The 57,671-nt window shown below is 39.4% G+C and carries 46 protein-coding genes, 1 tRNA gene and 1 pseudogene (2 of these 48 cut by a window edge); 22 read left to right on the top strand and 26 right to left on the bottom strand.

What is annotated here, in order from left to right:
• The 6 genes from ACYIB7_RS06105 to ACYIB7_RS06080 all read right to left on the bottom strand — a co-directional run.
• Window positions 1-388, bottom strand: partial view of a peroxiredoxin family protein gene (locus ACYIB7_RS06105; RefSeq protein WP_103983729.1) — the start only. The gene continues 806 nt to the left of window position 1, outside the view; only the first 388 of its 1,194 coding nucleotides appear in the window; the start codon lies at window positions 386-388; its stop codon lies off the left edge, out of view.
• 189 nt (window positions 389-577) lie between these two features.
• Window positions 578-1,123, bottom strand: coding sequence for a DJ-1 family glyoxalase III (locus ACYIB7_RS06100; RefSeq protein WP_480338340.1), 546 nt, complete (start codon window positions 1,121-1,123; stop codon window positions 578-580).
• Window positions 1,124-1,140: 17 nt separating this feature from the next.
• On the bottom strand, window positions 1,141-1,989 hold the full coding sequence (locus ACYIB7_RS06095) for an energy transducer TonB family protein (RefSeq protein WP_480338339.1): 849 nt from the start codon (window positions 1,987-1,989) through the stop codon (window positions 1,141-1,143).
• A gap of 5 nt (window positions 1,990-1,994) precedes the next feature.
• The gene (locus ACYIB7_RS06090; protein ID WP_099463034.1) at window positions 1,995-2,405 is read right to left on the bottom strand and encodes an ExbD/TolR family protein; all 411 of its coding nucleotides are present in this window, start codon (window positions 2,403-2,405) and stop codon (window positions 1,995-1,997) included.
• A 5-nt stretch (window positions 2,406-2,410) separates the two neighbouring features.
• A complete protein-coding gene (locus ACYIB7_RS06085; RefSeq protein WP_099463035.1) occupies window positions 2,411-3,124 on the bottom strand; it encodes a MotA/TolQ/ExbB proton channel family protein in 714 nt (237 codons plus the stop codon).
• Between the two features lie 33 nt (window positions 3,125-3,157).
• Window positions 3,158-3,871 (bottom strand): pyridoxine 5'-phosphate synthase, encoded by a 714-nt coding sequence (locus ACYIB7_RS06080; RefSeq protein ID WP_103983732.1) that lies wholly within the window; start codon window positions 3,869-3,871, stop codon window positions 3,158-3,160.
• A gap of 85 nt (window positions 3,872-3,956) precedes the next feature.
• Between ACYIB7_RS06080 and ACYIB7_RS06075 the strand changes: the two genes are divergently transcribed.
• Both ACYIB7_RS06075 and ACYIB7_RS06070 read left to right on the top strand, forming a co-directional pair.
• Window positions 3,957-4,616 carry a CBS domain-containing protein gene (locus ACYIB7_RS06075; protein WP_099463037.1) on the top strand — a complete coding sequence of 220 codons (660 nt, stop codon included), beginning with the start codon at window positions 3,957-3,959 and terminating at the stop codon, window positions 4,614-4,616.
• 17 nt (window positions 4,617-4,633) lie between these two features.
• Complete coding sequence (locus ACYIB7_RS06070) at window positions 4,634-5,509, top strand: NAD kinase (RefSeq protein ID WP_103983733.1); 876 nt, start codon at window positions 4,634-4,636, stop codon at window positions 5,507-5,509.
• 201 nt (window positions 5,510-5,710) lie between these two features.
• Here ACYIB7_RS06070 and ACYIB7_RS06065 read toward each other — a convergent pair whose 3' ends face one another.
• A complete protein-coding gene (locus ACYIB7_RS06065; protein WP_103983734.1) occupies window positions 5,711-6,595 on the bottom strand; it encodes a 1,4-dihydroxy-2-naphthoate polyprenyltransferase in 885 nt (294 codons plus the stop codon).
• 89 nt (window positions 6,596-6,684) lie between these two features.
• Here ACYIB7_RS06065 and ACYIB7_RS06060 point away from each other — a divergent pair, with 89 nt between their 5' ends.
• The 3 genes from ACYIB7_RS06060 (at window position 6,685) to ACYIB7_RS06050 (ending at window position 9,977) form a co-directional block, all read left to right on the top strand.
• Window positions 6,685-7,086 carry a hypothetical protein gene (locus ACYIB7_RS06060; protein WP_103983735.1) on the top strand — a complete coding sequence of 134 codons (402 nt, stop codon included), beginning with the start codon at window positions 6,685-6,687 and terminating at the stop codon, window positions 7,084-7,086.
• A 366-nt stretch (window positions 7,087-7,452) separates the two neighbouring features.
• Window positions 7,453-7,662 carry a hypothetical protein gene (locus ACYIB7_RS06055; RefSeq protein ID WP_103983736.1) on the top strand — a complete coding sequence of 70 codons (210 nt, stop codon included), beginning with the start codon at window positions 7,453-7,455 and terminating at the stop codon, window positions 7,660-7,662.
• Between the two features lie 302 nt (window positions 7,663-7,964).
• Window positions 7,965-9,977: a glucosidase family protein gene (locus tag ACYIB7_RS06050; protein ID WP_103983737.1), complete on the top strand. Its 2,013-nt coding sequence runs from the start codon at window positions 7,965-7,967 to the stop codon at window positions 9,975-9,977.
• Between the two features lie 63 nt (window positions 9,978-10,040).
• Here the strand turns inward: ACYIB7_RS06050 and ACYIB7_RS06045 are convergent, their stop codons facing one another.
• A complete protein-coding gene (locus ACYIB7_RS06045) occupies window positions 10,041-12,083 on the bottom strand; it encodes a M13 family metallopeptidase (RefSeq protein WP_103983738.1) in 2,043 nt (680 codons plus the stop codon).
• A gap of 178 nt (window positions 12,084-12,261) precedes the next feature.
• Here ACYIB7_RS06045 and ACYIB7_RS06040 point away from each other — a divergent pair, with 178 nt between their 5' ends.
• The 5 genes from ACYIB7_RS06040 (at window position 12,262) to ACYIB7_RS06020 (ending at window position 18,133) form a co-directional block, all read left to right on the top strand.
• The gene (locus ACYIB7_RS06040; protein ID WP_103983739.1) at window positions 12,262-13,164 is read left to right on the top strand and encodes a glycosyltransferase family protein; all 903 of its coding nucleotides are present in this window, start codon (window positions 12,262-12,264) and stop codon (window positions 13,162-13,164) included.
• Between the two features lie 117 nt (window positions 13,165-13,281).
• Window positions 13,282-13,953: a peptidylprolyl isomerase gene (locus ACYIB7_RS06035; RefSeq protein ID WP_103983740.1), complete on the top strand. Its 672-nt coding sequence runs from the start codon at window positions 13,282-13,284 to the stop codon at window positions 13,951-13,953.
• A 10-nt stretch (window positions 13,954-13,963) separates the two neighbouring features.
• Entirely contained in the window at window positions 13,964-14,728 is a 765-nt protein-coding gene (locus tag ACYIB7_RS06030; RefSeq protein WP_103983741.1) for a peptidylprolyl isomerase, read from the top strand.
• 77 nt (window positions 14,729-14,805) lie between these two features.
• A complete protein-coding gene (locus tag ACYIB7_RS06025) occupies window positions 14,806-16,158 on the top strand; it encodes an MATE family efflux transporter (protein ID WP_480338338.1) in 1,353 nt (450 codons plus the stop codon).
• Between the two features lie 49 nt (window positions 16,159-16,207).
• On the top strand, window positions 16,208-18,133 hold the full coding sequence (locus ACYIB7_RS06020) for an NAD(+) synthase (RefSeq protein WP_480338337.1): 1,926 nt from the start codon (window positions 16,208-16,210) through the stop codon (window positions 18,131-18,133).
• Between the two features lie 60 nt (window positions 18,134-18,193).
• On the opposite strand, the gene ACYIB7_RS06015 is transcribed toward ACYIB7_RS06020, so the two are convergent.
• The gene (locus tag ACYIB7_RS06015; RefSeq protein WP_099463050.1) at window positions 18,194-19,516 is read right to left on the bottom strand and encodes an MATE family efflux transporter; all 1,323 of its coding nucleotides are present in this window, start codon (window positions 19,514-19,516) and stop codon (window positions 18,194-18,196) included.
• A gap of 104 nt (window positions 19,517-19,620) precedes the next feature.
• Here ACYIB7_RS06015 and gldB point away from each other — a divergent pair, with 104 nt between their 5' ends.
• From gldB to ACYIB7_RS06000, 3 genes are all read left to right on the top strand, one after another.
• Window positions 19,621-20,613, top strand: coding sequence for a gliding motility lipoprotein GldB (gldB, locus tag ACYIB7_RS06010; protein ID WP_103983743.1), 993 nt, complete (start codon window positions 19,621-19,623; stop codon window positions 20,611-20,613).
• 211 nt (window positions 20,614-20,824) lie between these two features.
• Window positions 20,825-22,444 carry a BNR-repeat neuraminidase N-terminal domain-containing protein gene (locus tag ACYIB7_RS06005; RefSeq protein WP_480338336.1) on the top strand — a complete coding sequence of 540 codons (1,620 nt, stop codon included), beginning with the start codon at window positions 20,825-20,827 and terminating at the stop codon, window positions 22,442-22,444.
• Window positions 22,445-22,551: 107 nt separating this feature from the next.
• On the top strand, window positions 22,552-24,123 hold the full coding sequence (locus ACYIB7_RS06000; protein ID WP_480338335.1) for a ClC family H(+)/Cl(-) exchange transporter: 1,572 nt from the start codon (window positions 22,552-22,554) through the stop codon (window positions 24,121-24,123).
• Between the two features lie 182 nt (window positions 24,124-24,305).
• On the opposite strand, the gene ACYIB7_RS05995 is transcribed toward ACYIB7_RS06000, so the two are convergent.
• From ACYIB7_RS05995 to nikR, 3 genes are all read right to left on the bottom strand, one after another.
• A complete protein-coding gene (locus ACYIB7_RS05995) occupies window positions 24,306-25,601 on the bottom strand; it encodes a DcaP family trimeric outer membrane transporter (RefSeq protein WP_103983747.1) in 1,296 nt (431 codons plus the stop codon).
• 56 nt (window positions 25,602-25,657) lie between these two features.
• Window positions 25,658-27,544, bottom strand: coding sequence for a TonB-dependent receptor plug domain-containing protein (locus tag ACYIB7_RS05990; protein WP_480338334.1), 1,887 nt, complete (start codon window positions 27,542-27,544; stop codon window positions 25,658-25,660).
• Window positions 27,545-27,628: 84 nt separating this feature from the next.
• Window positions 27,629-28,030, bottom strand: coding sequence for a nickel-responsive transcriptional regulator NikR (gene nikR, locus ACYIB7_RS05985; protein ID WP_099463056.1), 402 nt, complete (start codon window positions 28,028-28,030; stop codon window positions 27,629-27,631).
• A 107-nt stretch (window positions 28,031-28,137) separates the two neighbouring features.
• On the opposite strand from nikR, the gene gpmA reads away from it, so the two are divergent.
• Window positions 28,138-28,884 carry a 2,3-diphosphoglycerate-dependent phosphoglycerate mutase gene (gene gpmA / locus ACYIB7_RS05980; protein WP_480338333.1) on the top strand — a complete coding sequence of 249 codons (747 nt, stop codon included), beginning with the start codon at window positions 28,138-28,140 and terminating at the stop codon, window positions 28,882-28,884.
• Between the two features lie 785 nt (window positions 28,885-29,669).
• On the opposite strand, the gene ACYIB7_RS05975 is transcribed toward gpmA, so the two are convergent.
• The 9 genes and pseudogenes from ACYIB7_RS05975 to ACYIB7_RS05935 form a co-directional block, all read right to left on the bottom strand.
• Window positions 29,670-31,046, bottom strand: a complete 1,377-nt coding sequence (locus tag ACYIB7_RS05975) for an MFS transporter (RefSeq protein ID WP_103983750.1) — start codon at window positions 31,044-31,046, stop codon at window positions 29,670-29,672.
• A 150-nt stretch (window positions 31,047-31,196) separates the two neighbouring features.
• On the bottom strand, window positions 31,197-31,739 hold the full coding sequence (locus tag ACYIB7_RS05970) for a ferredoxin domain-containing protein (RefSeq protein ID WP_480338332.1): 543 nt from the start codon (window positions 31,737-31,739) through the stop codon (window positions 31,197-31,199).
• A gap of 41 nt (window positions 31,740-31,780) precedes the next feature.
• Window positions 31,781-33,901 (bottom strand): KamA family radical SAM protein, encoded by a 2,121-nt coding sequence (locus ACYIB7_RS05965; protein ID WP_103983752.1) that lies wholly within the window; start codon window positions 33,899-33,901, stop codon window positions 31,781-31,783.
• A gap of 217 nt (window positions 33,902-34,118) precedes the next feature.
• Entirely contained in the window at window positions 34,119-34,523 is a 405-nt protein-coding gene (locus ACYIB7_RS05960) for a response regulator (protein ID WP_099463061.1), read from the bottom strand.
• A 23-nt stretch (window positions 34,524-34,546) separates the two neighbouring features.
• Window positions 34,547-37,189 (bottom strand): ATP-binding protein, encoded by a 2,643-nt coding sequence (locus ACYIB7_RS05955; protein ID WP_480338331.1) that lies wholly within the window; start codon window positions 37,187-37,189, stop codon window positions 34,547-34,549.
• Between the two features lies 1 nt (window position 37,190).
• Window positions 37,191-39,878 (bottom strand): sensor histidine kinase, encoded by a 2,688-nt coding sequence (locus ACYIB7_RS05950; RefSeq protein ID WP_480338330.1) that lies wholly within the window; start codon window positions 39,876-39,878, stop codon window positions 37,191-37,193.
• Window positions 39,879-39,989: 111 nt separating this feature from the next.
• Complete coding sequence (locus ACYIB7_RS05945) at window positions 39,990-40,394, bottom strand: hypothetical protein (RefSeq protein ID WP_480338329.1); 405 nt, start codon at window positions 40,392-40,394, stop codon at window positions 39,990-39,992.
• Between the two features lie 11 nt (window positions 40,395-40,405).
• Window positions 40,406-40,612 (bottom strand): annotated as a pseudogene (locus ACYIB7_RS05940) (GNAT family N-acetyltransferase); the annotation flags it as partial.
• A 12-nt stretch (window positions 40,613-40,624) separates the two neighbouring features.
• On the bottom strand, window positions 40,625-41,065 hold the full coding sequence (locus tag ACYIB7_RS05935; RefSeq protein ID WP_200817964.1) for a GNAT family N-acetyltransferase: 441 nt from the start codon (window positions 41,063-41,065) through the stop codon (window positions 40,625-40,627).
• A gap of 459 nt (window positions 41,066-41,524) precedes the next feature.
• Between ACYIB7_RS05935 and ACYIB7_RS05930 the strand changes: the two genes are divergently transcribed.
• Window positions 41,525-43,018, top strand: coding sequence for a Fic family protein (locus tag ACYIB7_RS05930; RefSeq protein WP_103983765.1), 1,494 nt, complete (start codon window positions 41,525-41,527; stop codon window positions 43,016-43,018).
• A 192-nt stretch (window positions 43,019-43,210) separates the two neighbouring features.
• On the opposite strand, the gene ACYIB7_RS05925 is transcribed toward ACYIB7_RS05930, so the two are convergent.
• Window positions 43,211-43,295 (bottom strand) — tRNA-Ser (locus ACYIB7_RS05925).
• A 177-nt stretch (window positions 43,296-43,472) separates the two neighbouring features.
• Here ACYIB7_RS05925 and ACYIB7_RS05920 point away from each other — a divergent pair.
• Entirely contained in the window at window positions 43,473-43,934 is a 462-nt protein-coding gene (locus ACYIB7_RS05920; protein ID WP_103983755.1) for a methylated-DNA--[protein]-cysteine S-methyltransferase, read from the top strand.
• 269 nt (window positions 43,935-44,203) lie between these two features.
• Window positions 44,204-44,449: a hypothetical protein gene (locus ACYIB7_RS05915; RefSeq protein WP_480338328.1), complete on the top strand. Its 246-nt coding sequence runs from the start codon at window positions 44,204-44,206 to the stop codon at window positions 44,447-44,449.
• Between the two features lie 238 nt (window positions 44,450-44,687).
• Here the strand turns inward: ACYIB7_RS05915 and ACYIB7_RS05910 are convergent, their stop codons facing one another.
• Complete coding sequence (locus tag ACYIB7_RS05910; protein ID WP_099463115.1) at window positions 44,688-45,242, bottom strand: NADH peroxidase; 555 nt, start codon at window positions 45,240-45,242, stop codon at window positions 44,688-44,690.
• 183 nt (window positions 45,243-45,425) lie between these two features.
• Between ACYIB7_RS05910 and ACYIB7_RS05905 the strand changes: the two genes are divergently transcribed.
• The 3 genes from ACYIB7_RS05905 to ACYIB7_RS05895 all read left to right on the top strand — a co-directional run bounded on the left by ACYIB7_RS05905 (window position 45,426) and on the right by ACYIB7_RS05895 (window position 49,424).
• Window positions 45,426-46,484: a class I fructose-bisphosphate aldolase gene (locus ACYIB7_RS05905; RefSeq protein ID WP_455628190.1), complete on the top strand. Its 1,059-nt coding sequence runs from the start codon at window positions 45,426-45,428 to the stop codon at window positions 46,482-46,484.
• Between the two features lie 179 nt (window positions 46,485-46,663).
• On the top strand, window positions 46,664-47,596 hold the full coding sequence (gene metA / locus ACYIB7_RS05900) for a homoserine O-acetyltransferase MetA (RefSeq protein ID WP_099463117.1): 933 nt from the start codon (window positions 46,664-46,666) through the stop codon (window positions 47,594-47,596).
• 7 nt (window positions 47,597-47,603) lie between these two features.
• Entirely contained in the window at window positions 47,604-49,424 is a 1,821-nt protein-coding gene (locus ACYIB7_RS05895) for a peptidase U32 family protein (RefSeq protein ID WP_480338327.1), read from the top strand.
• A 13-nt stretch (window positions 49,425-49,437) separates the two neighbouring features.
• Here ACYIB7_RS05895 and ACYIB7_RS05890 read toward each other — a convergent pair whose 3' ends face one another.
• Both ACYIB7_RS05890 and ACYIB7_RS05885 read right to left on the bottom strand, forming a co-directional pair.
• Entirely contained in the window at window positions 49,438-49,905 is a 468-nt protein-coding gene (locus tag ACYIB7_RS05890; protein ID WP_103983759.1) for a WbuC family cupin fold metalloprotein, read from the bottom strand.
• Between the two features lie 84 nt (window positions 49,906-49,989).
• The gene (locus ACYIB7_RS05885; protein ID WP_099463120.1) at window positions 49,990-50,478 is read right to left on the bottom strand and encodes an SPOR domain-containing protein; all 489 of its coding nucleotides are present in this window, start codon (window positions 50,476-50,478) and stop codon (window positions 49,990-49,992) included.
• Between the two features lie 84 nt (window positions 50,479-50,562).
• Between ACYIB7_RS05885 and dpp5 the strand changes: the two genes are divergently transcribed.
• Window positions 50,563-52,656: a dipeptidyl-peptidase Dpp5 gene (gene dpp5, locus ACYIB7_RS05880; RefSeq protein ID WP_480338326.1), complete on the top strand. Its 2,094-nt coding sequence runs from the start codon at window positions 50,563-50,565 to the stop codon at window positions 52,654-52,656.
• A gap of 7 nt (window positions 52,657-52,663) precedes the next feature.
• On the top strand, window positions 52,664-53,284 hold the full coding sequence (gene udk, locus ACYIB7_RS05875; protein ID WP_099463121.1) for a uridine kinase: 621 nt from the start codon (window positions 52,664-52,666) through the stop codon (window positions 53,282-53,284).
• Window positions 53,285-53,443: 159 nt separating this feature from the next.
• Here udk and ACYIB7_RS05870 read toward each other — a convergent pair whose 3' ends face one another.
• Window positions 53,444-57,671 carry the 3' portion of a multidrug efflux RND transporter permease subunit gene (locus ACYIB7_RS05870; protein WP_103983760.1) on the bottom strand. The gene runs 245 nt beyond the window's last position, so the window shows 4,228 of its 4,473 coding nt (coding positions 246-4,473); the start codon falls outside the window, past its right edge; its stop codon occupies window positions 53,444-53,446.

Below are 57,671 nucleotides of genomic sequence, written 5' to 3'. Positions count from 1 at the left end.
AGCTAAAAAAAGGTGGAGTAACAAGCCTGAACGGCAATTTCCTTACTGTAAAATCATCCAGAACGATATTCTTATCTTCATCATATACTATAGCTCTCTTTTTACCATCATATCCGCCATAAAATTCAATACTTGGCGTAAAGCATACATAAGAAGCACCAATAATAGTGTCAATAGGATTGTTATATTCATTCACTATGAATGGAGTCCGATAGGAGGCAATAGTATCTCCCGGTTCCCAGGCTTCCATAATCTCCGTATAGGTAGCAGACTCAATCTTCTCCAAATTATCTAACACTTTTCCCAGATAATCCTTCTTCATATCCTGAGCAGCATTTGTCATAGCAGACAATAAGAATGCAGAAATAATCAACAGTCGTGTTTTCATAGCAATATCTTTATTAGTTCAATCTATTATAATTTCGTAAAAAGCTATATAAAAGCATATTCCGAAACAATCGTTCATACAAATATAAAGAAAAGTCAGACCCGACAACTGTCAGACCTGACTTTTACCACCTTTTAACAGACTGTATAAAGGTTATCTTTTATCCCTTCTTATTTTAGAATGATTAAATTACAAAAGTAATCCCGCCGCTACTTCTTCGGCAACTGCTTCGCCTTTTAATGCAGCAACTAATGCCAATCCAAAATTAAATACTAATCCGGGACCTTTACCCGTAATGACATTGCCATCCACTTCTACCGCCTCACCCATGACATTTGCACCAACCAACTTTGGTTCGAAACCCGGATAACAAGTAGCATTACGGCCTTTCAACAAACCTAATCCTCCTAACACAAGCGGAGCGGCACAAATAGCAGCAACTACCTTTTGATTACGATATTGCTCTAAAAGCCTTTCTTTTAATGGCTCATAATTGTTTAAATTAATTGCCCCAGGCATACCTCCGGGTAAAACCAAAGCATCTGCATCCGTTAGATCTGTTTCTGCAAACAAACTATCTGTCACAAATTCCATACCATGAGCACCCGTTACTTTGCGTTCGCCCGTAATAGAAACGGTTTTCGCATCAATACCTCCGCGACGTAAAATATCTACGGTTCCAACAGCTTCCAGTTCTTCGAAGCCGGTAGCAAAGAATACATACGCTTTCTTCATGACTTTATCCGATTATATTATTTAAACTTATAAACATACGTAATTGTTCCGCTTTGGTTATTTGTTCCGTTAATGCTATTAAACTTAGCACGACGGGCAGCGTCCAAAGCACTTTTACGCATAGATGCATTATCAATATTAGTTCCCCGGCCTATCTCCGTAAATATCACATTCCCTTTCGGATCTACTGTAATATTAATCACTATACGCCCTTCCTCTTGTATGGTATAAGCAGGACGCGGTAGTCCTCCGGCTCCGATAGAACGACCATTCAGATTAAAAGAGCCGTAACCTCCCACTCCTTCATTTGCTCCATGATCGGAATTTCCAAACGGACTTCCCTGGTTGCCTGTTCCAGAAGCGGCATCGCCCTGACTATTACCATCGGTACTACCCATACCGAAAGCACCGGCTACTTTATTACTAATAGCCTGTTCTTTTTTACGTCGTTCGTCTGCTATACGCTTCTTTTCAGCTTCTTCTTTACGAATACGCTCCTTTTCTATCTCTTCCTTGCGTCTCTTCTCCGCTTCCTCTTTTTTCCGTTTCTCTTCTTTCTTTTTAGCCTCATTAATAGCGACACTCTCTTCGATATCCTGAGTTATCAATTCTTCTTTCGGAGCTTCAACCTTAGGTGCAGGTTCCGGAGGAGGAGGCGTTGTCGTCTCCTGAGGTAGTTCCTGTCCGGTATACTTAGGTTCAAACATTCCTGCAGCAGCATCTACGTTTCCGAAATTGACCAATACGCCTCCATCTTCATCGGGTATAATCGTTTTCAAAACCGAAAACCACAGGATAAGAAAAAGTACTGCATGGAAAGCAACCGTACCAACTATACCATATATGTCATCTTTATTAAACTTCATAGACGTTATTTCTGCGGACGTGTGGCAAGCACCATCTTAAACTTATTTTCGTTCGCTATATTCAAAATCTTTACAATTTCTTTATAAGGTACGGTTTCATCCGCATAAAGAGCTACAAACATTTCCGGTTCTTTGGCATAGCTATCTTGCAGAAACGGAGTAATCTCTTCAAATGAAACCTGTTTTTCCCGTTGGTTGCCAAAAGCTACATAATAATTCAAATTGGCATCTATCGTCACACGGGTAAGCGGTTTAGCTGCAGTTTGCTTCTGAGCTTGCGGCAAGGTGACTTTGATAGCATTCGGAATTACAACAGTAGAAGTAACCATAAAGAAAATCAACAATAGAAATATGACGTCCGTCATAGATGCCATGCTGAAAGATTCATTTACTTTTGTTCTTCTTTTTAAAGCCATCTCAATTAATTTGCTGGTTCGTTCAATAAATCCATAAATTCCATTGTACGGGCTTCCATCTTATTCACAACATTATCTACCTGGGAAACCAGATAGTTATATGCAAACAAAGCGATAATACCTACCACAAGACCTCCAACTGTTGTGACCAAAGCTTCATAAATACCATTAGACAGTAACGAAACGTCTACATTCGTTCCGGCATTAGCCATATCAAAAAACGCACGTACCATACCAGTCACAGTACCTAAGAACCCTAACATAGGGGCACCTGCCGCTGTCGTAGCAATCAAAGGAAAACCTTTTTCCAACTTTGCAATTTCCAGGTTGCCTACATTCTCTATTGCCACAAGGACATCATTCATAGGACGTCCCAAACGGGTGATTCCTTTTTCTATCATACGTGCAGAAGGCGTATTTGTACTACGACAAAGATTCAACGCCGAATCCAACTTACCTTCATGAATATAATCTTTAATACGGTTCATAAAAGACTCGTCCTCTTTACCGGCACGGCGGATAACCATTAACCGCTGCACAAAGATGTATATTGCCATCAGAGACAATAACAACAATACAATCATAATCCACCCGCCTTTAAATGCAAGGTCTATAACATTAATCTCAGCCTCTGTAGGAAGTGGTGCCACTGATGTCAGATCAGGCATCTGATCTGCTGCCTGTGCTCCTGTGGCCTGGAGTGAAAGTAAAATACTCATACTTAATTTAATTATGAATTTTCAATTTTTAATTTACGAAAGGCAATCCTTATATAGTTTAATAGTCTCTTTCAATCCATAATATAAAGCATCACAGATTAAAGCATGTCCTATAGAAACCTCATCCAACCAAGGAATGTTCTGATTAAAATACGCCAGATTATCCAAATTCAAGTCATGACCGGCATTTACTCCTAAGCCCAAACTTTTAGCTTGTTGTGCTGCAGCTATAAAGGGTGCGATAGCTTCTTCACGATTCTCCGGATATTTAGTTGCATACGGCTCCGTATAAAGTTCAATACGGTCGGTGCCGGTTTTTGCAGCCAGTACAATATTATCCAGATCTGTACCTACAAAAATAGATGTACGAATACCATGCGTAGTAAAAATATCAACTAACTCACTCAAACGGTCAAAATGAATTTTCACATCCCATCCTGCATTAGACGTTATTGCATCCGGAGCATCCGGAACAAGCGTAACTTGTGTAGGTTTCACCTTCAAAACCAAATCCACAAATGCATCACAGGGATAACCTTCTATGTTAAACTCTGTTTTAATCAACGGTTTCAAAGCAAACACATCACTGTAACGGATATGTCTTTCATCAGGACGAGGATGAACTGTAATCCCCTGAGCACCGAAAGATTCACAATTCTGAGCGACTTCCAGCACGTCCGGCATATTACCGCCACGCGCATTACGAATAGTTGCAACCTTGTTAATGTTTACACTTAAATTTGTCATCGAATATCGTTATATCTTTTTTTCTTGATTACATTTGCACAAAAGTATCGACAAATTTAGTAGGATTTGGGGAATTTACAGAAAAATGTTAGTAAAAGATTTCATAATGAAAGATATTCCGGTGTTAAAAAGTTTTGACACAGTAGAATACGCTTTAGGGCTAATGGATGATTTTAAACTTAAACATCTTCCATTACTAAATGAAAACACATATCAGTGTTTACTTTCGGAAAAAGATTTGTTAGCCATACCTAGCTCATCAATTACTATTGGCGAACCGGTAATGTTTGCACCCAGTGTACGTGAGGACAGTCATTTGCACGAAGCGCTTGCAATCATAACACGCTATGGCTTAAGCCTACTACCAGTCGTTTCCACCGAAGGCATTTACTCAGGAGCCATCACCCGGGATAAATTAATCGAGGCTTTATCCGAATTATGTAATGCAGAAGCAGAAGGAAGCATAATTGTCCTCGAAATGATGCCTCAGGATTATGTTCTTTCAGATATTGCCCGGCTGGTTGAATCCAACAATGCCCATGTTATAAATCTATTATCACATACGGATAAAGATACAGGAAAGTTGCTAATCTCCATTAAGATCGATCTGGAGGATGCATCGCCCGTTATACGCAGCTTTGAACGGTTTAATTATACCGTTCTCTACCATTTCATGGAAAAAGGAATGGTAGACGATGTTTTACAGCAGCGGATGGACGAATTGCTACATTATATGAATATGTAAAAGAAAGGACTAAAATTATGAAAGTAGGAGTTTTTGGCAGTAAACATCAGGTTGAAAAACAAAACCTAATCAAACGTCTATTTGAAAAACTACATACCCTGGAAGCCGAAGTATATGTAGACAGTCTATTTTACACATTCCTTACCGACGCTTTAGGATACGAGCCACCCATGTCGGGACTTATAAGTGGAGACGAATTTAACCTGGATGCTGCTTTAAGTATTGGCGGCGACGGGACATTCTTACGAACAGCAGCACGGGTAAACAAACAAAATATCCCGATACTCGGCATCAACACAGGACGTTTAGGATTCTTAGCAGATGTAAGCAGTAACGAAGTAGAAGATACTCTCGAAGAACTTTTCAAAAACTACTACCGCATAGAAGAACGCACTTTACTACGTCTTCATACGGAAGATCACATCTATCATGGCTATAATTACGCATTGAACGAGATCGCAATTCTAAAACGTGACACATCATCCATGATAACCATTCACACCTCGTTAAATGAAGATTATTTAACATCCTATCAGGCAGATGGCCTTGTCGTTGCCACACCTACAGGGTCTACAGCTTACTCTATGAGTGTAAACGGTCCTATCATACTGCCGCAAAGTAACAATATTGTATTAAGTCCCGTAGCTCCCCATTCATTAAATGTCCGTCCATTAGTCATACCTGATTCATATACAATTACATTAGGAGTAGAGAGCAGGAGCAGCAATTTTCTTATTGCGCTGGACGGCCGTTCGGAAGTATTCCCTACCGGTATAAAATTGGAAATAAGTAAAGCAAATTATACAACAAAGGTCATCAAGCGTTACAACCATACTTTTTACCAAACTTTGCGGGAAAAATTAATGTGGGGAGCAGACGCAAGAATGAAATAATGTTAAATATCAAAAGATTTACACCGAAAAGTTATGCTATAAAACATAAATACCATATATTTGCACTGTGTTTTTCATGGTATTAGATTTAAGGTTAACAATGAAGATTGGCTGTCCGTGATGGATAGCCTTTTTTGTTTTATACTGTTCCGCATACATAATCCAATACCCAATATAAATGAATAAAACGATATTACTTATTCAATAAAGCAAAACTACCATCAATAACAAGGAAAACAAAAAAACATTGCGCGCCGTATGAGCTAACGTTTTATTAAGTTCACGTCCCCGGTAAAGCTTCAACTCCATCCAGGTAGATATAAAAAGGACTGCAAAAGCACCAAATACAAAATGTATCCACCAAGCACTACTTAATAATAAAGGCATCACAATAAGTAATGCGGCTACCCCATTTATAAAATAAGCAACGCGACCAAAATTACGGCCAAATAAAACAATTGTAGTCCGCTTATTGGCTGCTTTATCTTGTTCGTAATCCCGGTAATTATTTACAATCAGAATATTGACAGACAACAAACCCAATGCCAATGATAATAAAAAAGACAATAGAGAAAAAGAAAGTGCTTGCACATAATAAGTAAAACAAACCGGAATCATTCCATAAAACAGTAACACGCAAACATCACCCAAACCATTATATGCCAACGGAAAAGGTCCTGCAGAATAAGCTAACACACATATCGCAATGGCTAAACCTACCGGAATAAGTTCCCAACCGGCATAAAACAAAAGCATACATCCGCAAAGACATGCCAATGCCAAAGTGACAAAAGTTCCTTTCAACATAGCTTTTGGAGTAATCCAACCCGAAGCCACCGCACGATCCGGTCCTAAACGGTCTTCTTTATCCGCTCCTTTCTTAAAATCAAAATAATCATTCGCAAAATTACTGGCAATTTGTGCCAATAAAGCTACTAATAAACAAAGTATAGCAGGCACCAGGCGAAACATACCATCACGATATGCCAAAGCACATCCTACTAACACCGGACTAAACGAAGCAGGCAATGTTTTTGGCCTGGCAGCTTCCAGCCATGCACTTAAAAGTGTTTTTTCTTCTTTCATATCGACCTTTTACATATTTTACCTGCAAAAGTAAAAACAAAAAAACCAAATAGTTGTTACTCTATTAAGATTTCATATATATTTGCAGCATGAAGAATATTCTATTTATAATAGGTCTGCTGATTGGTATGTTTCTACTTGCACCTGAAGATGGTGTAAATAGGGACAACAATACTATTGCTGCTAATCAGGAAACTATTATGAAAGAAAAAACTTCTGCCGATATACAACATCATCTGGAAATACTAAGCAGTGAATTAAAAGGCAGTAACGGTCTTACACCCCGCCGGAATATTCAAACAACCAATTACAACTTTGAGTTACGTATTCAAAAAGGGGCAGAAAAAACGCTACAGTTCATCCGCTTGAAAGGAATAAACGTACTCCATAAAGTATCTGAAACTAATTCAGATTGTCATACCATAAACTTATCAACTCTTCTCTGCCGGATGGGGCATCACATCTTTGTCCTCCGGAAACTCATCATTTGATTTATTGTGAATAATTGCGTCTTTGCGTATGGAAGCCATATCTTCTATACCATTTAATTATTGTGCTCTTTCAGCACAAATCAATTTATTATTCACTCTAAAATCATACAATTATGTCTAAAAATAAATCAGGCAAAGGCCGAATATATCTTTATGTTCTTATCACAATTGCAGGTTGCGTACTTGCGTGTAGTTCAATTATTACAAACGACTATTTGAAACTTGTTATCGTAATGGGCACACTTTGTGTCGGTTTATATGGGATCATGAGAGGTCTCAGTAATTCCGGGAACACGGAAGAAGCGACTGCGATTAACGAAGAGACATCCAAATAAGTGACGTACATAATTAAAAAAACAGAAAGATATGAAAATAAATAAAGATTTGGTAGATGCAGTTATGATGCTATCATTTATCACATTAGTATTAGTTGGTACTACCGACTTCTCTAACATAATGACTAAAGATGTAATAATGGGATGCTTAGGCTTTATCACCATAGTGATGGTTGTATTGCGTAGCATACAATTAAAGCAAGCAGCTCATGAAAAGCCAGAGGAATATGACTATGAATAAAGATTTAGAATATTCATTATAAGACAAATATTCCAATACAAAAACCTAACAAATGTCCGGAAAAACTTCCTATTGTTACTCCGAGGTGACTTGGGGTTACTTGAAATACGTTTTTCTGCCTATTAAAAAATAACTTGCTGTTTATTTGAGTATGGTATCTATAATACCTGCCAATAGGAAACCGGACATTTTTTTATCTTATTTTATTCAATCCGTTGCATATCTTTAATTAATTCACGAATATTGCATATAAATAAAACAATATGTAATATATTCATGTGCTTTTAAATAGCAATATTATTATGAAAAGACAATTCCTTATCATGCTTTTTTGTCTCTGTACAAGTACGGGGATACTTGTTGCGCAAAACCGATGGACAATTAATCCAAACGGAAGTATTTCATGGAAAGTAAAAGATAAGCTACCTCATTATGATCATATTGAAATGAGTGGTCTGAAAGTTTCAACCGTATTACGTTACGGGGTGAATCAAGATGGCTCCTTTCGACTGAATAAAAGCTTAGTGTGGCCTATGTTGCGAACAATTCCCAACAATACACACGCCAGCCTTACAAGAAAATTTGCATGGAATGCTCCCGAAATGATTACAGTAAACGGATTATCATTATTAAACGAAGAAGTCCATACAATAACATTAGACGGAACGATGATTGTAGAAAGCACCTTTTCCTTCCCCGGTAATGCAAGCATATCCATAACACGCACAATTTTCCCTTCTGTATCCAATCCTGCCATATACGAGAAATATATCTTGCAAAATACGGGTGAAACCAATATTACAGTCGAAGTCCCTGTTTCACGGACCATAACAAATACAGATCCTTCAATAGGTGTAGACGGTAGCTACAAACTTATATCCGAAATAACAGGTTCGGCAACCAAACAACTCCGGCCCAAAGAAACATTTGTATTTTATACATCCATAGCCGGATATAAAAACGGGGAAACAGAACTTAAGCCCGATATTGAAAAAGAATTGCAAGCCCGCAAAAGCCTTGTTTCCGGGTTATGGAATAATCTGATTCTTGAAACCCCGGATACTGTAATCAACACTATGTTTGCCTTTGCTAAGATACGCGGCTCCGAAAGCATATACGACACTAAAGGAGGATTGCTTCATGGTCCGGGAGGCGAATCTTACTATGCTGCAATCTGGGCTAACGACCAAGCCGAATATATCAATCCGTTCTTTCCATATTTAGGATATGAAACCGGAAATGCATCAGCCCTGAACTCTTTTAAGCACTTCGCACGGTTTATGAATCAGGAATATAGTAAGATACCAAGTTCCATTATAGCAGAAGGTACCGATGTATGGGGAGGAGCCGGCGACCGTGGCGATGCAGCGATGGTTGCATACGGGGCAGCGCGTTATGCTTTAGCCAAAGGAGATAAAGCAGAAGCTGAAGAACTATGGCCTTTGATTGAATGGTGCCTGGAATATTGCCATCGCCAGTTGAACAGCGAAGGTGTAGTAGCTTCCGATGCAGACGAATTGGAAAACCGTTTTCCGGCTGGCAAAGCCAACCTGTGTACATCCTCATTATATTATGATGCCCTATTATCTGCTGTATATTTAGGAAAAGATTTGCATAAGCCTTCGGCCCAATTGGCATCTTATGATAAACAGGCTAAGACTCTCCGCAAAAACATGGAAAGCTATTTCGAAGCCAACGTAGAAGGCTTCGATACATATCGATATTACAAAGGTAATGATATACTACGCTCATGGATTTGTATTCCGCTGACCGTTGGCATTTACGATCGTAAAGAAGGAACTATCCAAGCCCTTTTCTCCCCGCGTCTATGGACAAAAAACGGTTTGTTGACACAGGCCGGCAGCGAAACTTTCTGGGATCGTTCTACTTTGTACGCATTACGTGGAGTCTATGCGTGTGGTGAAACAGAGAAAGCAACCGAATATCTCAAGTTCTATTCCAACCAGCGTTTACTGGGAGAACATGTCCCCTATGCTATCGAAGCCTGGCCGGAAGGAAGTCAACGCCATTTATCGGCCGAAAGTGGGTTATATTGCCGCATCATAACAGAAGGTTTATTCGGAATCCGTCCTACCGGTTTAAAATCATTCGTTTTCACACCTCGCCTGCCTAAAGAATGGAATACAATGAGCTTACGGAACATTAAAGCATTCGGAACCTCTTTTGATATCGAAGTAAACCGAAACCAAAGTAAGATAGATATATCAGTCAAAATTGGTAATAAAACCTTATTACACAAAAACACTAAAGAAGGAGAAACTATAACGGTCGAACTACCAGGTAACACACGGTAATCCAACAATAAAAAAGGCGTCCCTAATGAAGAGACGCCTTTGCTGTTTTATTTATCATTATTACTACCATATAACCACACGGTCTGCAGGAGCCATATACATCGGATCACCCTCTTTTATTCCGAAAGCAGCATAGAAGTCATCTATATTACGTAAAGCAGCATTCACACGCCATTTACCCAAAGAATGAGGATCAATCTTTGTAAGACGAAGAATCTCTTCCGGTCTGATATTCTGCCCCCACAAAGTTGCATAACCTAAATAGAAGCGCTGATCATCAGTAAAACCATCAATCGGGGCCGGAGCCTCTTTACCCTTCAATGAATTTTTATAAGCCTGATGTGCTACCAGCAATCCGCCATGGTCGGCAATGTTCTCACCCAGTGTAAAACGACCATTAGCATGTACTGTATCTAATACAATAATATTATTATATTGTTCAACCAGTTTGTCGGCGCGTTCTGTAAAACGCTTAGCATCATCGGCAGTCCACCAGTCAGTCAGATTACCGTCTTTATCATAATTACGTCCCTGATCGTCAAAACCATGAGTCATCTCATGTCCGATCACCACGCCAATAGCACCATAATTTACAGCATCATCGGCATCCGGATTAAAGAACGGAGGCTGGAGAATTGCAGCAGGGAAACAAATCTCATTCGTTGTCGGGTTATAATAAGCATTAACCGTTTGAGGTGTTATGAGCCAACGGGATTTATCCACCGGTTTATTCAAGTCCGCCAGATAATATTCAGCATCAAAAATATTAGAACGGCGCACATTAGCCCAATACGAATCGTCCTTTATTTCCAGGCCGCTGTAATCGCGCCATTTATCAGGATAACCTATCTTTACACCAAAAGCAGCCAGTTTTTCCTGAGCTTTTTCCTTGGTTACATTGCTCATCCATTCCAATGAAGCAATACGTTCGCCCAATGCTTTCTGCAAATTTCCAACCAGCTGAAGCATTTTTTCTTTAGAAGAAGCCGGAAAATACTTTGCTACATACATTTCGCCGACAGCTTCACCCAAAGCTCCATTCACAGTAGAAAGAGAACGTTTCCAACGTGGTTTCTGTTCCTGCTGTCCCGACATAACCTTCCCGTAGAAATCAAAAGAAGCAGTTACAAAATCGTCACTCAGGTAAGGAGCTGCTGCGTTCAGCAAGTTAAATGCCAGATAAGCCTTCTGCTCATCAATCGATGTGTTTTTGAACAAATCTTCCAAACCTTTATAGAAATTAATCTGTTTGGCATCCAACTCCTTCAAATCCGGAACGCCTAAAGACTGGAAATAAACATCCCAGTCCAAAGCACTGCTATGCTTTTTAAAGTCTTCAAATGAAAGTTTATTGTAATTCTTTTGCGAATCGCGCAATTCTTCGCGACTTGAAGATATCTGAGCAATATTCTTTTCGATTTTCATTACAGCATTTACAGCAGCATCAGCCTGTTCGGGAGTATATCCAGCCAAAGTGAATAATTTATTAATATAAGCCTGGTATGCATCACGCATCTTTTCACTTGCTTCGTCTGTTTGTAAATAATAATCGCGATCGCCCATGCCTATTCCTGCCTGATACAGCCCCATAATATTCATAGAACTATTCTTTTCATCAGCAGCTACAAAATAAACAAAGAACGGAGACATACCTCCTTTATGCAAGGTGGCAACCATTTTTGAAATATCGGATTTTGTAACCAACGAATTGATAGCAGCCAGCTCTTCCTTAACAGGATTTACACCATCGGCGTTCAGTTTTGTGCTATCCAGCCCCATCGCATATAAAGTACCTATTTTCTGGGCTACGGTTCCGGCTTGTTGGGGAGTAGTTCCCAATTCATCAATCAAATTACGGAGTTGCTCCTGATTATTTTCCATTAATACATTAAAAGTACCAAAACTTGAATATTCAGGTTTCAACGGATTATTTTTAATCCATCCGCCACATGCATATTCGTAAAAATCAGTACCCGAAGCCACTGTCGTATCCATATTTGCCAGATCAATGGCTTTCACTTTTGCAATCTCTTTCACAGGAGTATTGCAGCCCACCAAAGCAACCATACAAGCTGCCATAAGCGGTAACATCTTCGTTTTTTTCATTTTACTAACTTTAAGCCTTAAAAGATGGTGCAAAGGTAGTATAAATAAAAACAAATAGCCTACCAACAACCTTTATTTAACGCCAGTAATTTAACAAAATAATAAAGTATGCAAGGCAAATAACAGAAATTGCTAACTTTGCCCGCAGAATAGAGAAACACTAAAAAATATAGACATTATGAAACCTACATTATTTGTTCTGGCAGCCGGCATGGGTAGCCGTTACGGAGGATTAAAACAATTAGACGGCCTTGGCCCCAACGGCGAGACAATTATGGACTATTCTATTTTCGATGCTATTCGTGGCGGATTCGGAAAATTGGTATTTGTTATCCGCAAATCATTTGAAAAAGATTTCCGCGAAAAAATTATCTCCAAATATGAAAACCATATTCCTGTCGAAGTAGTATTTCAGGATTTAAACGACCTGCCGGAAGGGTTTACTTGTCCTGAAGGACGCGAAAAACCGTGGGGAACAAACCACGCTGTACTTATGGGGAAAAAGGTGATTAACGAACCTTTTGCCGTAATCAATGCAGACGATTTTTACGGACGCGATAGTTTTGCCGTATTAGGTAAAGCTCTAACCGGAATGACAGGTAAGAAAAACGACTATTGCATGGTTGGCTACCGTGTTGGCAATACATTGAGTGAGAGCGGCTCCGTTGCCCGTGGCGTTTGCGAGACAAATACGGCAGGCTTCCTGACTGGCGTTGTTGAGCGTACTGCAATCGAACGTATTGACGGAGATATCCAATTTACAGACGAAAACGGAAAGAAAGTCGTATTAGAAGAAAATACACCTGTTTCCATGAATATGTGGGGGTTTACTCCTGATTATTTTGAATATTCAGAAGAATTTTTCAAAGAATTCCTGAAAGCAAATATGGGTAATCTTAAAAGCGAATATTTCATTCCTTTAATGGTAAACAAACTGATAACAGAAAACACCGCCCGTGTGAAAGTTTTAGATACTACATCTAAATGGTTCGGCGTTACCTATGCTGCAGACCGTCAAGGTGTGGTTGATAAGATACAGGCATTAGTGAATGCCGGAGAATATCCTTCAAAGCTATTCTGATTCAAAAATCAAATAACAGACAAATTGGCTATGCGATTGCAAGAGTAGAAAAGCGCAGATGATCAATTATTCATATTTTATTCATATTTTTGCCTCCAAATTAATTGCAAATAAAATATGAAACGAATCCTTACTTTGTTGTTTGTTTCGGTATTTATTCTTTCGCATTGCCCGTTACATGCGCAAGAAACCGAGACATTGGTGCTGATTGATACGGATATGGGTAAGATTAAGGTGAAACTGTTTAATGACACACCTCAACATAGGGACAACTTTATCAAGAACGTAAAAGAAAAACTATACGACGGATTGTTATTCCATCGTGTCATAAAGCAATTTATGATTCAGGGTGGAGATATTACATCAAAAGATGCCCCTATGGACAAACATCTGGGAGACGGAGATCCTGATTATACTATCCCGGCAGAAATAGTTTTCCCTAAATATTTCCATAAACGGGGAATGCTATGTGCTGCCCGTACGGGAGATGAAGAGAATCCGGAAAAGGCATCCTCGGCCTCTCAATTCTATATTGTAACCGGCAAATATTACACGGAAATGGAACTGGATAAAATGACCAAGGAAAAAGGTACAACCTTTACACCCGAACAAAAACAAGCCTATATGCTGGAAGGTGGAACACCCCATCTGGATGGTAACTATACTATTTTCGGCGAGGTAGTTAGCGGCATGAAAGCAGTAGACAAAATACAATTTACGGAAACCAACGAGAACGACCGCCCAGTAAAAAACATCAAGATTAAAACAATGACTATTGTTAATAAATAAAGATTGAAATATGGAGAATCAAGTAACAGAAACACTTGTAATGATGCACACCAATAAAGGCGACATCAAACTGAAATTATATAACGATACGCCAAAACATCGCGACAACTTTATTAAACTGGTAAAAGACGGACAATATAACGGCCTCCTTTTTCACCGTGTTATTAAAGATTTCATGATACAGGGCGGTGACATTACATCCAAAGACGCACCAATGAACAAGCAATTAGGGGCAGGAGATTTGGGTTACACCGTGCCGGCTGAATTTGCCTATCCGAAATATTTCCATAAGCAAGGAGCCTTGTGTGCCGCACGTACAGGAGATGAAGTAAACCCAAACAAAGAGTCTTCGGCTTCACAATTCTATATTGTAACCGGCAAAAAATATAATGACAGCGAACTGAGCCAGATGGAAAAACAGATGGAAAGCCAATTGAAACAATCCATCTTTGCGCGCCTGCAAACAGAAAACAAATCCAAAATTATGGAGCTTTACCGGAGTGGCAACAGAGACGAACTAAATATCCTTAAAGATACATTAATAGGCAAAACAGAACTGGAAGCCGAGAAACGTAAAGAAGAAACCAAATTAAATCCGGAAGTACGCGAGATTTATAAAACAATCGGAGGCGTTCCTTTTCTGGATAATCAATATACGGTTTACGGAGAAGTAGTTGAAGGACTAGACGTGGTAAACAATATACAGAATGTTAAGACCAATAAACAAGACCGTCCAACCGAAAATATTGTTATAGAATCCATAGAAATACTTTAATATAACATATAGTGGCATACAAATAATTCCGGATTGTTTGTATGCCATTATCATGTAAATGCGCTTCATATCTCCACATGTTTTCCAATTACATAGAACACTATAAAAAAACTATTCGCCTGGGTGTGCCTATAATGTTAGGACAACTGGGCATTATCATTGTTGGATTTGCCGATAATATAATGGTAGGCCACCATAGTACAAACGAGTTGGCAGCCGCTTCATTTGTAAATAATTTCTTTAACCTGGCTTTCATCTTCGGAATGGGGTTCTCTTACGGACTAACGCCTATCATCGGTGGGTTATTTGCCGGAAAAGATTACACTAAAGCCGGCGAAACACTGAAGAACAGTCTTTTTATCAATTTCATTGTTGGAATATTAATCAGTCTTTGCATGCTGGTGTTACTGCTCAACATCGATGTATTAAATCAGCCAAACGAACTGATGCCTTACATCAGGCCATATTATATATTGCAATTATTTTCCGTCATTTTTGCTATGTTATTCAACTCTTTCAAGCAATTCAGCGATGGAATAACAGATACGTTAACTCCCATGTGGATTATGCTTAGCGCAAACGTACTTAATATAATAGGCAATTATTTCCTGATATACGGTCGTTGTGGCGTACCGGAAATGGGGCTGACCGGAGCCGGTATATCTACTCTGGCAAGTCGTATCATTACCTTCTTCTCATTCTTATATATATTCACCCACCATAGTAAATACAGCCGGTTTTTAACCGGATTCAAACAAGGTATTATCAACCGTATCAACCTGAACAATCTGGTTCGGTTAGGATTTCCTGTAGGATTACAGATGGGCGTAGAAACCGGCTCATTCAGCCTGAGTGTTATTATGATGGGATGGTTGGGAAGTACGGCACTGGCAGCGCATCAGGTTGTCGGGGTAATCACCACCTTGGGTTTTATGGTTTACTACGGCATTGCAGCAGCCGTAACCATACGTGTAAGCAGTTATAAAGAGTGGAACGATTACAGCAGCATCCATTATGCTTCTTTCGCCGGATTACATCTGACTATGTTTGTTGCTATAGTCGTAGTATCGCTTATTCTGATTTTCAAAAACAGCATGGGATATTTGTTTACTCCGGAAAAACAGGTAGTGGAAATGGTGGCGCTTCTATCCTACTCAGTCATCCTTTACCAATTCGGAGACGGATTACAAATATTATTTGCCAATGCGTTAAGAGGAATCTCGGACGTAAAATATATGGCTTATATGGCTTTTGTCTGCCACTTCGGATTAGCCCTGCCAATTGGTTACCTGTGCGGATTCATATTCGACTGGGGTGCCATTGGTGTATGGTGCGGATTTCCGGTCAGCCTTACAACGTTAGGCATTTTATTGTGGAGAAGATTCAACAAACTTACTCTGCAAAGTAAAAATATCCAGGTTACTCCCTAATTCATTAAAAACCCTTATCTTTGAGCGTCGCTAAACAAAGATAAGAATTATGGACTACGGATTTGTTAAAGTAGCTACGGCCATACCACATGTATTGGTTGCAGATTGTTTCTATAATATCCAACAAATAAAAGGGTTAATACACAAGGCTTCAGAAAAGGGGGTACAGATCATAGCTTTTCCGGAACTGTCGGTAACCTCCTATACCTGCTTTGATCTGTTCACTCAACAAACATTACTTCGTAATGCCGAAAAGGCTCTACTACAACTAGTTGACGGAACCGGCAATTCGGGAATACTCTCCATTGTAGGTTGTCCTCTGGTAACCGAAAACAGATTGATAAATGCTGCCGTTATCTTTCAATGCGGCAAAATAGTAGCTGTAGTACCGAAGACATACCTGCCCAATTATAAAGAATTTCAGGAACAACGTTGGTTTACTTCAGCCGACGATCTGAACAGCGATACTATTATAATAGGCAATCAATCCTATCCGCTTGGCCGCCATCTTATTTTTGCACAAGATAAAATAAAGATCGGCATTGAAATATGTGAAGATTTATGGGTTCCTGTTCCTCCCAGTTCTTTGCTGGCAATACAAGGAGCAAACTTATTATTCAATATTTCGGCAAGCAACGAGCTGATAGGCAAACATCATTATCTACGTTCATTAATCAGTCAGCAATCGGCGCGTTGTCTGGCAGGTTATATTTATTCATCGGCGGGATTTGGAGAGTCGAGCACTGACCTCGTATTTGCCGGCAACGGCATCATTGCAGAAAACGGCAAGATATTAAACGAATCCGAACGTTTCTGTATGGAAGAACAACTTATCATAAGCGAAATTGATATTCAGAATCTGCAAAACGACAGATTGACAAATACCAGTTTCTCACAAGAAAACGTCGGACTTTCTCAAAAAAACTATACGGTCATTCCTGTAACACTACCTGAATTTTCCGGTAAACTTACGCGTCCTATAGATCCGCATCCTTTCATACCGTCCGGTGATGCCCTGAACGAACGGTGCAATGAAATATTTCACATTCAAGTAGCAGGTCTTGTCAAACGTTTGTTGCATACCCATGCTCAAACAGCAATAATAGGTATCTCCGGCGGCTTGGATTCTACGCTGGCGCTTCTCGTTGCCGTTATGACATTCGATGCCCTGCATATTTCACGCAAACACATAATCGGAATCACAATGCCGGGATTTGGCACCACCGGAAGAACTTACAATAATGCCGTAAATCTGATACATTCTTTAGGGGTGACACTCCGGGAAATTTCTATTAAAGATGCCTGTATACAGCACTTCAAAGATATTCATCATGATATGAATGTACATAATGTTACTTACGAGAACAGCCAGGCCCGTGAACGCACGCAAATACTAATGGATGTTGCCAATCAGGAAAACGGTTTAGTAATCGGAACCGGTGATTTGTCGGAATTGGCTCTCGGCTGGGCTACATATAATGGAGATCATATGTCTATGTACGGTGTAAACGGAAGCATACCAAAAACACTGGTTAAATATCTGGTTGAATGGGTGGCTCTTCATAAAGTCGATGAAACGTCACGTCTTACTTTATTGGATATTATCGACACACCAATCAGTCCGGAACTAATCCCGGCAGATGAAAACGGTAACATCAAACAAAAAACAGAAGATTTAGTAGGTCCTTACGAACTACATGATTTCTATCTTTATCATTTCTTACGTTTCGGTTCTACTCCGTCCAAGATATATTATTTGGCTCAAAAAGCCTTTACTGGCAAATATGATAATGTAACAATCAAAAGATGGTTGCATACCTTTTTCCGCCGTTTCTTCCAGCAACAATTTAAGCGTAATTGTCTGCCCGACGGGCCAAAAGTCGGCTCAATCAGTCTCTCACCCCGAGGAGACTGGCGTATGCCCAGTGATGCAATGGCTACGTTATGGTTAAAAGAAATAGAAGGACTGGAATAATTGCCCCCGATCATTTTATCAAATCATAACGATGTTTCCAAAAAATGATCGGGATGATTTTTATATTTTCTTATTTCTCCAGTTTCCTTTCCATATATAATAAAATGATGAAAGAATCATTATATTATATACATATTCGGTTGTCCAACAAACAGCTATTTCAGGCTGCATCTTAATTACAATATAGAATATATAAAGCACATACACTGCAATACTAACTATATCTATAATCAAGGCAATACGTGTATTCCCTGTTCCCGAAACACTAAAAAAGAAAATAAATGCGGGAACAGCCAGCAGATAAGATGACAACATTACCCATAAAGAAGGAACCGAGGCGGCTACCAACTCCTGGTTATCCGTATAAATGCGCAATACCAGTTCTGGAAAAACAGCAAATAGCAATGCTATAGGTAATACAAAATAATAGCAGATGCGTACCATCCGACGACACAGCTTCATAACTTGTTCTGTTTCTCCTGCTCCGATTAAATTACTAACCAGGGAACTGTTAGTCGAGGCAAATGCATTTACAAACATAAACAGGAAAGAAGATATACTACGCACTATATTCGTTACAGCCAACGGGCGTTCGCCTAAATGCTCCACTGCGATAAAAAAGATAAACCAACCACAAAAAGCAATACCATGCTGTATCATCACCCAAACAGAAACACTTAATATCTGTCCGAGCATTCTAAAATCTACTCCTTCATACCGGAACAATCCATACTTCTTATAATCAACCTTTTTCCATGTATATATTATAAAAAATAAAACAGAGACAGCTTCGGAAATAGAAGATGCAATAGCAGCTCCTGCTATTCCCAAAGCAGGGAAACCTAATTTACCGAATATAAGAATATAGTTCAGGACTACATTCGTCAATACCATAACCACAGAATTTGCGGTAAGAATCTTCGTATGGGTAGTTCCAACATAAAAAGCCCGGAACATGACGGCGGTAAAAGAAAAAAAGAATCCGTATACGCGCCAATCTATATACTTCATTGTAGCCAGATAAACATCTTCCGATCCTATCAAATGGCGTAATAATATAGGAGAATAAAAATTAGACAATGTAAACAGGACAGCTGCCAATAACAACAAAAATAGCATACCCTGTGTAAATACAGGCCCGATCTTTAAATAATCCTGTTCCCCGTTACGACGGGCTATCAGCACCTGAGCTCCGACACTAAACCCAAAGCCCAGCATATAAATTACCAAGTAATAGACTCCGGCTAAGGCTGATGCACCAAGTTCTACCTCACCTACCCGTCCTAAATAAGCCGTATCTGTCAACCCGATAAGGTGCTCCATTAATAAACTTATCAATACGGGATATGTTATCTGTAATATTTGTTTGTTTGAGAACTGCATACCGGATTTTGTTAAAAAGGGAGGCAAAGGTAATGATTAGATGTTATTTATACAATATAAAAGAAGATGAACCGTTTCTTTAATAGCTTATAATTTTGAAGAAGATGATAGCAAAAACTTTTTTAACGGTGCTTTTTACAGTTACATTATTTAGCTGTACCGGACAAAACACAAATACAACAAATTATGCGGAGACTACGCCTATGCATATTCAACGCTTTGACAAAGAATTGTTTGCCCTAGTCGATACGAAAGATACGACCATGCAAGTACAGCTTCGCAAACAATATCCCCAAATGTTAGATATTCTAGGCAAAGGTATATTGAATATCCAGACTCCGGATGATCCGAATTTCTTCCCTAAACTTATCACTTTTTATTCGGAGCCGACACTAAAACAACTGTATATGGAAGCCATTACGCAGTATAACGATATTTCGGATATAGAAAAAAAATTAGGAGAAGGATTCAACTATCTTCATGCCAATTTTCCATCCATGCAAATTCCGGCAGTATATATGCACATATCCGGATTTAATCAGAACGTACTTGTAGGTGACAGTTTGCTATCTATATCTATTGATAAATATATGGGTAAGGACTTTCCGTTATATCAGGATTTTTTCTACGACTACCAGAAACAAAAAATGCAACGTCATAATATTGTCCCCGATTATCTGGCAGGCTGGATCATGTCCGAATATCCATTTACAGGAAAAGAGAATGTACTTTTAGACCGTATGATTTATGAAGGAAAAATAAAATACCTGTTAAGCCAGGCATTGCCGGAGATAACACAAGCCGATTTGATTGGTTTTACCGAACAAAACCTCAACTGGTGCAAAGAACATGAAGAAGATATCTGGAAAGCCATCATCGAACGCAAGGATCTTTTTACCCCGGACCACATGACTACTTCCAAATACTTTGAGGATGCACCTTCCACCCATCTTGCCAATGAAGCTCCCGGAAACGTTGGTACATGGGTAGGTTGGCAGATCGTTAATAAATATATGAAAGAAACAAACAGCACACCAGAAGCCCTGATAAATGCAAATGCACAAACAATACTGGAAGCATCCAAATATAAACCCTAATAAAAAAGAAACCGTCCTATTCTCACGAACAAGACGGATAACCTAATCTAACTTAATTCTAATACCATGAAAAACACTATATCACTATAACATAAGGAAAAGAAAAAGGTTCAAACTTTCCCTTTCTTTTTTTGGATACCTCAAAAAAATGTATCTTTAGCCTCGAAATGCTAAACGCGAATATCATTTATCATTCAAATAAACTAAATCCATGAAAAAACTTTTTTTGTTGCTAGGCCTATTAGCCTTACATCTGATTTCATTTGCTACTGATACACTGTTTGTAAATGAACCCCAAATACCTATACTGATCGACCGGACAGACAATGTGTTATTTGAAATACGCATCCCTGCCCAAAAAGGCGACATACTAAACAAACTGGCATTGCAGTTTGACCAATCGGTAAACATTGATAATATTCAATCCGTACGGCTTTATTACGCAGGAGTTGAAGCTCCATCAAGAAGTGGAACACATTATAGTCCGGTAACTTATATTTCAAGCCACTCCCGTGACTGGACCCGCAAAGCCAATCCGTCTTACTCCGTGAAGAAAGACGAAGTAAACAATCCATCCGGCAATCTAACCTTCACTACTACTCAACCTATGGTAAATGGGGTAAACTATTATTGGATAAGCATTGAAATGAAACCGGAAACTTCTTTACTCGCCAAAATATCCGCCACAATCCCGCAAGCAATAATCAATAACAAATCTGCAGTTGTATCCTGGGCAGGAAAAGCAGAAACCCGTCGTGTAGGAATCGGAGTGCGCCAGGCATGGGATGATGGTGTTGCCGCTTATCGTATTCCCGGATTAGTAACTACTAATAATGGTACACTATTAGGAGTTTATGATATACGCTATAATAATAGTGTGGATTTGCAGGAAATGGTAGACATAGGTCTTAGCCGGAGCACAGACAAAGGACAAACCTGGGAACCTATGCGCGTAGCCATGAGCTTTGGAGAAGCCGGTGGGCTTCCGCATGCACAAAACGGCGTTGGCGACCCAGCGATATTGGTAGACGAAAAAACGAATACTGTCTGGATTGTCGCTGCATGGACACACGGAATGGGAAACGAACGAGCCTGGTGGAACTCCATGCCGGGAATGACTCCGGACGAGACAGCACAGTTAATGCTTGTAAAAAGTGAAGATGATGGTAAAACATGGAGTCAACCCATTAATATAACCTCACAGGTAAAGGACCCTTCGTGGTATTTTCTTCTGCAAGGTCCCGGACGTGGAATTACAATGCAGGATGGTACTTTAGTCTTTCCCATACAGTTTATAGATGCAACCCGTATACCAAATGCAGGCATAATGTACAGTAAAGATCGTGGAGAAACATGGCATCTTCATAATCCGGCACGTACAAACACAACAGAGTCGCAAGTGATAGAAGTGGAACCGGGCGTTCTGATGCTCAATATGCGCGACAACCGCGGAGGAAGTCGTGCCATTGCCACTACCCGCGATCTAGGGAAAACATGGGAAGAACATCCTTCCAGCCGTCATGCACTTCAGGAACCCATATGTATGGCAAGTTTGATAAAAGTAGATGCAAAAGATAATATCACCGGCAAAAAACTGCTTCTATTCTCTAACCCCAATACCCAAAAAGGTCGTAACCATATTACAATCAAAACAAGTCTGGATGAAGGACTCACCTGGCCCGCAGAACACCAGGTGATGTTGGACGAAGCTGAGGGATGGGGCTATACCTGCCTGTCTATGATAGATAAAGAAACCGTTGGTATTTTTTACGAATCAAGTGTAGCGCACATGACATTCCAGGCAATCAAACTATCGGATCTCATCAAGTAACAGCCAGGACAATATTTGTTTCTGTTAATAATCTTTGATTGTCATAAAGCAGGCAAACCCAACCCATTCTAAATTGTTGTATTATCGTAGTCGATAATAAGAACAGCATGGATTGGAATAATTTGGATATCCGGGAACTGAAAAAACGACGGATATGGAAGCTCAAACTTATTGATGCCCGTCTATATTTTGTCAGTATATTTGTGGGATTGCTCACCGGGATGGTAGCAGTCCCATACCATTATCTGCTCCAACTATTTTTTGATATCCGCAAAGCTTTCTTCGATTCGCATCCTCACTGGTATTTCCATTTGCTGTTGTTTCCCATACTATGGGGCATCCTTATATTTGTGAGCTGGTTAGTCAAAAAGATGCCTCTTATTACAGGAGGAGGTATTCCACAAACACGTGGAGTAATCAACGGACGCGTGGATTATAAAAACCCATTACTCCAATTGATTGCAAAATTTTCAGGAGGTATATTATCTCTCAGCGCCGGGTTATCATTAGGCCGGGAAGGCCCATGTGTTCAGATAGGTTCATATATCGGCTACCTCGTTTCCAAGTGGGGTCGTGTACTATCGGGCGAACGAAAACAACTTTTAGCAGCCGGAGCCGGAGCCGGGCTGGCAGCTGCTTTTGCCGCCCCCCTAGCATCTTCATTACTCGTAATTGAATCTATAGAACGTTTTGATGCGCCCAAGACAGCCATCACCACCCTGTTAGCCGGCGTGGTAGCAGGAGGCATTGCCAGTATCATCTTTCCAATAAACCCTTATTTTAAAATCGATGCAATCGCTCCTTCCATGCCTATGTTAGAGCAATTCAAAGTTCTTTTATTATTGGCTGTAGTGATCTCTGTCTTTGCAAAATTATATTCATGGTTCACCTTATGGAGCAAAAATATATATCCGCGAATCAAACAACCTGCTCATATAAAATTACTTTATTTACTAATTATTGCTTATACGATTTCTCTTTTAGAAGTTGACCTCACAGGAGGTGGGGAACATTTTCTTATCATGCAAGCAATGGATGGTTACAAACCAATATTATGGATTACAGCCATGATGTTGATCCATTTGGTTTTTACCACCTTTTCTTTTTCTTCCGGTTTACCGGGCGGAAACTTTATTCCCACACTCGTAACAGGAGGTTTATTCGGACAGATTATAGCTTTATTACTGGTAAAATTCGGATATATAGCAGAGGCCAATATCAGCTACATAATGCTTATCAGTATGGTAGGATTCTTAGTTGCCGTAGTACGCACCCCATTAACGGGCATTGTATTGATTACTGAAATAACAGGACACTTGGAAGTTTTTTATCCATCCATTATCGTTGGAGGATTAACTTATTATTTCACCGAATTGTTGCAAATCAAGCCGTTTAATGTTGTACTGTATGATGAAATGATCTCCCAACCACCCTATAGCCAGCAAAAGCGTTCCAGCCTCTTTGTGGAAATTATGCACGGCTCTTACTTTGACGGAAAAAAAACAGAAGAACTTACTTTACCGGAACGATGCTTTATTAAAAACATACGCCGTGACCGTAAAACGCTTTCTCCGCAAGGAGAAACCTTGATTCCCGGCGATCAGGTTGAAATAGAGATTGATGCACAAGACATAGAAAAACTATATGAACCTCTAATCAGTTTAGCAAATATTTATTGACTAAATAATTATATCATGGCAAAGATTTTAACAGAAGCAGGCAGCACTCATGTCTCCATGCACTTCCGGGACAATATTCCTGTAGAAATGAAGAATGGTAATGTTTTAAAATCAGAAGCCCCGGAATAATTTAGATATTCCGGGGCTATCAAACCACTTCCGGTGGCAGAAATAACCGTTTATCAGAAGTTGAATTGAGCAGATACATTAATTCTGTTTGCCTGACGCGTCATATCATCAAAGTCTGTACGCCATCCATGGAGATATTCTACTCCGGCCTGAAGATTGGGAGTGATATTCCAAAACACATTAGCTACCAAATACTGTCCATAACGATATTGATCCGATGGAGTCCGGGGATAATCCTTTTCACTATAAAGACGTGACTGGCTATATGTACTCGAAATAAAAACTTTAGGAGTGATATTGTATTGCAGGCCTGCATACCAACCCATCATAGGAAGCACCTGCATTTCGCCTTGCTTTTCCGGATTCGGAACAATATCCACATTCAGATTACTGATATCATTCATATACTGACTGATACCGCGTCCGTATACACCCTGGCCGAACATCTGCAGGCTCTTGCCCAAATTGAAAGTTGTTGAAGCCAATACACCCCATCCGGCTTCAGACTCGGCTTTATGAGCTACAAGGTTATCATAAGTCATACTACGGAAAATACCTGCTACACGCAGATGACTACTCTTGTTCCAGTTATATTGTACATATAAAGGAAAGCTTGGAGTACGTTGTACGCCTATACGTTCGTTGGAAGTAGTGAGTCCGTCTACATCCGGCATTTCTACAGCGATACCCATTTTCAGGCGTTGCATAAAGGTATGTTCATAACGGAATTGCGTAGCACGATGAAATGCCATACCGTTAGGACCTGCGAAATCGATTGTAGGAGGTGCACCGGCCGCATCCATAAAGAGAGTGTAATCATATCCTAATGTAAACCCAAGGAAAGATGCGTACGCATTTTGTAACTGGAATACTTTGTCGCCACCACGGAAATTACCAGCAGTATAAACTACAAAATCACCCAGGTTTTTGGTACGTCCTACTAATTTTAAAAAGATAGTACTGGTAGTAGCATCCATCTGGAATTGATTACGAGCATACGTACCCTGTCCTTTGTTGGGAATAAGAGAAGGATAAAAATCGACATCATCCGAAATTCCATCAAAGTCGTACTCAGCAGTAGCTTTCACATATCCACCTATACCAAGAGCAAAACGTCCCTTTCGGTCGGTCAATATAAAACGGGGAGCTTTAGGATCGTGGAACCGTTGGGGTTGAGTCTCATTCATGACGCGAACAATCTCATCACCTGCTTTGTCGATGGTAACCAGCATGATCGCATTAGGGTCATCATCTTCAATAATCACTTTCTGTGTCTTGCCCTGCGCATGGGCGGCGTTTGCTAGTCCGGCAGCCAACAAGATAGCTGCCCCTTGTAAAAATAGTCTCATAGATGTTCACTGTTTAGATTTATTACCTAAGTTGAACAACTATGAGATGAAAAGGTTTAGAATGTAACATCCACTCCACCCATAAAAACGGCTTTTGGCATGGGATATCCCACATTAATCTGATAACGGGTTGCCGTAAGATTTTCTCCCTTGACGAATAAATTCAACCCCTTCTCCAATGTGCCGAAACGATAAGCAACACGCGCATTTAACAAGGTATAATTTTCTTTTAAATTTTGTACCGGATTCTTATCATTTACATTGACATAAAGATCTGAGATAGATTCCACATTGACATCAAATGTAAAACGACCGGGCGAATATGTCACATCGGCAAAAAATTTATGTTTAGGTGCCGCAGTTGTAGGTTTGTTAGTATGCAGATAACTATAATTCATTCCTAAATTCAGATTATTCAAAATCTGATAACGGGCATCAAACTCTATACCTTTATTATATAAGTGTCCTACATTCTGCAGCTGCATATTGACCGTACTTATAGTATTTTTTCCTTCAATATAGAAAGCTGTTAATTCGGCGGACAATCGATTATCAAGAAATGTCTGTCCCACAGAAAGTTCATAATTAAGCATACTTTCCGGTAACAAATCAGGATTTGCTTTCGAATAAGGTAAATAGGAAATATACAATTCACGCAAAGTCGGACTTCTAAAACCTTTAGAAAACGATCCCTTTATGGTATTTCCTTCAAATAGACGAAGAGCGAAACCCGCTTGCGGAACCCATTCACTGCCATAAGCACTGCTATGTTCATAACGAAGACCTGCGTTGATGCTCAACTTATCAAAAAAATCCTGCTGCATGATAGCATAACCGGCAATTTCATTTACCGTCTTATTTACCACTTCGCCACGGTTACCTTTGATGCTGTCCTGCCACGCATGTCCGCCCCAATTCTTATAATCGATACCGGCAGTAAAACTATTTCCTTTAAACAGCCTGAAGGATTGATAAATTTGCACCCCTGTATTATGGTCATCCGAACGGAATAAAAATGAACTCGGAACAGCATCCGGTTTATGCCCGTCATTTATTTTATGATCACCCCAATTATAAAAAACACGAATAGCGCCACTGGTCTTCTCATAGTTATTTTCTAAAGCGAAAGAAGTTGTTCCACGAAGTATATTCATTATATTATCAATCTTCGGATCAGTTATCATTCCAGGGTTATGAGTCTTATATTTGGCAAGGGTTAAATTTCCGGATACTTTATAGTGTTCATTCATTTTATAACCAAGATTCAAAAACCCATTCGTGATATGGAACTCCGAATTGGGTCGGTGTCCATCTGTCCGATCATGATTTATAGATATGAAGCTACTGAAGTTGCCCACATTATAACCATTGTTAATCATATATTTCTGCGTATTATATGAGCCATACATAATACGGGCTTGCGTACGGCGTCCTTCCTGGTTATGCCTGCGGGTAATAATATTCACAACTCCCCCCATCGCGTTAGAACCGTAAAGTAAAGAACCCGGACCACGGATAACTTCTACACGTTCTACATCTGAAGCCACATAAGTGTCTGGCAACGCATGACCGAAAACGCCTGCCCACTGTGGTTGTCCATCAAATAACATCAGCACTCTGTTACTCTGTCCTATTCCACGGATGTTAACCATTCCGGCCGAACCATCCGACACACCAAAGCCAGTAATTCCTTTCTGGGTAACAAAAAGTCCGGGAACACGCTGAGACAATACAGGAAGCAAAGCAGACTCGCTACTTGACTCAATTTCATTTCTACTGATTACTGAAATAGATAACGGAACACTGTTTCTATTTACAAAAATCTTATTGGCCGACACCACCACACCTTGCAAATTAATCAGGCTATCAATTTTTCCCGTATCAGAAGCATAAGATAAAAATACAGACAAAAGTCCGGAAATAAGTAAAAATGTTCTTTTCATATATTTCGTGTTAATATTATATTATTGAACGCACAAAAGTAACACGATTTATATAAAACGTAACACGATTTGAAAAAAAAAGCATCAATCGGCTCGACTCATCACTAATTTCCCATGTTTTATTCCTTTTATAGTAGTCAAACGATCCGACAACTCCGTCAATCTGTAGGCTGTTCCCATTACTGTTACAATATGGAGGCAGAAACTTTGATTGATATAATATTGCGAAGAAGAGAGGATAACGTCATTATAGATCCGTTCGATTTCTGTCATTTTTGTATATATTTCTTTTTTTTCCTGATCGTACATGATAATAATAGTACCAGCAACAATATGGTTGCATTGCCATTTTTTCTCGGCCACATTTTTTTCTATAAGAAACCGGATAGCCTGAGAACGATTAGCAAAACCATTCTCTTCCACATATTGGTCCAAAGAATCCAATACATTATCTTCCAAAGACACACCGAAACGTTTTAATGCCATAATTATTTTTTTATCAATCAAGAGGTAAAGATAAAGCATTTTGACGGAACTATAATCTTTTTCGTTTGTGTCTTGTTATATATAAACAAGCATATAAATTAGATAATATGAAAAGTATAGTGTTACTCCGCCATGGAGAAAGTCTATGGAATAAAGAAAACCGGTTCACCGGTTGGACAGATGTAGACCTAACGGAAAAGGGTATACAAGAAGCCTTAAAAGCAGGCAATGTATTGAAAGAAAAAGGATATGTTTTCGATAAAGCATACACATCTTACTTAAAGCGAGCAGTAAAAACTTTAAATTGCGTACTAGACAGAATGGATCAGGATTGGATCCCAGTAGAAAAAAGCTGGAGGTTGAACGAGAAACATTATGGAATGCTACAAGGGCTGAATAAAAGTGAAACTGCTGAAAAATATGGCGATGAACAAGTGCTTATATGGAGACGCAGTTATGATATTGCTCCATTGCCTTTACCGGAAGATGATCCGCGCAATCCGCGATTTGATATCCGTTACAAAGATGTTCCTGATAAAGAATTACCTCGCACGGAATCATTAAAAGATACTGTCGACCGTATTATCCCATATTGGAAAGAAGTTATTTTCCCCTCCCTGAAAACGTCAAATCAATTATTAGTAGTAGCACATGGGAACAGTCTACGAGGCATTATCAAATATTTAAAAAATATCTCGAATGAAAAGATTGTTCATCTGAATCTGCCGACGGCAATACCTTATGTATTTGAGTTTAATGACGATCTAAACCTAATGAACGATTATTTCCTGGGCGATCCTGAAGAAATCAAAAAGTTGATGGAAGCTGTTGCCAATCAAGGAAAAAAGAAATAATAAAAGAACAAAGGGTCGTTTAAGGGTTCACTTTATCACCTTCTGTCACTTTCTTCGGAGGGTGTTTTAAAATCTGAAAAATTATCTACAGACATTCTATGCAATCTACAATCTGCTATTATAGATAATATTACAACATAATATCGCTATTTTAAAAGTTAAAAAACAAAACGGATCGGATTTCATTTTAACACTTCCGCGAACACTTTCCCTGATGCTTGAATAAGCAATTTATTGCATACAGACAATATAGAATTTCCAAGAAGAAATTTGGCTGAAGCCAGTACAGATATATCCCCTTTTAGTCCGTCAGCTGAAGCTGACGGCAATTGAAACCAGGCTAAAGCCATAAAAGAGCAGACTGTATCGGCCATCCCAAAAGAAAGCTATGCTTTCTCACTTATGGCATCAGCGGCTGGGCGTTAAACGCAGGTAAAAGACGTAGCGACGAAACCGGCGGCTGTTTGAGCAAAGCGAGTTCCGCTGGTTCAGCGAAGTCTTTTGCCGGAGTAGTCCGGACGATATAGCCTTGACCTTTGGGTTACTTTTGGGTCAAGCCAAAAGTGACAGGAACAACTTTGTATCTTTTGTCTACTTTTCTGTCAAGAGAAAAGTAGTGAAAAATGTTCGCGGGAAGCATTAAAGTGTTGCAAGCACAATCCCGAAATAATAGAACAATATGTATCAGTAATTTACAATCAACACTGGATCATTTTGTAATTTAGGAATAAGCCCCGAAGATGGTGACAGAAGGTGACAAAGTGGGGATATATCCCAAGTCCGTTTTATATTTTATTTCCAACCCTTAAAACACTTATAAACGCTGCGACCACTGAAATTATACATCCTAATAAAAGACTAACATGCATGCTGTGGCCAGGAAATAGTTTAAACATCAAAGCGACTAATGAAGCTCCCATTGTCTGCCCCATCAAACGGGCTGTCCCTAACATTCCACTGGCTCCACCACTCCGGCTTGACGGAGCAGAACCTATAATTGTACTGTTATTGGGTGTCTGAAATAGGCCAAAACCACATCCGCATATAGCCATTCGCCAAATAATTTCAATATTGGATGGATTAGAAGGCATTGTTGCCAACAAGAATAAGCCTGTAGCAAAAATCAACATTCCGATACAACCAAGCATTCCTGCTTTAATCTTATCAGATAGAAAACCGGCCAACGGGGCAAAGATCATGGTTGCCAATGGCCATGGCGTCAATAATAATCCGGTCGCAACCTCGTCCTTGCCTAATACTCGTTGAAGAAAGAAAGGAAGAGATACCATTGCCAACATTTGCGACATAAATGAAAAGACAGATGCAAGAATCGATAAAGAAAAAATCGGGATCTTAAGTAAATCAACCGGAAATAACGGATAATCCTGTTTTGTTTCACGTTTGATATAAACATATCCTGTAAGAATCGCTATTGTTACAATAATCAGAATAATATAAATATTTATATCATGGGTAAAGCCTTCGATAATAGCAATCAGCAAAGCAAATGTAACAGCATTAAGCAATCCGCCTTCAATATCAAAACGACGTCCTTTTATTTTAATGGGATTCGGAGGAAGAAATCTATAACTTATCAATAAAGCTGTCACCCCGATAGGAATGTTAATCGCAAATAACCACGGCCAATTGGCAACAGATAAAATACCCGCTGCAATTGTAGGCCCTGCAGCTGCTGACACTGAAATGACCAAAGCATTAAGCCCCATACCTCTCGCCAAAAAACGTTTGGGATATATTATACGTATCAATGCCGTATTCACACTAGTGATTGCCGCTGCTCCAAAACCTTGTAAGGTACGAGCTATAATTAATGTGGACAAAGAATCGGATAGTGCACAAGCCAAAGAGGTACAACTAAATAATAATAACCCATAGGTATAAACTTTACGATATCCCCAGATTTCACCGATGGAAGATAAAGACAACAACGAGATTGTTATAGCCAACTGATATGCATTAACAACCCAAATAGAAAGAGAAGGATTCGTATGCAGGTCTTTTGCTATGGCAGGTAAAGCAACATTCGCTATTACTCCATCCAACACGGAAACAGTAATACCGAATCCGATAGCCAATATCGCCCAATAACGACGTGGCACCGGAACACCATCCGGCACCTGTAAATTTGTATTATCACTCATCTTTACTTGATCTGATTTGGAAAGGAACAGATTACAAATAAAGAGAGTTTATGAAGATAATACTTTTTAAGAAGATAGACTTAAACACTTTGTTTTCAAAAGTCGGATCTATATTTACAATAATGAAGTATCATATTTGATAACTGATATTTATCCAATTGGTTGCTCTTTTGGTTTCCTGTCAAAAAAAGGATTTTTAGAAGATGCAGATACCAGAATTGCCATAACACATTTACAATCACCTAATATATGCAAACGTTGAGCAGCCAAACCAGCACTAAACATCACCCGGGTATCAACACGTAAATCGGCAGCTGTAGCGCACGCAGATCCAATAGCAATTCCCAAATCTACAGTATTAATAGCACACGGAACCAACTCCGGTTTTTCTACACACGTCGCATATCCACAATGAGCACAGTTCATTCCCTGAGTTTTCTGCATTGTGCCAATAACCAAAACAGCATCAGCGCTCAATATATTATCTGCGTCACGCAACAAAAATTTCATTCCCGTTTCAGATGCCAGCTTCAGCATTTCTTCCGACAACTTACGTATATCCTCTTCCGTAACAACTGCTATTTCAATAATATCTATACCTTTACCTTTTGGAGCTGTACGAGCAGCGATCATCATTTGATTTGCAGCCTGTAACACCAATTGACGCCTGATTTCTCTTTCGTTTTGTATCATCCTTTTATTGGTTTAGTTGAATTATAAACAAAGATACACTTTTAATGATTTTCCAGCTCTAAATTCGTCATTATATCCGTTATACCGAACGAATAATCAGGATACTCATAAATACTGAAACGAGGTTCTGTTATACCTTCAGTATATGACCAAATAGTATGATATTCTTTTATATCTTCACCCATTTCCTTCAACTGGCGAAGGTAAGCGGCTATCGATTTATTTTCCTTTATATAAACTTCTCCAATCTTATCAATGATCGGACTATGCCGGCGACTGGCATCATGATCAAATTTAAGGATCCGCTGCCCCTCTTCCGTCAATCCAATGGTAGTAAATGTCATACTTTTACCAATAGCAGGAAGGTTCAATACATTACGATCCGTTGATGCAAATAACAAATCATTTTCTTTCAAAAAATGCATCAGTTTCTTACCCAACAGATATCCATTTCGTATTAACGAATGTAGTTCTTTACGTTTATCTACCGGAATTATACCAAATATTTTCTCTTCATATTGCTCTTGTAAAGAACGACTGTTAGGAGTAAACACTGCATAGTTCTCCTTAAAACCTTTCACAGAAAAAGTATAATAGCAAACCACGCCTAAAGCATTTAATACCTGACGCAATTTTGCAGTATGTCCGCGTCTGGATGCAGCTACCGTAAACACCAACTGATTTGTTATCGTCCATCCTGCCGATTGAATAGCTCCAATAGCTCGTTTTGCCTCCGGCGTAACCTCCAAAGGAGACTGAAAATGTGTTTGTATATAAAACTGCGAAACTCCAACAACCGAAGCCTTTTCTTTAAACTCTTTCAGGATAGCCACTAATTCATCCGTTATCCGCAAAGGTAGATAAGCTAAAAGACGAGAACCTAAACGTACGCGTTGTAGTTCTGCAAATTTTTCTCCTTCCGGACGACTTTCATTTGCTTTTCGTTTACGGACCGCCATTTTGTAAACAGCCTCCAATATTTTACGTAAAGTAGCATCCTGGCTCATTAAAGCATCGCCACCTGTTATCAAAATATCCCTGAGTTGCGCATCTTCTTCAAAATAATGCATCAGACGGCGCAATTTCTTATCCCATGTTTCTTTTGGCTTCAGTGCTTCAAAATCAAAATTCAAGCGTTCACTTTGAAAATCATACATTCGCTGACAAGATGCACATAACCCGCCACAGGCACGTCCCATCGAATCCGGAATCAGGATTGCTACCTCCGGATAACGACGATGAATATTATGCCCTTCCGGCAACAACCAGCCGGCGGCATTTGGTTTTTCTGCAATTACAACATCTTCTTTTTCCCACGCTTTTATTTCACCATAAGTGTCAACCAACTCATTTGAATAAAGGATATAAGATCGAATTGTCTTATCATCAAAACCTTCTTTCCTTGTATTTAAAAGAGAAAGATAATATGGGGTTACGAAAAAAGGCATTCCTTTCTTTTTAGCTTTGGCTAACAATTGCATAGTTTCATCCGAAAGAGAGTATCCTAAAAAAAAGTTCAGTTCCGTAGGACTTTTAATGGCCATTGCCAAATGGAAGCGTGTCGTATTCCACCATTCATGAACTTGTCTGTATTTCTCTTCATAAGACATTCCTTCTTCAAATTGATATTTTGAAGAAGGGGCATGTCTACGTTCTATTTTACGTATCAAACAGCCTATAATCCGTTCTATGCCTGCATTGCGAATAGCAATAACATTTTCATCCAATCCTGTTGGCCAACGATGCATCTGGCGTTTTACCAATGAACGTTCTGGCAAAATAATTTCAGGACACATCAACAATTCAAACTGATGATAAACATCTATAAACAAATCGGATGAAACATCTTCATTCAATGTTCCTCTGAGAAAATGCCATAAATAATAGATTGTACGGATAGGGAGTTTCTCGCCGGTTGATAATTCATCCACAAAAGTATCATCATGATCAATTAAATTAAGAATCCGTACTACTGCCGCATTTCTTAGTTTCTGATTATCTTTCCGTATGCTAGTAAAAGTAGAGATATAAGAACGTAATACTTTTTTAAAAGTATCTACAGTTTCACTATCTTCTGCTATATTATACAGTTGAGGAAAATTTTGTTTATACTCTTTTCTCAGTTTGGAAATGTCGGATGTAAGGGATTCTCTTTTTATCATAAGCAATTCATTTTATTGATCAGAAATATAACAAAAACACGCCGGAGAGACGTTTTTCTACAAAAATAACAAAAAAATCAACAAAATGAAATGCACAAAAGTCTAAAACATCTTAATACACATTCAAATTAAGGCAAAATGATAAAACATATCCATTCGGATGAAACTAAAATTCCTTTCGAAAGAAACTCCAAACCCATCCGAATGAATCCTTTTTTTACCACACAAAAGAAGGACAATATTTACTAATTGTAGCTTTGAAGATTTTCAAATTGATTGGTTTTGTAATAAAGTCTGAAGCTCCTGCATTACGAGCTGCATCCATATCCGAATCAAAAACGTAAGCAGATTGCATAATAACCGGAATATCTTTATTCATTTTGCGAATTTCACCTAATGCTTCAATTCCTGTCATTTCAGGCATCTTTATATCCAATAAAATCAAATCGACACAATTTTCCTTGAAAAGGGCTAAAGCTTCCTTTCCTGTTTTAGCACGAAGTAAATTACAATGTTTCTGTAAAATCGTTTTAAGCAACAAATAATTGCTCTCTTCGTCTTCTGCAATTAAAATTGTTATCGGGCTCTCACTTGGTAGAGCTTCATTCGTCTCTGTATTCATACTATATATTTTATGTATTTCCCTCAAATTATAGATGATTCATCACCACTGTGTTTATTTCCGGTTGCAATATAAGGAATTTTCACGTTAAAACGACTACCTACTCCTTCTTTTGATTCAACTTCTATTGTTCCGTTCATCCGGTCTACAATCATTCTACAAATAGAAAGTCCCAAGCCGGCTCCTTGCGTAAAATCATTCTTTTTGAAAAAACGCTCGAATACATTTTTCTGATCTTTTTCAGGTATACCGCATCCTGTATCTTCAACAAAAAAACAAAGATAATTACCAGGCTCTTTAATATAACCGACAGTAACCGATCCTTTTTCCGTAAACTTAACAGCATTATTAATCAGATTCGTTATTACTTGATTCAATCTCAATTTATCTGTAATAATACATATTGTCTCTGATGGAATTTTCTCTATCAGTTTCAAACGATTTGGAATGATTACCTGCTGAGTGATTACAATTTGATTTATCAATTCATTTACATCACAGTTTTCGTCTTTGAAAAACATCGTTCCACTTTCTATCTGCGCCAAATCCAATATATCACTAATAAGAGCAAGCAATAAATCGCAATTATTCTGAATTGTCTCTATAAAAAGTCTGCGTTCTTCAGCACTATAGTCATCTCCCGAAGTTAGAAGATTAGAAAAACCAACAATGGCATTCAACGGTGTTCGTATTTCATGGCTCATATTGGCAAGAAATGCACTTTTCAGCTTGTCCGACATACGTGCCTTATTACGTGCCAGAACTAATGCATTTTGTGTTTGTTTAAATTTTTGTATATTAATGCAAATACCAAAAACAGAAAGTTGCCGAGTATCGAACGATGATAAGAATCGGTTTGCAAAACGGCATTCCCACCATTGGTATCCTTTGCCATTAAAATTTATACGCATTTCCATTCTTAACTTCTTATTTTCGACCCGCAACATTTTATTACTAATATTTATCCATGCCTCCAAATCATCCGGATGTATCATTTCACGGAAACGTTTAAGAGAAATACTATGAGAGCCATCATCCGGTATATCATAATAAGTAAAGAATGAAGAGTCGGCCAAAAGTCTCATTCCTGACGCATCGTAATGCCAATATGAAACATTTCCTGTTCCCATTGTCAAAGTCAGAAACTCCTTTTGAGTAAATTCTTCCGTAATATCATGAAAGGTGATAACCGCACCATATAACTGCCGGCTCTGATATATTGCATATAATGCACCTACTACAGGAAAATGATATTGGCTATCGAATGAAAACATCTGGCTGGATTGCTCAAAATGAATACACTTATCTTTATTTAAAACTGATTGTAATAAAGTTTTTAAGTACCGGTCTCTGCCAGGTAAAGCAATATCTATTAATGAAAAAATATTCCGCCCTATATAACCATTTTCGCATCCATCCAAATGCAACCATCGCAAAGCTGCAGGATTTATAGCAAAAATATTCATCTCTAAGTCTATAGAAATAACACCTTCACGAATAGACGACATTATTGTTTTCAGGTTCTTTCGATGTTCTTTCAGTTCATTCTGAGTCTCTCTCTTTTGTTTCTTTTCCGTCCGATATAAACCAACCAACATAAAAGCCAGACGTCCTACAAATAACAAAAGAACAATAACCACCACAACTATTGAATCGTGATATTTTTCGCCAAAAGATATATTAATGACCACACTTCTCTGAGGCAACTGATCCATTGAAATACCACGCTTCTTCATTTGTTCCCAATCAAATACAGGAATTTGCTTACTCGGAACAATCGAAAAATCAGATACTGGCTCACCAGACAGAATACTAATCCCTGTTTTAGTGGCTTGATAAGTCTGATCATAGGCCGGAGTCATATATCCGCCCAAATAACCTAATCCAAACCCTTCACTGTTCACGGCAAAAAAAGGAACATTCGTATTTCGTGCACGTCCGGAATAAAAATTACTCCACACCGGCATAATATGAGGTACATTACTTTCAAAAACAGAATTCCACATAATCTGCTTTCCTTTCTCCTTATCCATATTACTTATTTGTACCCGCATTGAATCCGGAATAATGTCAGCTTTACATTGCTTTTTTAATTCATTCAAAGCTAATTTACCCAATGTATTATCTTCAATCTCAAATATTACTTTTTTAGCAGAAGGATATAAAGAACGTATCAACTCTAAACATTTTGCATAATCAGGCCGTGTTGTATATCCTGTTATATTAGTATGTCCTTCCAATAAAGAGTCACAGTAATAATCTACACCGCAAAAAACTATAGGAACTTCGTATGTTAACGGATGTTGTGTCTTTATTAGTGCCAAAGTAGCCGGATCATCACAAAGTAATATTAAATCAGGCCTCCAGGTTCCATCCAATAATGTATTCAATGCAGAAATTTCTTCTGTACTCGAAAAATATTCGGAATCCAGATAGAAGGTCTTAATATCTGCAGAAATACGAAAATCCTTCAAGCAATCTTCAACTCCCTTATTTAAATCGGCTTTCCATGGACAATCAGCACGATACGAATGGATTAATAATATATTGTATGGATTATTTGCATTAGAATATGTTTGATGACAAGCCACAAACAATGCAGTAAACCCTATACATAAAATACAGAATAAACCCGATAAAATAATATGTAAATTCCACTTAAACATCTTATTCGTTCTTTTTGCAGATCGTTTTAAAAGGAATTTCAACAATAAAGCAACTACCCTTATCAAGTGTTGATTCTACCCGGATCACACCATCCAATCGCCGAACAATTTCTTTGCAAATAGATAGGCCTAAACCGCCGCCACGCACAAAATCATTTGTTTTATAAAAACGATTGAATACCTTTTGTATCTCCTGTTCGGATATGCCTATACCGGTATCACGAACATAAATACATATATTTTTAAAGTTTTCAGATAAAATGTATCCAACGGTCACACTTCCTTGTTCAGTAAATTTAAAAGCATTATCTATCAAATTATCCAACAATTGTTTCAAACGGAACTTATCACCTAATATGCATACCGGTTCTTCAGGAACCTCAACCTTCAGACATACAGAATCCGGACATGCAGAACGGCTCGCCTCAATAGAGTCTTCCACTATTTGTGTCAAATTACATTCTTCATCGCGAAAAAGAATACCACTTTCCACACGTGATATATCCAAAATTTCATTTATCAAATTCAATAGCAAACGACAGTTTTCATTTATTATCTCAATAAAACTTCCACGTTCATCTTCTCCCAGTTCATTATCTTCAATAAGCAAAGTAGAAAAACCTACTATCGAATTTAAAGGCGTTCTCACTTCATGGCTCATATTTGCCAAAAATACACCTTTCATTCTATCAGATTCCCGTGCTTCATCACGCACACGTACCAGTTCTTCTTCTATCTTCTTAAACCTATCAACATTTAAACATAAACCAAATAGTTTATAATGATTTCCTAATGATGATTTAGGTAATGAGGTAATACGATATTCCCACCACTGATAGCCCATGCCATTGAAGTCTTGACGAATCTGGATTGTCGATTTCGTTATTTTCCCGGAAGAGATGCCTTTAATCGCCTTTTTCCATCTGGTATAATCTTCCGGATAAATGATATCTCTAAATTTCTGGGCAGAAATAGCATTCATTCCATCATGAGGTATATTAAATGAATGAAAAAACGATTCATCAAACATGACATAATCACAGCTGTTATCATACCTCCAAGCAAAAACATCCCCTGCAACCACACTAAGTGCAAGAAACTCTTTTTCGGAATATTCATCCGTCACATCTCGAAAAGTTATTATCACTCCATAAAAGTCACCATTCCTATTTGTACTGCTTATATTACCGGAAACAGGAAATATATGTTTATCTGTTGTGATCAAGACCGCCGTATCGCTTAACTTACAGCTGTCTTGTTGCTGTGCCATTCGATTTATCAGGTTTTGTAAATAATATGGTTCCCCTTTATTTTGTATATTGAATAAATCACGGATATTACATTTTACATAAATATCAGGTGTGCCGCTTAACTTAAGCCATTGTAAAGCAGCTCTATTAATAGAAAGAACTGTCCCTTTCCTGTCTAAATAAACCACACCTTCATCCAAAGCATCAATTGTGATGCTTAATTCTAATTGTTCTTTCGATAATTTATTACGTATTCTTTTCTTATTTAAAGCCTCTCGCTTATAAAGACGCATAAGTACAAGAAATAGAGACATAACTAAAACAACAACAAACACGACTCCAAGCCAGATATGTTTCTTATATTTTACAGTTAAAGGCATATTTGGAATAATACTATCTGGCGGCAACGAATTTAAATTAATCTTCCAATATTTCAATTGATCCCAGTCAAAAACGGGATATTGTTTACTTGCAGTTATCGGAAAATCTGTAATTTTTCCTCCACGTAAAAGTTTAATTCCTAAATCTGCAGCATCATAAGTCTGATTATAGCTAGGAGTCATATATCCTCCAATACGTCCATCACCAAATCCTTCATTATTTATCATTAAGAAAGGCGCAGTCCCCATACTAGCCAAAGCCGAATAAAACGGACTCCATTTCGGTAAAATACAACAACTATGCAAACGGTAAAATAAAATCTTTTTCAAGGCTTCTGCTTCCTGTTTATCTACACGTTCTATTCGTATATGCAAAGGATATTCAATGGAAGAAAGTGGACGAATTGTATCTGTTTTATTATAATTAGGAAAAGAATTATAAATTGTTGCTGTTTCCTGGTAATTCTCAAATTGAGACCTGGCTTCATCTGCACCAACACGTCCTAAATAAGTGTCTTCCGCAATAATAGCTAAATCATCAATCCGTCCAAATAATTTTTGAGCTAAGTGGTAACATTTTACAAAATTTGGCTTTGTCGTGAATCCTGTTATATTGGTATGTCCTGCTAAAACTTTATTATTTACATAATCGACACCACTAAATACAATTGGGATCTTATGCGAAAGCGGATGATTCGTTGCCAGTAAAGAAAAAGTAGCCTGGTCATCACAGACCAAAATCAAATCAAGAGGTTTATCCAGATATTGATCCATTAAGAAATTTAAGGTATCCAACTCTGCTTGAGCAGGAAGATATTCTGCATTCAAATAAAATGTTTGTATATCCACATGAACCCCATTATCTTCAAAACAATCTTTTACTCCATTGTTCATTTCATCCTTCCATTTGCAATTCTGGTCAAAAGAATGAATTAATAATATATGGTATTTCTTCGTCTCGTGCTCATTATATGAAATAACAAGCATGATACAAATAAAAACACCAATAAGAAAGACTAAAACAAATAATTTGTCCTTCTTGAAATACTTGTCCAACATTAAGCGAACCCTATAAATAAAATTGTTTTAAAGCTCACAAACGTACAAATTATATTTGAAATAAATCTTGATTATCATTAAATCTCATTTACTTTTGGGCATTTTTACCACTCACAAACATAAAATCCTGATACACAATATCATTTCTTCCGGATCACCTGTATGTTTTCCTTCTGCATCGGATAGTTTCACTGTCGGCAAAAAGAATTTATAACCTTTAGGTTTGCATTCAAATAGTTTAACAACCATATTCAAAGGCCTTACTCCTACATCATTTGTCAAATAAGTTCCAGCTCCATATACATCATGCAATCTTCCATCCACAAATTCTTTAATCTTACGTATATTATCCAAATCTAATGCATCACTATAAACAATTGTCTTTGTACGAGGATCTATACGTTTTTTTCTATAATGTTCTATCGCTTTTTGAGTAAACACGAAAGGGTCACCACTATCCATATATTCTTTCAAAATACCCACAACCTTGTCCTGCACTTCATAAAAAAACGACAACGTGTGCCAGGTGAAAAACCAACAATCTGTAACTGTTGATTAACAGCCACAATAAAATAGTGTGTCTTTATCATCTCTCCTATTTTAGAGAGATCACCTCCACACGATGCCCAGTCTTCCACTTCCTCCTGTGAGTAATCTCGTCTATTAATGGTCAATACAGTATTTTCACACAACTCCTTTATCTCTGTAATATCATTGGGTGTAGCCTGTCGAATGAAAAATAGACATCATAAACATCGTTTCATTTTAAGGATTGGAAATGGTTTTCCCTGCTCATCTGTCTCTTTACGTTCAAATACTTCGAACCCGATATGACTGTAAAATCCTATGGCTTGCGGATTTTGTTCATTTACATCAACGTACTGTACGCCATATTGGGTAACAGCAAGAGTTATGAGTTCTTTGCCGATACCTTTACCAAAGCAATCAGGCAATACAAAGAGCATCTCAATTTTACTCTCCTCGATACCCATAAATGCAATAGGTTTGTGGGTATCCTCGACAACTATAAGAGTTTCAATGTTAGATAAGCCCATTTTTACAAACGGAATGAGCTTTTGAATATCCTCTTTTGTCAAAAAATGATGTGTAGCACGTACCGATGCCTCCCACAGAGAGATCAATGCATCAATTAATATATCTGTTCTGTTTGGATTTATAGTAATCATATTTTATCCTTTTAAATTAAAGCACTTTCATAAATATCTCGTTTTACAGGCTTCTTTTGCACTGCAATTCTTTTTCTATAATTATTTTGAAAAGCTCTTTAAACCCTGAAAAATCAATCTCATTCATATATTCATTGAAATTCACCATATCATAATCCGCTTATATCTGCAAAGATATAGTTTTCATTGTCATAAATAGTTAGAATGTTAGTAAATTATTATGCCGAGGTGCGAAGAGCGGAAGACGATAGGTCAAAGGTAGTGCTCTTCCTCTGAACACCAATTTTTTTATAACCTGCGGCTCTAAAAAACATTTCCAAAAGATTTGGTTATTAGAACTATGGAATTATATTTGCATAATATACGTGTAGTACAACACAAACATAAGCGTGTTTTGTTTTTTTAATTATCACGTGTAGGGCAACAGATATATTTACGTATTCTAATACAGTTCAAACAATGGCAACAATAGCTGAATTATTAGCATCCTCTTTGGCCGCACTCAAAAAAGTACAGCAGGATGGCAATTTCATGATTATAAAAGGAGGAGAACTATCACCAACTCATATGAAGCGGCTTATGGCTAACAACTTCCTGAAGCCTATTATAAAAGGATGGTATGTGGTTACTGATCCGAGGACACTACCCGGCGACAGTACTGCCTGGTATGCTTCGTTTTGGAACTTCATTGTCAGATATGCCACTGAACGCTATGGTAAAGAGTGGTGTTTGTCCGCAGAACAATCACTGGCTATTCATAGTGGCTCATCCATCGTTCCTGCACAGGTCTTAATTAGAGCTCCAAAAGGAAACAACAATGCCATTCAGTTGATACCCCCTACTTCGATTTTTAATCTCGGAGCGGAACTACCATCAGTAATTGATAGCAATAATCAATACGGACTCAATCTCTATTCACTCACTGAAGCTATTATTGTTGCAACTCCCTCTATGTATAGCAATGATCCGCTAACGATGCGTACAGCATTGGCAATGGTGGGCGATGTGTCGGGTATTCTCAAGATATTGGTCGATACAGGACAGACAATCCGTGCCGGAAGAGTGGCCGGGGCTTTTCGCAATATAGGAAGGGCCGATTTTGCCGATGAGATCATGAGTACAATGAAGCGAATAGGATATGATGTCCGTGAAGATGATCCGTTTGCAGAAGTTGTAAAAGTAAGCCGATCCCCCTCTCCATATGCTACGCGCTTAAGGTTGATGTGGCAAAATATGAGGGACGATGTTTTGAGTAACTTCAGCCGCACTAAGTCTAATCTCTCCCCTCAGCAATTCTTGGAACAAATGGAAACGCAGTACAAACTGGATGCTTATCACTCCTTGTCTATTGAGGGGTATCGGGTAACAGACGAGTTGATAAACAAAGTCAAAAGTGGAGCTTGGAAACCGGATGGAGACGATGCGGATTCCAAAAATGCTCTTGCGGCACGCGGTTATTGGCAGGCATTTCAGAGTGTCAAAACAAGTATCTCGGATATATTGAACGGTGCAAATAATGCAGAGGTAGTAGAACGAGATTTATCGGTATGGCACAGCGAAATGTTTATGCCGTGTGTTACGGCTGGCATTATTAAACCGTCCGATATTGTAGGTTATCGCTCCCATCAGGTTTATATTCGTAACTCAATGCACACTCCACCGAATCCCGATGCGCTACGAGATGCTATGAGAACATTGTTTGAGCTACTGAAAGAAGAACCCGAAGCCAGTGTGAGAGCTATATTAGGGCATTTTGTATTTACTTATATCCACCCTTATATGGACGGTAATGGTCGTGTAGGACGATTCTTAATGAATACAATGTTAGCATCAGGCGGTTACGATTGGTTGATTATTTCAGTAGAGAAGCGGGATGAATATATGGTTGCTCTTGAAAAAGCAAGTGTAGCAGGTGATATAGTGCCCTTCACAAAGTTTTTATCAAGCATTTAACAACAAAAAATAGTATGATAAATTTCAATGAATATAATGAATATATTGGTAACGATTTAGTAACACTACTTTGTCCAAACGGGGCATTTTCTTGTCCTTTTCTTGTCTGTCGACAAAACGAAAAAAGTCCCGTAAAACCTTGATTTTACGGGACTTGTCTTAACTTTTCCACTATTTGTCTTTAGTGTTCAGCGGAGAGATAGGGATTCGAACCCCAGGAACCTCTCAGTTCAACGGTTTTCAAGACCGCCGCAATCGACCACTCTGCCATCTCTCCAATACTAGTTCAAGGATTGTTCCTTGTTCTTATTTCGGGTGCAAAGGTAATAATATCTCCTATTAGTTCCAAATATTTCAAACTATTTTTTTGACAGAAAAGAAAACATATCTGTTTTTTATACTCAAAAAATAGACTTACTTTGTAAGATTAGTTTAACTATAAAAGATAAGGACAATGAACTATTATTATTCATACTCTACTCCGGTCGGACAACTGGAAATTCAAGCAGATGAAAATGCGGTTACACGGATTGCCTACTCATCATACCCAAATCAGGCAATATATAAAGAAACACCTTTGATAAAAAAAGCCTTTCAACAAATCGAGGAATATTTTGCAAGAAAAAGAACGGCTTTCGATTTGCCGTTGAATCCCAAAGGAACTCCTTTCCAAAAGAAGGTCTGGACAGTATTAACTACTATACCTTACGGAGAAACGTGGAGTTATAAACAAGTAGCCGAAGCTGCTGGCAACCCTAAAGCCTGCAGAGCAGTCGGAATGGCTAATAACAGAAACCCTATTTCCATTATCGTGCCTTGCCATCGTGTAATAGGAGCAAATGGAAAATTAGTTGGATATGGAGGCGGATTACCTGCAAAAGAATATCTGCTTAATCTGGAAAAAGAAAAGAAATAAACATAAAAAAAGAAGCCATACAACCTCCTTTTTGCAAAGTATCATAAACTCAACAGAAATGAGAGCTGAAAATTTATTCGGAACACTACTACTACTATCCCTTAGTGCAATCAGTTTAGATCAATAATGTTACGCAGGAAACCAGATACGGTTATTCGTTTAATCATAGCACTACTTATACAGATAATCTATGCATCCCCCGGAAAAGATGCATCCCGGTTACTCTGAAAGGATTTATCCCCAGCCAACAAGACAACTCCTATGACTACATGAAGGTATTCAGTTCTTTTCCGTACGAAGGCAAGTCCACAGACCATGTATTCCCGGATACCAATTACAGCAACGGAACGGTTAACGATTATACGTTCGCATTGTATGATGCTGAAGAAAAAACATTCGAAATTCCTTTCGCTTTGAATGAGAATAACATCATCACCTTACTGCGAAAAAAGAACGGGGTTTATACCATGGAGGAGCATTCTCTTTTTGTAACCCAGGAAGTCCTACAAGTTTAATATTCGAATACTGATAAAATAATAGTTATTTTTCAAGAAGCAGCTCCCGTAATTTATCAGGCAGAGAAAGGAATTCTTTTATTTTTTTATCGGGACAAAAAAATAGTTTCATCAGGATGAAAAAATAGTTTTATCGGGATGAAACTAAATATATGACATATCAGACGGTTGTCAAAAAAGGGCATCTTATAAAAGATGCCCTTTTCAAAATTCATTTTGTAGCCTGTATTCCTACAAATTACTTTTTAAAATAGCGATTGTATAAACCTTCAAACCCTTTGCCGTGACGAGCTTCATCTTTACACATCTCATGTACTGTGTCGTGGATTGCATCCAGGTTTTGTTGCTTAGCCAGTGTAGCAATACGCTTTTTATCTTCACAAGCGCCGGCTTCTGCTTCCATACGTTTTTTAAGATTTGTTTTTGTATCCCAAACAACATCGCCTAACAGTTCTGCAAATTTAGCCGCATGCTCAGCTTCTTCCCAAGCATAACGTTTAAATGCTTCAGCCACTTCAGGATAACCTTCACGATCAGCCTGACGACTCATAGCCAAATACATACCGACTTCGGTACATTCTCCCATAAAATGGGCATTTAAACCTTCCAATATAACAGGATCAACACCTTTTGCAACACCTAATACGTGTTCGTCAACGAACTTCAATGCGCCTTCGCTTTCTACCAACTCTTTAAACTTGCTTTTAGGCTGTTTACATTGAGGGCAAAATTCAGGAGCTTCGTCACCTTCATGTACATAACCGCATACTGTGCATATCCATTTTTTCTTCATCGCTGTGTAATTTTTTATTGGTTATTATATAAAATGATTGGTTTCCGTTGACAAAATTAACTAAACAATCGAAAACAAAAGAACTTTCCCAATAGATTTCTTCTATATAGTAATTGATAAAAACTATAAAACTTATTTTCCTTTTACGCTGTTACTAATATATAGAAATAAATATATAATACTATGGATACTTCAAAAATCAAAAGCCTTCTTGGCGACAAAAGCGAGTTTTATCTAAACCATTCTTGTAAAACGATAGACAAATCTCTTATACATATACCCTCTCCTACGCTAATCGACGACGTTTGGATTGCTTCGGACAGAAACATCCAAACATTAAACAGCTTGCAAGCAATATTGGGACATGGTCGGTTGGCAAACACCGGTTATGTTTCCATTTTACCGGTGGATCAAGGTATAGAGCATACTGCCGGAGCATCTTTTGCTCCGAACCCTCTCTATTTTGATCCTGAAAACATTGTCAAACTAGCCATTGAAGGCGGTTGTAATGCTGTTGCCTCTACTTTTGGGGTATTAGGTAGTGTTGCCCGAAAGTATGCACATAAAATACCATTCTTAGTAAAACTTAATCATAATGAGCTGTTAAGTTACCCTAACACTTACAATCAGATCATGTTCGGAACGGTTAAAGAGGCATGGAATATGGGAGCTGTAGCCGTAGGTGCTACTATTTATTTCGGGTCACAGGAAAGTAGGCAGCAATTGATACAAGTAGCCGAAGCATTCGAATATGCACACGAATTAGGAATGGCTACCGTTTTATGGTGCTATCTACGCAATAACGCTTTCAAAAAAGACGGAGTAGACTATCACGAAGCCGCTGACCTGACAGGACAGGCTAATCATTTGGGTGTTACCATCAAAGCTGATATTGTAAAACAAAAACTTCCTGTCAACAACGGAGGTTTTACAGCTATCAACTTCGGTAAAATAAACCAAAAGATGTATACGGAGCTAACTACCGAACATCCTATTGATCTCTGCCGCTATCAGGTAGCGAATAGCTATATGGGGCGCGTCGGTCTGATTAATTCCGGTGGCGAATCACATGGAGCTTCCGATCTGAAAGATGCAGTAGTTACTGCTGTTGTAAATAAGCGTGCCGGCGGCATGGGGCTTATAAGCGGTCGTAAGGCTTTTCAGAAATCTATGAAAGATGGCGTCGAATTACTCAACGCTATACAGGATGTTTATCTTGATCATGAAATAACAATTGCATAGTCAAATAGCCAATCCATCATAAAAGCTGTCTTTACCAGACAGCTTTTTTATTACGTACCTAAGTCTAAACCACCACCTTTATCTATGAAGTTCATCATCAAATAAAAACCAGCTATCTCTAACTTGTCAACTCTCAACTAATTTCTATCTTTGTAGCTTCAAACAAATACAAAAATATCATGCCTTTAAATTTACAGAAAAACCTACCGGCTATTGAGCTGCTGAAAAAGGAACACATTTTTGTAATGGACTCTCTCAGGGCTTCGGAACAAGATATCCGCCCATTGCGTGTTGTCGTTCTTAATCTGATGCCACTTAAGATAACTACAGAAACGGATCTTATCCGCCTACTTAGTAATACACCATTACAGGTAGAACTGGATTTTATGAAGATAAAAGGACATACTCCTAAAAATACACCGATCGAGCACATGCAGGAATTTTACAAAGATTTTGACGATATTGCTGCAGATTACTACGATGGTATGATTATAACAGGTGCCCCGGTAGAACAAATGGCTTTCGAAGAGGTGGCCTACTGGGATGAAATTACCTGCATATTCGACTGGGCACGAACTCATGTTACTTCTACACTTTACATATGTTGGGCAGCTCAGGCTGGTCTTTACCATTTCTATGACGTACCCAAATATGATTTACCAGCCAAAATGTTTGGCGTATTCCGTCATACATTGCGTGAACCGTATCTGCCGATATTCCGGGGATTTGACGACGAATTTTATGTACCACACAGCCGTCATACCGAAGTCCGGCGCGAAGACATCCGTAAAGTACCTGAATTAACACTTCTTTCAGAAAGCCAGGAATCCGGTGTTTACATGGCAATGGCACGTGGAGGCCGGGAGTTTTTTATCACCGGACATTCAGAATATTCGCCATATACATTGAATGACGAATATGTGCGTGATATCAACAAGGGTTTATCAATCTCCGTTCCCCGCAATTATTACCGCAACAACGATCCGGCCCAAGGTCCTGTTGTACGTTGGCGGGGACATGCAAATTTGCTTTTCACCAACTGGCTGAACTATTACGTTTACCAGGAAACACCATTCCGTATAGAAGATATTAAAAATTTAGGAAGTCTCTGATCTGTTTATGCGTACGATAGAATTACTTGCTCCGGCTAAAGATTTAACTTGCGGTATCGAAGCTATTAACCACGGAGCCGATGCCGTTTACATCGGAGCTCCAAAATTCGGCGCCCGTGCCGCTGCAGGAAACTCTTTAGAAGATATCAGTGCATTATGCGATTATGCTCACATTTACGATGCACGCATTTATGTAACACTCAATACGATACTAAAAGAAAACGAATTAAAGGAAGCCGAACTTCTCATTCGCCAGTTATATGATGCAGGAACCGATGCACTGATTATACAAGATATGGGAATCACCCGGTTGGATATACCACCAATTCCCTTGCATGCCAGTACGCAAACAGACAACCGTACTCCCGAAAAAGTCAAATTCCTACAAAATGCAGGATTCTCCCAAGTTGTGCTTGCACGAGAACTGTCACTTAATCAGATCCGCTCTATCTACGAACAAACCAGCGTTCCCTTAGAAGTTTTCGTACATGGGGCTCTTTGTGTAAGCTATAGCGGTCAGTGCTATCTGAGTGCTGCCCTAAGCGGGCGCAGTGCAAACCGGGGCGAATGTGCCCAATACTGCCGCCTCCCTTACACATTAGTAGATGCTGGTGGCAAAATAATAGCAAACAATAAGCACTTGCTATCGTTGCGAGACATGAACAGATCCGAAAATCTTGAAGCTTTGATAGAAGCAGGTGCCTCATCTTTTAAAATAGAAGGACGCCTGAAAGACGTAAGTTATGTAAAAAACATCACTGCTTTTTACCGTAAAAAGCTGGATGATATTTTATCCCGTCATCCGGAATACCGCAGGGCATCCTCAGGAATGAGTTCATTTTCCTTTGAACCGGCCGTAGAAAAAAGCTTCAATCGTGGCTTCACTCCTTTTTTAACAGAGAAACGAACAGATGATATAACGGCTTTCGATACTCCAAAATCATTAGGCGAACCAATAGGGACAGTAAAAGAAATAAAAGGAAACTCATTTACCATAGCCGGATTAAAACAACTCAACAATGGTGATGGCCTGGCATTCTTTAATTCACGGGGAGAGTTGGAAGGCTTCCGTGTAAACCGCGTAGATGCAAACAGGGTTTTTCCATTAGAAATGCCCGCACTTCTCCCTAAAACACCTATATACCGGAACTTCGATCAGGCTTTTGAAAAACAACTTTCCAAACCTTCGGCAGAACGAAAACTCGCTACCTATATTTGTTTCTCTGATAACTCATTCGGTTTTTCTCTGGAAATGAGCGACGAAACCGGAGCCCATATTCTCGTCACCCGTCCATTTGAGAAGGAGGCAGCACGGCGCGACCAACAAGATAACATCCGTACCCAATTAAGTAAATTAGGCAATACGCCTTTTGAAACATCCGAAGTAGAAGTAAACTTATCAGAGAACTGGTTCGTTCCTTCTTCATTACTTGCAGATATGCGTCGTGAAGGAGTAGAAAAATTATTAGCCTGCCATCGTATTCGATACCGCCGCGAACTATCAAAATGCACTACGAATGACACGCCTTATCCGGAGCATTCGCTTACCTATTTGGGAAATGTAGCGAACAGTCTGGCCGAAGCGTTTTACAAGACACATGGAGTAACACAGATAGCTCCTGCATTTGAGCTTGCCCCACAAAAAGACGTGCCGCTAATGTTTACAAAACATTGTATCCGTTTTTCAATAAAGGCATGTCCTATTTTTCAAAAGCCCACATCCGTTTTCAAGGAACCATACTACCTTTTGTATAAAGATACCCGCTTACGTTTACAGTTCGACTGCAAGAACTGCCAGATGCTTGTGTATGCTGATAATAAGCAATAGGGCAACATATATTTTAAAGAGCCGCTGCCAATTTCTGCATATATAACCGTACAGCTTCAGCTTCCTCTACTGCCGGACTCCAAGGAGCCATATTTTCCGGGCTTAAAGGTGCGAACGGACCCTGCTTTACTTCGTATATAACCGATCCGCTATCAAGTACCAACAATCCGTGCCACACACCGGCCTTTATCTCGGCACCATATATTCCAGCAAGAGGATCAAGGACAAGTGTATCTGTGATTTCTCCAGTTTCATCAAAAAGAAATACGGCAACCCGCCCACGCAAAAGAAGAAATATTTCATCTTTTGCAGGATCCAAATGACGATGAGGACGTAAATAAGTGCCCGGTTCCATCGCATTAAGCAAGCGGTTAACCGGATCATCCAGCTTTTCATGAAAGTTATAATTCATTCGCATGCGGGGCGATTGTTTGGCTTTTGCCGTTATTTCGTCCAGCAATATTGTGTTTATGATTTTCATAATTGAACAATAAAGGTTTTACATTTAATAAAAAAGCCATTTCAAGATCATTTGAAATGGCTTTTTTATTAATATTATATTTTATCAATACTGTCTTTCCAGCAACCAGGCATCCTGGAAGTTTGGAGCATATTTGGATTTAATAGCATCGCGGCTGTCAGCAGCATCAGCTTTATTGTCGAAACTGGCAACAATGACACGGAGCATACCTTGTTCGTTTTCACCTAATACGGCATTGTAACCATCTCTCTGCATGCGTTCCTTTAATGAGTAAGCATTGGTACGATTCTTAAAACTGCCAATCACAACGCTGTAACGTTTCAAACGGCTGGCATCTTCGCCTTGTGCAGCATTAATTCTTTCCGTACGCGTAGTTGCCGATGATACCCGCGGTTTTGACACCGGAGTAACGTCTTCAACAACTTCAGTATCTTCTACTACCTCAACAGGAGCCGTGGTTTCTTTTTCCTTAGCTTGTTCATAAGCAGCTTTGTACGCACTCTGTTTAGGTTTACATGAGCCAAGTGCTAATACCATACTTATTGCGGCTCCAAATAACCAAATCTTATTCATACTGTTCAGTTCTTAAATTAATTACGCAAAGATATAAATTATATTTAGTACTTTCGCACTCATAACATAATATTTATAAAGTACATGAATAAAACTATCGGAACAATGGTTATGGCAACATCCGTATTGTTAGGTGCTTGTACACAAGAGGCTAAAAAGGCCGACAGTGAAGCTCCTCTTATCGGACGTTCGGAAATTAAAGTGCCGTCCGGACGTATGACACCGGAGACACTTTGGGCTATGGGACGTATTGGCGATTTTTGTGTTTCGCCTGATGCAAAGAAAATCGTTTATACTGTGGCCTATTACAGCGTGCCTCAGAATAAAAGCAATCGCGAAGTCTTCGTGATTAACGCAGACGGATCAGACAATAAACAAATCACATCAACACCGTATTCGGAAAACAATGCCGTATGGATAAAAGGAGGAACCAAAATCGCCTTTCTATCTTCTGAAAGTGGAAGCAGCCAGCTTTGGGAAATGAATCCCGATGGAACCGACCGTAAACAGCTATCCAAATATGACGGCAATATCGAAGGCTTCGCCTTCTCACCCAATGAGAAAAAGATACTCTTTATATCTCAGGTAAAAACAGTAAAAAGCTCAACCGACAAATATCCTGATTTAGACAAAACCAGTGGTATCATTATTACAGACCTGATGTATAAACACTGGGACGAATGGGTAACAACTGCGCCCCATCCTTTTATTGCCGATTTCGACGGTAATACCATCGGTAATGTTATCGACGTGATGGAAGGCGAATTGTTTGAAAGCCCTATGAAACCTTTTGGCGGCATTGAACAATTGGCATGGAATACAACATCGGATAAGATTGCCTATACCTGCCGCAAAAAGACAGGCAAAGAATATGCCTTCTCCACCAATTCGGATATATATGTTTACGATCTGAATACGAAACAGACAAGCAATATTACCGAGGGCAATATGGGCTATGACACGAATCCGCAATACTCGCCCGATGGCAAAAGTATCGCCTGGCTAAGTATGGAGCGTGATGGCTACGAAGCCGACCAGAACCGTCTTATGGTAATGAATCTGGAAACCGGAGAGAAGAATTTTATCAGCAAAGACTTCGATTCCAACGTTAACGAATTCTGTTGGAGCAACGACTCTAAGAACATTTACTTCACGGGTATATGGCACGGAGAAATACAAATATATTCTGCCGATGTAGCCGCTTGCTCCGTAAAACCTGTTACCAGTGGAATGCACGATTACAGTGCTGTTGCCCTGTTTGGCGACAAACTGATAGCCAAGCGGCAATCAATGAGTATGGGTGACGAAATCTATGCCGTTAGCCTGAATGGCGAAGCAACACAGATAACTTCCGAAAACAAACATATCTATGACCAGTTGACTATGGGTAATGTGGAAGAACGCTGGATGAAAACAACTGATGGAAAAGAGATGCTGACATGGGTAATCTATCCCCCGCAATTTGATCCGAACAAGAAGTATCCTACTTTACTCTTCTGCGAAGGCGGCCCTCAAAGTCCGGTCAGCCAATTCTGGTCATATCGTTGGAACTTCCAGATAATGGCTGCCAATGATTATATTATTGTTGCACCTAACCGTCGCGGTCTGCCAGGTTTTGGAATGGAATGGAACGAAGCAGTTAGTGGCGATTATGGCGGCCAGTGCATGAAAGACTACTTCACAGCTATCGATGATATGAGCAAAGAGCCGTTTGTAGATAAAGACAACCTTGGATGCGTAGGCGCCAGCTTCGGGGGATTCTCCGTGTATTGGCTCGCCGGACATCACAACAAACGTTTCAAAGCATTTATAGCTCATGATGGTATTTTCAATATGGAAATGCAATATCTTGAAACAGAAGAAATGTGGTTCGCCAACTGGGATATGGGTGGCGCTTATTGGGAAAAAGATAATAAAACAGCACAAAATACATTTGCCAATTCCCCGCATAATTTCGTGGATAAATGGGATACGCCAATCTTATGTATTCACGGAGAAAAAGATTATCGTATTCTTGCCAATCAGGGAATGGCAGCTTTCAATGCAGCTGTTCTTCGAGGCGTTCCGGCCGAATTGCTGATCTTCCCGGACGAAAACCATTGGGTGCTCAAGCCACAAAATGGTATTCTATGGCAGCGCACTTTCTTTGAATGGTTAGACAAATGGCTGAAAAAATAAAGGAAGTATGCTCATTATAGGTATCGCCGGCGGAACCGGTTCGGGTAAAACCACCGTAGTACGTAAAATTATAGAGAGTCTGCCTGAGGGAGAGGTTGTCCTGCTTCCTCAGGACTCTTATTATAAAGACAGTAGCCATGTTCCTGTGGAAGAACGTCAGAATATAAATTTCGACCATCCCGATGCTTTCGAATGGTCGTTGCTATCCCAGCATGTGACGATGTTAAAAGAAGGAAAGAGCATAGAACAACCTACCTATTCTTTTCTTACATGCACCCGTCAGCAGGAAACCATTCATATAGAACCACGGGACGTGATAATAATAGAAGGCATTTTAGCGTTATGCGATAAGAAATTACGCAATTTAATGGACTTAAAGGTTTTTGTAGATGCCGATTCCGACGAACGTCTGATACGTGTAATCCAGCGTGATGTGGTAGAACGCGGCCGTACGGCGGAAGCCGTAATGGAGCGTTACACCCGTGTTCTTAAACCTATGCATTTACAATTCATAGAGCCTTCCAAACGTTATGCAGACCTTATTATTCCGCAAGGTGGCAATAACAAAATAGCCATAAATATTCTGAGAATGTTTATCGAAAAGAACTTAAACTTGAAAAACAGATAAGAAAAGAGGCCTCTTTTTTGTGCAAAGTGTTTGGAGTTATAACTCCAAACACTTTGCACCCATAACTCCAAACACCTTGCACCCATAACTCCAGACACCTTGCAAGCATAACTCTAAACACTTTGGAGGCATAACTCCAAACTCTTTGGAATTATCCGGTCAATATCCTCCGCCCAAAGCTTTATACAAATAAACAACGGCAAGCAATTCGTCCAATACGGCATTATTCAGACCTACCTGCGCATCAAAATAACCACGCTGTGCGTCCAGCACATCCAGATAACTGATAACTCCATTAATATATTGCAATTGTGCCAGCTCCAGATATTTACGTGCCGAAACTTCCAACCGTGCACGCGAAGCCCGTATTTCTTTCACCTTATGAATAGTCACAATAGCATTATTCACCTCCTTAAAGGCTTCCAATACACTTTTCTGGTAACCATATAATTCTTGTTCATAACGGGCTTTCGCCACTTTCACTTTTGCTTTATTTTTTCCCAGGGCAAAAAGGGGCTGCACAAGATCTCCGACAATAAACCAGGCCGGGCTCTTTATAAGATTGCTTAATTCATCACTTTCAAAACCCAGGTTGCCGGTAAGACGGATTTTAGGAAATAGATCCGTACGGGCAACCCCTACCCGTGCATTTGCTTCTCGTAATTGCTGCTCAGCCCGGCGCATATCCGGACGGCGTTCGAGCAATGAAGAAGGAAGGCCTACCGGCAAAGTCTCGGGCAAATGCTGGCAGCTAAGAGACAGTCCTTGCGGCGACTTGAATGTATATTCGCCTAACAGCACGGCAAGATCATTCTCCTTCACCTTTATTTCACGTTCCAGACTGGGAATAAGAGTTTCTGTTTTTGCCAATTCCACCTGTGCCTGATTGTAGGCTGTTTCAGATGTGAGGCCTCCTTCATACCGGAGCTTAGCCAACCGTACACCTTCGCGACGTGCCGCCAATGTTTGCTGTACAATATTCAGCTCCCTGTCAAGAGCACATAATTCATAATAATTAGCGGCTACCTCGGCTACAAGTGTTAGTTTTAAAGCACGCTGGGCTTCTACAGATTGCATGTAGACAGCAATATCCGCTTCATTCGCCCAACGAAGATTTCCCCACAAATCCAGTTCCCACGACAAAGCTAACTTTGCTCCATATTCAGGATCAGGCTTGGGATCATCACCTCCATAGTTCAGTTTTTCTTTCTGCCCGTATAGCCTGGCATCTACCTGCGGAAACATATTGGCAAAAGAGATACGTTTAGCTGCAATCATTTCTTTCACTTTGGCTGCAGCGATCTTCATATCCTTATTATTTTCCAAAGCCTTATTTATCAGCTCCTGTAAAGTGGAATCAGTATAAAGGCTCTGCCAGGGAATGTCCGAAACGGATGTACTGTCGGCTCCTGTCTCTATTTCCGCCGGAAGATTCAATTCCGGGCGGGCATACTTTTCTCCTATTTTACAGGAAGACAATCCAACCAGAGAAACTGCCAGTACAGCTATGCAATAATGACGTTTAAGAATACGTGCCATACGCAGTTTTCCTCGTATCCTATATATCAATACAAAGAAGAAAGGAACCATCACAATACCTACCGTAATAGCAACCAACATACCAAAAAACACGCCGGTACCTATACTATGACGGGAGGCCGAACCCGGACCGCTTGCCAATACCATAGGCAACATTCCCAGCACGAATGCCAATGAAGTCATCAGGATCGGACGAAACCGCAACTGGGCAGCATGTATGGCAGCCTTCACTACATCCACACCCGAATCGACCTGCACTTTAGCAAATTCTACAATCAGGATTGCATTTTTAGCCGCCAACCCAATCAATGTAACCAAGCCTATCTGAAAGTAAACATCATTTTCCAGTCCCGTAATCCATACACCAAGATAAGCACCTAAAGCGGCTATAGGCAAAGACAACAAAACGGCTATAGGCACAATCCAACTTTCATATTGGGCAGCCAGAAACAAAAAGACGAACAGAAAAACCAATGCCATCACGAAACCGGTTTGTCCTCCTGCCTGTTTCTCCTGATAAGACAGACCGCTCCACTCCAAACCTATATTTTCCGGCAAATGCTCGCGGGCAATCCGTTCCATAGCAGCCATCGCTTCACCGGTACTGTATCCTGGAGCTGCAACTGCATTGATTGACGAAGTAGAAAACATATTGAAACGTTTAATTGTACCGGGACCGGTTGTATACTGTGTTGTTCCCAACGCCGTAAGCGGTACCATGGCTCCGTTTTTGGCACGTACAAAAAACAAACCTATATTATCCTGAGTAGCACGATAAGGTGCTTCCGCCTGGATATATACACGATAAATACGGTTAAACATATTAAAATCGTTCACATATACAGACCCCAGATAAGCCTTCATGGTAGAGAATATATCAGACAACGGAATACCCAGGAACTTTGCCCGGTCGCGGTCAACATCAAAATACAACTGGGGTATCTCGGATTGCATTGCAGACGAAACACCTTGCAACTCCGGTGCTTTCGATGCATAATAAAGAAATGTATCGGTAGCACTAACCAGATTATCCCATGTAGCATCCCCACGGGCTTCCAGTTGCATTTCCAAACCGCCGCTTTCGCCCAAGCCGGGTATGACAGGCGGACGATTAAAATAGGCTTTTATCTCGGGATAATAGTAAAACTCTTTACGGGCCGCCGTCATTACATCCTCTACTTTCATTTCAGAAGATTTGCGTTCTTCCCAAGGTTTCAAAATAACGGTAAGGGTAGCCCGGCTTTGGGATGTTCCTATACGGGGACTACTACCGGTAACATTTTGTACATAGGCAACAGCCGGATGATTTTCAAAGAATTCAATGGCACGGTCAGTCACGTGGCGCATACGCTCCAAAGTTGCGCCTTCCGGCATTTCTAATTCAACCGTAAAGAATCCCTGGTCTTCTTCAGGAATGAAACTGGTAGGCAAAGCACGGTTCAATATAAAAATAGCAACCAACACCATACCGAAACCTGCCAAAACACGACGGGGATTACGGATTACTTTCCGCAATAATCTTGTATACGACTTATTCCCTTTGGCTAACCAGATATTTATCTTACGAAAAACAAAAGGTTTCTTTTTATGGGACGGACGTAATAATATAGCACACATAGCCGGACTCAAAGTCAAGGCAACCACTGTCGAAAGTAATACAGAGACCACAATCGTTACCGAAAACTGACGGTAAAGCTGTCCTGTTATCCCGCCAAGAAAGCTAACAGGCACAAATACAGCAGCCAACACCATAGAAGTTGCAATCAAAGCCCCCGATAATTCACGCATGGCAATATGAGTTGCTTCGCGTGCAGATAACTTTTGTTCGGCCATAATACGTTCAACATTCTCTACTACTACTATAGCATCATCCACTACGATACCAATGGCCAGAATCAAACCCAACAGAGTCAACATATTTAAAGAGAAACCCAATATTAGCATAAAGCCGAATGTTCCGATCAAAGATATAGGAACAGCAATTGTCGGTATCAGAGCCGCACGCCAGTTTTGTAAAGAAAGGAATACAACCAGAATCACTAAAAACAGGGCTTCAAAAAGAGTTTTATATACTTCATGCACTGATTGCGAAATATATTCCGTCATATCGAATGGGAAATTGTATTCCAGACCCTCCGGGAAATTCTTGCTGATCTCTTTCATAACGGCTTTTACATTATCGGCAACCTCCAAAGCATTGGCCCCCGGAAGCATATAAATACCCAGGATAGCTGCATTTTTACCGTTAATTCCACTCTCGGTCGAATACGAAGATGCTTCCAGAGAAACACGGGCGACATCACGCATACGCACAATAGAACCGTCCGGATTAGCACGTACAACAATATCTTCAAATTCTTTTACCGTAGAAAGACGGCCGGGAGCTGTTATCGGCAATGTTATGTCGACGTCCAATACAGGCTGTTTTCCTAACTCTCCGGCAGCCGACTCCCGGTTCTGATCCTTCAGGGCATCTTGCAGATCTTTCACGGTCAGTCCCATATTAGCCAAACGGTCAGGATACACCCATATCTGCATACCATAATAACGGCTGCCAATATTCGACACACGGCCTACCCCTGGAATACGACGTAATACATCCAATACATTAATCGTAGCAAAGTTGCTAAGATAAATTTCATCAAATTTCGGATCGTCCGACATCAAACTCAGGGTCATAAGTTGACTGGGAGCCTGTTTTTCAATAGTGATACCATTTTGTATAACTTCCGTTGGCAGACGGCTTTCGGCCAGTTTTACCCGATTTTGTATTTCAACAGCCGCCAAATCCGGATCGGCCGATACGTCAAAAGTAACAGTGATACTTAATCCTCCCGAATTAGAACTA

It is taken from the genome of Parabacteroides sp. KHUB-03, from assembly GCF_056640975.1.
This window is presented reverse-complemented; position numbering and strand designations above follow the sequence as displayed.

Coding starts and splice junctions, on each gene's coding strand:
- ACYIB7_RS06100 (WP_480338340.1), bottom strand. CDS start 1,123: ATGAAGAAAGCGTATGTATTCTTTGCTACCGGCTTCGAAGAACTGGAA.
- ACYIB7_RS06095 (WP_480338339.1), bottom strand. CDS start 1,989: ATGAAGTTTAATAAAGATGACATATATGGTATAGTTGGTACGGTTGCT.
- ACYIB7_RS06090 (WP_099463034.1), bottom strand. CDS start 2,405: ATGGCTTTAAAAAGAAGAACAAAAGTAAATGAATCTTTCAGCATGGCA.
- ACYIB7_RS06085 (WP_099463035.1), bottom strand. CDS start 3,124: ATGAGTATTTTACTTTCACTCCAGGCCACAGGAGCACAGGCAGCAGAT.
- ACYIB7_RS06080 (WP_103983732.1), bottom strand. CDS start 3,871: ATGACAAATTTAAGTGTAAACATTAACAAGGTTGCAACTATTCGTAAT.
- ACYIB7_RS06075 (WP_099463037.1), top strand. CDS start 3,957: ATGTTAGTAAAAGATTTCATAATGAAAGATATTCCGGTGTTAAAAAGT.
- ACYIB7_RS06070 (WP_103983733.1), top strand. CDS start 4,634: ATGAAAGTAGGAGTTTTTGGCAGTAAACATCAGGTTGAAAAACAAAAC.
- ACYIB7_RS06065 (WP_103983734.1), bottom strand. CDS start 6,595: ATGAAAGAAGAAAAAACACTTTTAAGTGCATGGCTGGAAGCTGCCAGG.
- ACYIB7_RS06060 (WP_103983735.1), top strand. CDS start 6,685: ATGAAGAATATTCTATTTATAATAGGTCTGCTGATTGGTATGTTTCTA.
- ACYIB7_RS06055 (WP_103983736.1), top strand. CDS start 7,453: ATGAAAATAAATAAAGATTTGGTAGATGCAGTTATGATGCTATCATTT.
- ACYIB7_RS06050 (WP_103983737.1), top strand. CDS start 7,965: ATGAAAAGACAATTCCTTATCATGCTTTTTTGTCTCTGTACAAGTACG.
- ACYIB7_RS06045 (WP_103983738.1), bottom strand. CDS start 12,083: ATGAAAAAAACGAAGATGTTACCGCTTATGGCAGCTTGTATGGTTGCT.
- ACYIB7_RS06040 (WP_103983739.1), top strand. CDS start 12,262: ATGAAACCTACATTATTTGTTCTGGCAGCCGGCATGGGTAGCCGTTAC.
- ACYIB7_RS06035 (WP_103983740.1), top strand. CDS start 13,282: ATGAAACGAATCCTTACTTTGTTGTTTGTTTCGGTATTTATTCTTTCG.
- ACYIB7_RS06030 (WP_103983741.1), top strand. CDS start 13,964: ATGGAGAATCAAGTAACAGAAACACTTGTAATGATGCACACCAATAAA.
- ACYIB7_RS06025 (WP_480338338.1), top strand. CDS start 14,806: ATGTTTTCCAATTACATAGAACACTATAAAAAAACTATTCGCCTGGGT.
- ACYIB7_RS06020 (WP_480338337.1), top strand. CDS start 16,208: ATGGACTACGGATTTGTTAAAGTAGCTACGGCCATACCACATGTATTG.
- ACYIB7_RS06015 (WP_099463050.1), bottom strand. CDS start 19,516: ATGCAGTTCTCAAACAAACAAATATTACAGATAACATATCCCGTATTG.
- gldB (WP_103983743.1), top strand. CDS start 19,621: ATGATAGCAAAAACTTTTTTAACGGTGCTTTTTACAGTTACATTATTT.
- ACYIB7_RS06005 (WP_480338336.1), top strand. CDS start 20,825: ATGAAAAAACTTTTTTTGTTGCTAGGCCTATTAGCCTTACATCTGATT.
- ACYIB7_RS06000 (WP_480338335.1), top strand. CDS start 22,552: ATGGATTGGAATAATTTGGATATCCGGGAACTGAAAAAACGACGGATA.
- ACYIB7_RS05995 (WP_103983747.1), bottom strand. CDS start 25,601: ATGAGACTATTTTTACAAGGGGCAGCTATCTTGTTGGCTGCCGGACTA.
- ACYIB7_RS05990 (WP_480338334.1), bottom strand. CDS start 27,544: ATGAAAAGAACATTTTTACTTATTTCCGGACTTTTGTCTGTATTTTTA.
- nikR (WP_099463056.1), bottom strand. CDS start 28,030: ATGGCATTAAAACGTTTCGGTGTGTCTTTGGAAGATAATGTATTGGAT.
- gpmA (WP_480338333.1), top strand. CDS start 28,138: ATGAAAAGTATAGTGTTACTCCGCCATGGAGAAAGTCTATGGAATAAA.
- ACYIB7_RS05975 (WP_103983750.1), bottom strand. CDS start 31,046: ATGAGTGATAATACAAATTTACAGGTGCCGGATGGTGTTCCGGTGCCA.
- ACYIB7_RS05970 (WP_480338332.1), bottom strand. CDS start 31,739: ATGATACAAAACGAAAGAGAAATCAGGCGTCAATTGGTGTTACAGGCT.
- ACYIB7_RS05965 (WP_103983752.1), bottom strand. CDS start 33,901: ATGATAAAAAGAGAATCCCTTACATCCGACATTTCCAAACTGAGAAAA.
- ACYIB7_RS05960 (WP_099463061.1), bottom strand. CDS start 34,523: ATGAATACAGAGACGAATGAAGCTCTACCAAGTGAGAGCCCGATAACA.
- ACYIB7_RS05955 (WP_480338331.1), bottom strand. CDS start 37,189: ATGTTTAAGTGGAATTTACATATTATTTTATCGGGTTTATTCTGTATT.
- ACYIB7_RS05950 (WP_480338330.1), bottom strand. CDS start 39,878: ATGTTGGACAAGTATTTCAAGAAGGACAAATTATTTGTTTTAGTCTTT.
- ACYIB7_RS05935 (WP_200817964.1), bottom strand. CDS start 41,065: ATGATTACTATAAATCCAAACAGAACAGATATATTAATTGATGCATTG.
- ACYIB7_RS05930 (WP_103983765.1), top strand. CDS start 41,525: ATGGCAACAATAGCTGAATTATTAGCATCCTCTTTGGCCGCACTCAAA.
- ACYIB7_RS05920 (WP_103983755.1), top strand. CDS start 43,473: ATGAACTATTATTATTCATACTCTACTCCGGTCGGACAACTGGAAATT.
- ACYIB7_RS05915 (WP_480338328.1), top strand. CDS start 44,204: ATGAAGGTATTCAGTTCTTTTCCGTACGAAGGCAAGTCCACAGACCAT.
- ACYIB7_RS05910 (WP_099463115.1), bottom strand. CDS start 45,242: ATGAAGAAAAAATGGATATGCACAGTATGCGGTTATGTACATGAAGGT.
- ACYIB7_RS05905 (WP_455628190.1), top strand. CDS start 45,426: ATGGATACTTCAAAAATCAAAAGCCTTCTTGGCGACAAAAGCGAGTTT.
- metA (WP_099463117.1), top strand. CDS start 46,664: ATGCCTTTAAATTTACAGAAAAACCTACCGGCTATTGAGCTGCTGAAA.
- ACYIB7_RS05895 (WP_480338327.1), top strand. CDS start 47,604: ATGCGTACGATAGAATTACTTGCTCCGGCTAAAGATTTAACTTGCGGT.
- ACYIB7_RS05890 (WP_103983759.1), bottom strand. CDS start 49,905: ATGAAAATCATAAACACAATATTGCTGGACGAAATAACGGCAAAAGCC.
- ACYIB7_RS05885 (WP_099463120.1), bottom strand. CDS start 50,478: ATGAATAAGATTTGGTTATTTGGAGCCGCAATAAGTATGGTATTAGCA.
- dpp5 (WP_480338326.1), top strand. CDS start 50,563: ATGAATAAAACTATCGGAACAATGGTTATGGCAACATCCGTATTGTTA.
- udk (WP_099463121.1), top strand. CDS start 52,664: ATGCTCATTATAGGTATCGCCGGCGGAACCGGTTCGGGTAAAACCACC.